Here is a 47,049-nt window from a genome sequence, read left to right as displayed (position 1 = left end):
CTTTTGTGGCGATCGCTTCCATGACACTGCATCAAGGACGACCGCCTGACCCCTCCTCGACTGTTCAATAACTTTCAAAGCTGTAGCCCTTATTCCGTATAGCTTAGAGCTTTTCTTAGTGCCATTCCATCGTTAACCCAAGCGTATTGTAATATAGCAATCCGATTTGATTCGGAGAATTTACTTGCGTGGGCAGGTGTAGGGTGTGTTACCGCTTTAGCGTAACGCACCGAAAACCTGGGATGGTGTGTTACGGAAGCCGTAACACACCCTACTAGCGTGTCAAGGCTAAAGTTGTGCATTATAAAATGGGCTTTGAACTTTTAAATTCAATGTTTTTAGCGCTAATTTATTGCAACATTTTAGCCTTGACACGCTACTACTGGTGTGGCAATGCTAAAATGTTGTATTAGATTTTGTAGGTTGGGTCGTTAGCGTCGCGCAGCGAAGGATGAGACCCAACACCCCGATTCATGTTGGGTTTCGTTCCTCAACCCAACCTACATTTAATGCTGAATCCCCATTCAAATCTTCCCAATCCCCAGTCCCCAGTTCAAAGCCAATTACCGATCGCAATCATTGGTGCCCAATATACTGGGTTATCATACTTAATATTTATACCTTCAGATGGCGGTAATTTCTTAGCATTAATCATCCGAATTTGGGCTTTTTGCAATGCTTCTGCAATACTCATTCCCGCGTTGCGGTAATTGGTGTAAAATGTTTTAACTAGTTCGGCTGTCGATGCATCTGTGACACTCCACAAAGATGCGATCGCACTTTTAACGCCAACTTGTAATGCAACTCCAGCTAATCCTAGTGTAGACCGATCGTCGCCAACTGCGGTTTCACAGGCAGTAAGTGCGAGAACTTCGACACTATCTAATTTGCTGTTGAGGTTTCGCAGTGAATTTTCTAATTGACTGATGGTGAGTTTTTGGTTTTTGCCTGTGACAATAAAGGTGTCTTCGGCAATGATGCCAAATTGAGCGTGACTAGCTATATGGACAATGGGGTATGTTGTTTTCTCAAGTTTTTGTTTAAAACTTTCGGGGACAAAGTTATCGTCGATGAGGTCGGTATAATTGGGAAATAGACTTTTAACTGCACCGACTTCTTCGGGAACTGAAAAAAGCGCATCAAAAGACTTTCCGTCGATTGTGGCTTTTTGTGTCAAACCCAAAATTAACGCCTTTTGCGTACTGCGATCGCGTACTTTGGGCGTAGTAAGTCGTAAACTAGGAGTTGTGGCAACTGCGTAGGTTTCCACTAAATATTTCTTTTTTTGGTTATCATAAAGTGCTGCCATTGGCACACTACGCAAAAACCCATCCTGAATAAACACAAGGGTTTTGACTGTCTCAGGTTTAATATCTTCAGCAAAAGGGCGAATTATCCAATCATAAAGCTGTGCCGCAGTTGTTGTATCGTAGTTAACTTCTTCTTCTCCTTTAACTAGTCCGGTACGAAACTCGGCAATTTTTTTCTGTAGCCTATCACTGCTAACTATCTTACTTGTACCTTCTTGATTGGAGTCTTTAATCCACTTAAATTTGGTTGTCTGATTAGGTAATTGCAATAATATCCCGGTTTTGCCATCTAAAATTATCGAACTCAAAAACCCAGTATTCTTAAAAGTTACACTATTATCTTGCAGGAGTTCGCCTATCTGTTTGGGATTCAACCCACTCAAAATGCAATCATTGCCAAAATAATTCTGTAATTCTGCCAGTTTCAACGCATCGATGGTGTTAACTACTTTTGATAATTCTTTGGCACGTTGTTTGTCTGCAATTGCCCCAACTTCCAACAGATCAAGCCGCGATCGCGCCAATGTGCGGTACAATGGTCGAACGACATCGCGGAAGTCAAACTGGACATCACGTTCTGCGGTTAAAATATTCTGGCGGATATCTTCCAAGGTTTCAAATGCTCTTTGATAGGATGCGATCGCTTCTTCTTTGCGATTTTCTTGATCTGAAATCCGTCCCGCTTGCCACTCCCACAAATACAAGCTATCTTTTGCACTCAAGTTTTTGTCTGCGGCGATGATTGCAGTTTGGGTATACTTTAATGCTTGTTTACTATCTTTGCGACATTCCCAAAAATGTCCTAAAGCACCATTAGCATAAGATTGTAGGCGATTGTCTTGTAAGTTATTACTAGTTAATACTGAGCTTTTCAGCAAATTTAATGCTTCGTTATCCGATGAAACCATCTGAGTTGGACAGTAGGTAAAGGGCGAAGTTCTTTGAGAATGGCGCTGCAAGTATGCTAAATCAATTGCCCCATACACTTTTGTGGCTGAATCGGGTAAATCTTTGAGAATCTTCAAAGCATCTTCATGAGCATTATTAAAGGTTTCATCGCTGATAACTTTCGTCTCATTTGTCTGGGAACCCAACTGAATTAAATTTAATAATCCCCGCATCTCTGCTAAAGGTTGCTTTTGGTTGTAGGCAAGTTTTATACTATTTTGAAAATATTCGCGGGCTTGGTTGTAATCTGCCGCAGACTTGTTGGTAAATTCTTTTTCTTTACTGAGAATACCAGCTTGCTTTGCAGAATTGGCTTGTAACTCATGCAATTGAGCGCGACTTCTGTAAGCATTACCCAAACTATTTAACACCAAAAAGTCATATTCTGGAGAGACTTGTTGCGTGGCGTGTAAATACTGAATTGCTTGGTGATAATTTCCGATTAACCTATATGCCTCACCGAGAATTCCCAAAGCTGCAATCTTACCGCGTTTGTCGTTGTGTTTGGTGGCGATTTGTTCGGCACTTTCGGGAGTGCATTTTATTTCCTGACTTGCTTGATTTTCTGAGATTTTCGATTCTACCAATTTACCACATAAAAGTGCGATCGCTTTGCGAGGTTGTCCCAAATTGCTGTAAATTTGGGCAAGTTCTGACTGCATTCGTCCCACTTGCTGGATATCTTCCACCACCCTATAATCACGAATGGCTGCTGATAACGACTCAATAGCTTCTTTGTTTTCTCCTATTTGTTGGTAAGCACGCGCCAAATTTTCATTTATAACCGCCGCATCTGACGGATTATTTTTATACTGATTTAATGCCTCTTGCCAGTGTTTTACCGCATTGGAAAAATTTCCAGCATCATAGTCTTTAATTCCTTGCTCAACTAGTACACTAGCATTTTTAGTTTGTGCAGATACGACTTGTCCAAACAATAAACAGATGACGAGGGTTGCCAAAAATAATACTTTGATCAGGTGTTGCTGGATGAAGAGATGAATTAACCTCACGCACAGAGAAGTTCGAGCCACGGAAGTCGGTGGACGTAAAAGCGTAGAGAGTAATAGTTTGAGATATTTCTTTGGGAATTTCATATTTTAATTCAGCAACGCCTGGTTTTTATAATGTTCGGTTAAAAAAGTTAGTTTTTATACATTTTATTTTGGCGATCGCCAGTTATTCCAAGTCAATTGATAAAGGAAATACTTATAATGGCAGCAGCAATATTAGAGGATGTTTGAAAAGTGTCGCATAGCACATATAATACTCCAATATAACTTCAAAGTACCTCAACACGACTTTGAAGTACCTCAAAACGACTTTGAAGTACCTCAAAACGACTTTGAAGTACCTCAAAACGACTTTGAAGTACCTCAAAACGACTTTGAAGTACCTCAAAACGACTTTGGAGTACCTCAAAACGACTTTGAAGTACCTCAAAACGACTTTGGAGTACCTCAAAACGACTTTGGAGTACCTCAAAACGACTTTGGAGTACCTCAAAACGACTTTGAAGTACCTCAAAACGACTTTGAAGTACCTCAAAACGACTTTGAAGTACCTCAACACGATTTCGAGGTATCCGTTAGTTATTTTTACAGGACTTACGCAACAATAACGTAATTTCGTCATTGCGACCGAAGGGAAGCAATCGCAAAGCCTTGTTTTTTCGTTGTAAGTGCGTAAGTCCTATTTTAGTTAGGCGTAGGTTGGGTTAAGCACAGAAATATTGCACACATGGAAAAATCCTATGTGCAGTTTTCTGCAAAATGGGACGCACCATCATGCGATCGCACAATATAAAATCATGCAACTATATTTGCATGATAAGTGAATGCATTATCTTGTCGTTTAGCTGATCGTGGATTTTATTTGAATTTATCCAAGGTAAATTATTTATGAATCAAGCAGATCATCCTGAAAAAGCCAGTATTAAAAATATTCTTTGTTTATGCCTAATATCCACTGTATTAAGCCAAGCCTCACCAGCCCAGGCACAAATCACACCCGATAACACACTCTCGTCAGAAGCTTCTCAACTCAATCAAAATCTGATAATTAATGGCGCACTGGGTGATAAAATTGACGGTGGTGCAACACGAGGAAGCAATCTTTTTCACAGTTTCAGTGAATTTAATATCCAAGATGGGCAACGAGTGTATTTTGCCAATCCCTCTGGGATAGAAAATATATTAACACGGGTAACAGGTGGCAATGCGTCAAATATTTTTGGGACATTGGGAGTTGATGGTGCAGCAAATTTGTTTTTGATTAATCCCAATGGAATTTTATTTGGGCAGAATGCGCGGTTAGATGTGCAGGGAAGTTTTGTTGGGACAACAGCTAATGGAGTGCAGTTTGGGAATCAAGGAATTTTCAGTGCTACAAATCCGCAAGCGCCGCCATTATTGACTATTCAACCTTCAGCGTTGTGGTTTAATCAGCTTAATCCAGGTGCAGCGATTCAAAATAACTCAGTTGCACCAGCAGGAATAGATGCAGCAGGTTTCAATGCATATGGTTTACGAGTAGCTGATGGTAAAAGTTTACTGCTAGTGGGCGGTAATGTCAGCATGGATGGTGGGGAATTAAATGCTTATGGTGGGAGAGTTGAATTAGGGGGGTTAGCAGCACCTGGAAATGTCAATCTTCTTTTTAATGGGGATAATCTCAGCTTGAAATTTCCTGAGAATGTGACTCGTGCTGAGGTATCGCTTACCAATCAAGCGCGTGTGTATGTAGAAGCTTCTGGTAGCGGTGATATTGCGATTAATGCCCGTAACATAGATATTTTGAGAGGGAGTCTGCTGAATGCTGGTATCGCTGAAGGTTTGGGGAAACCAGAGACTACTGCGGGGGATATTACGCTTAATGCTACGGGGGAAATCAAAGTTGCTGACTCCGGGAGTAAGATTCGCAATCTTGTGCGTGAAGATTCAAAAGGCAATGGCGGTAACATTTTTATCGATTCTGGTGACTTCTCTCTAAGTGACGGCGCTCAACTTGAAGCCTCAACTTCAGGAGTGGGAAATGCAGGGAATGTGACAGTGGGTGCAAAAAATGCTATTTCCCTTGCTAATAGCGCTCAAATAGCTACAAGCACTCTTGGAAAAGGTAACGCCGGAAATATTCAAATTAATGCTGATGACTCTGTTTTTGTCAGCAATGGTTCTGTAATACAGGCTGCAACCTTTGGACAAGGTAATGCAGGAAGTATCACCATTGAAGCCGGAAATACAATTTCCTTCGATGGAGTAGGAAGTAATAATATTACTACTGGAGCATATAGCGTTGTCGGACCCTTTGCAATACCTTCACCGGAATTGATAGAGAAAAATATCAATATTAGAGCGCGATCACTTTCCCTTGTTAATAGCGCTCAAATAGCTACAAGCACTATTGGCAAAGCTAACGCTGGAAATATTCAAATTAATGCTGATGACTCTGTTTTTGTCAGCAATGGTTCTGTAATACAGGCTGCAACCATTGCACAGGGGAATGGGGGTAACATTTTTATCGATTCTGGTTCATTCTCATTACGAGATGGCGCTGAACTTGAAGCCTCAACTTCAGGAGTGGGAAATGCAGGGAATGTGACGGTGCGTGCAAAAAATGCTGTTGACCTTGCAAATGCTAACATCCTCAGTGCAGTAGAAGCAGGAGGTGTAGGTAAAGGAGGCAATATCGACATCAATGCAGCAACACTGTCACTCACTGATAGCGCTCAACTGCTAACCATTACTCGTGCTGCATCTGCTACCCAACCAGCAGGAAGAGGGGATGCGGGGAATGTTAATCTTAAGATAACAGGTGCTGTTGATATTGCTGGGGAGAAAAACGATTTCAAGAGTGGGATTCGCAGCAATTTGGGAACGGGGACTGTTGGGAATGGGGGTAACATTTTTATTGATTCTGGTTCATTCTCATTACGAGATGGCGCTGAACTGAATGCCTCAACTTCAGGAGTGGGAAATGCAGGGAATGTGACGGTGATTGCAAAAGATGCTATTTCCCTTGCAAATGGTGACATCCTCAGTGCAGTAGAAGCAGGAGGCGTAGGTAAAGGAGGCAATATCGACATCAATGCAGCAACACTGTCACTCACTGATAGCGCTCAACTGCTAACCATTACTCGGGCTGCATCTGCTACCCAACCAGCAGGAAGAGGGGATGCGGGGAATGTTAATGTTAAGGTCACAGGTGCTGTTGATATTGCTGGGAAGAAAAACGATTTTTCCAGTGGGATTCGCAGCAATGTGGGAACGGGGACTGTTGGGAATGGGGGTAACATTTTTATTGATTCTGGTTCATTCTCATTACGAGATGGCGCTGAACTTGAAGCCTCAACTTCAGGAGTGGGAAATGCAGGGAATGTGACGGTGCGTGCAAAAGATACTGTTTCCCTTGCAGGTGGTGACATCTTTAGTGATGTGGAAACGGGAGGTGTAGGCAACAGTGGAGGTATCAACATCAGAGGTAGTTCCCTCTCCCTCACTGATGACGCTCAACTTTCTGCCTCAACTTTTGGACAGGGAAATGCAGGGAATGTCATTATCTTAGCAAAAGACAAAGTTTCATTTTCAGGAAGTAACAGTGAAGTATTTAGTGCTGTTGGACTTTTAGGTATAGGAAATGGGGCTAATATCAATATTAGAGCGCGATCGCTTTCCCTTGCTAATAGCGCTCTAATAGCTACAAGCACTCTTGGCAAAGGTAACGCCGGAAATATTCAAATTAATGCTGATGACTCTGTTTTTGTCAGCAATGGTTCTGTGATAGTTCCTGCAACCTTTGGACAAGGTAATGCAGGAAGTATCACTATTGAAGCCGGAAATACAATTTCCTTCGATGGAGTAGGAAGTAATAATATTTCTACTGGAGCATATAGCGTTGTCGGGCCCTTCGCAATACCTTCACCGGAATTTACAGGCAAACGCTCTGGAGGAGATATTACTATCAAAGCTGAAAGAGTTTCTTTGACCAATAGCGCTAAACTTAATGCCTCAACTTCAGGAGTGGGAAATGCGGGGAATGTGACGGTGCGTGCAAAAAATGCTGTTGACCTTGCAAATGGTGACATCCTCAGTGCAGTAGAAGCAGGAGGTGTAGGTAAAGGAGGCAATATCTACATTAATGCAGCAACACTGTCACTCACTCATAGCGCTCAACTGCTAACCATTACTCGTGCTGCATCTGCTACCCAACCAGCAGGACAGGGAGATGCAGGCAATGTCAATGTTTTGGTAACAGGCGCTGTTGATATTATTGGAGAGAAAAATGGTTTTCCCAGTGGGATTCGCAGCAATGTGGGAACGGGGACTGTTGGGAATGGGGGTAACATTAGTATCGATTCTGGCTCGTTCTCATTACGAGATGGCGCTCAACTTTCTGCCTCAACTTATGGACAGGGGAATGCAGGGAATGTGACAGTGATTGCAAAAGATGCAATAACTGTTTCTGGAACTAGTCAAGAGAGCAAATTTTCTAGTGCTTTATTCACATTTACTGATTCTACTTCCACTGGTATTGGTGGTGATATCACCGTAAACACCAATATCTTTCGCGTATCAGACGGCGCTTTACTGGATGCACGCACTAGAAATAATCAAAAGGGTGGCGATATTACGATAAATGCAAATATTTTTGAAGCACTCAATGGTGGACAACTCACCACCACTACCTCAAGCAATGGACGTGCAGGTAAAATTACTGTCAACGCAGACGATAAGCTAATAATTAGCGGTATTGACTCTAATTACAGCGATCGCATTACTAACTTTCCTGACAACGTAGCAAATATCGGTGCTAACAGTGGCTTATTTGTCAGTTCCACAGGTTCAGGAATCACAGGCGACATCGAAATTAACTCACCCAAAATTACCTTAGATAACCAAGGCAAACTCAACGCTGAATCTGCATCCGGTAACGGTGGTAATATCAACCTCAACAGCGACTTACTCTTACTTCGTCGCAACAGTCAAATTTCCACCAACGCAGGTACAGAAAAATTAGGTGGCAATGGCGGTAATATCAATATCAACTCCAAATTTATCGTTGCAGTTCCCAACGAAAACAGCGATATCAGCGCTAACGCCTTCACGGGAACTGGTGGAAACATCCAAATCAACTCGCAAGGTATCTTCGGTATCGAGTCGCGGACAAAACCAACCAAAAAAAGCGATATTACTGCAAGTTCGGAATTAGGCGTTTTGGGTGTAACAAATATCAATACGCCCGATAACAGTTCTATTCAAAACAGCCTCACCGAATTATCACCAAACGTCATCAATACCAACGCACTCATTGCCAATAGCTGCATTTCACGCGCCACCAAGCGACAAGAAAACTCTTTTACCATTACAGGTTCTGGTGCTTTACGCAATAGTCCTGGAGATGTATTAATTTCAGCCTACACAACTGGTGATGTGCGTAGTGTTGAACCAACATCGCGCCCGTGGAAAAAAGGCGACCCAATAATTGAACCACAAGGATTGTATCGATTACCCAATGGGCAATTAATCTTGAGTCGAAGTTGTTCAACATAAATATTGCACACATGGAAAAATCTTATATGCAGTTTTCTGCAAAATGAAACGCATAATCATGCGATCGCACGATACAAATCATGCAACTATATGTGCATAAATGTGAATGCATTACTTAGTCATCTCCCTTAATCTGAGTATTAAAGAAACGCTTAATGAATCGAAAAACAACAAAAGTCATCAATTTATCAACCGTTGCTGATGAAAATCTCGTAATTTTTATTAACTCAGATTAAATCAGTGAACAGTCAACAGTTATCAGTTATCACGGTTTCAGTGCGGGGATTTGAAAGAGACTGAAACACACCACTTGTTAGAAGTGGGGGACTCTGTAGGGCTATTTCATTCTATACATAAACCGCCCAGAACTAAAGTTCTTTGGCTTTTAGCTAAAGTCCGTTAAAACGGACTAGAACCTTTTCTCAGTCATCTTTAGATGACTTTCGCTATTAGACTCAGAATTCATTCTGAGGCGGGCTAGATGAGAATGAAATAGCCCTGGGGACTCTGACTCCCAATTGACAATCAAATTCTTAACTGATAACTGATAACTGATAACTGATGAGAGATTGATTATGTTTTATAAACTAGTTCGCAACACAGTTTTAGCGACATCTTTGGCATTCCCGAATTTTAAACAAACCGCTTTGATTACAATTTTAGTAGCTGGAATTGGATTGTTTGGTATCAAGTCAGCAGATGCGAGAAATGTCTTAGTACAAACACCAGATGTTTCTCAATCTTCATCGTATGCGATCGCGCAACTCGTAGATGCAAATTCTCCGATTTACAGAAGTTGGAAGCTCAAATATAGCGTTGATGGAGTCGTCTATCAAAGCGTCCTGGTGATGAAGGGATATTCTGGAGTGATGAGAACTAGATATTTTGACTTTAGGATAAATAAGAAGCAGGTTGTAAACCAGGAAATTAGCCTCAAGTCTTCTCCTCAAGGATTAGTTTTATTGGGATATAACCCTGTCTATCCTGGAACTTCCAGAAGACACCCTACTTATGCTGCTGATAATTTTTTGTTTTCTGTTGAGCCTGATGGTTCACTAACAGCGTATACTTGCGATGATCTCCGACAATGCTCGGCTGTAAATGTGGAAAGGATATGACAAATGATACCCTTACAAATTGTAGATAAACAATGGGTTCCTACCTTCGGTTTCAAAAACTTTTTTTAATATTATTTTCCTGCATCAGCATTACTCCACTCGCAGTATTTGCACAATCGACACCCCCATCTGGAGTAACAATTCCCCCCGATACACCAAGCAAAGTCGAAGAAACTATACCCCAACCATCACCATCACCAACCTTTCCTCCCACACCACCTGCACCAACTGTTCCTATACTCCCATCACCCCCACAGGAAAATCTACCCGAAACAACCTTTCCTAGTAGTGAAAGTTTCTTTGTCAAAGAAATTCGAGTCACAGGCTATTCTGTTTTAGAAGATGAAATCATCAAGTTAAAACAGCCCTTAGAAAATAAAGAAATCACATTTGAGCAGTTATTGCAACTGCGATCGCAAATCACTGAACTCTATGTTACAAAGGGCTATATCACCAGTGGTGCATTTATTCCCAACAATCAAAATATTGCTAGCGGTGTTGTGCAAATCCAAGTTGTGGAAGGCGAACTCGAAGGAATTTATATTTTAGGGCTACAAAGATTACAAACTTCATACGTGCGTTCCCGGATTAAACGGTTTACAAGTAAGCCTTTAAACCAAAAACGCATCGAACAAGCGCTGCAATTATTACAACTTGACCCGGTGATTGAACGAGTTAATGCTGAGTTAACCGCAGGTAGCACTCCCGGTAACAATATTTTACAGGTAACAATTACCGAGTCGCAAGCATTCCACGCTGGGGTTATCTTTGCAAATAACCAATCACCTAGCGTTGGTTCAGAACAAGGGAGTGTTTTTGTTGCTCACAATAATTTATTAGGCTTTGGGGATAAATTCAGTGCCGAACACGGCATCACTGAAGGTTTAGACATTTACAATATCAGTTATTCTATTCCCTTTAACGCCCTAGATGGAACTATTGGTGTCCGCTACAGCAACAGCGCTAGCCGCATTATTGAAAGCGAATTTCGTGACTTGCATATCCGCAGCGAAGCCGAAACCCTTTCTTTTAACGTCCGTCAACCGCTAATTTACACACCAAATAACGAATTTGCTCTCTCGTTAGCATTCGATTTACGGCGCAGTCAAACCTTCATACTCAATGATATGCCCTTCTCCTTTACTGAAGGCCCCGAAGATGGAGAATCAAAAGTTACAGTAATTCGCTTTTCCCAAGATTGGTTACAACGTAATGGTAACAGTGTCCTGGCAGCGCGATCGCAATTTAGTTTGGGGATTGGTGCAATAGATGCAACCGTCAATAATAGTGGTACTGATGGGCGTTTTTTTAGCTGGGTGGGACAATTTCAATGGGTACAACGGCTATCTCCCCGCATCTTGATGCTAGCCAAAGTTAACACTCAACTTACTCCTGATTCTTTACTTTCATTAGAAAAAATTAGCATTGGGGGAGTTAATACAGTGCGTGGTTATAGTCAAAATCAACTTGTTGCTGACAATGGGGTAGTTGGAGGTGTGGAAGTTCGTATTCCTCTAGCATCGAATGTGGAAACATTACAGCTAATACCATTTTTTGACATCGGTACAGCTTGGAACAATCGCGCTATTAATGCCGACCCGCAAATCATCGCTAGCTTGGGGTTGGGCTTGAACTGGCAACTTTTTAACGGTTTGGTATTGCGTGCAGACTACGGTGTACCATTGATGGGAACAAGCGATCGCGGTAGTTCACTGCAAGATAATGGCTTTAATTTTTCAGTGCTATATCAGCCGTTTTGATATTAGTAGGTCTGCGTAAATAATTAAAGGTTTGTAGTGTTCGCTACAGGAACATCACAACTAAATTTTAAGATTTTTATATTACTTAATATAGATAATTATGCAGTTTTCTGCAATGAGGCGATCGCATTCGTGCATTTTTCAGGTAGCAAAACTGCACGCAAACAAGCAGAAAAGGTCGATGTGTAACATTAACTTCTAATTTAATGTATAACTCATCGCCAACAGTAATATTACTGACCGCGTACCAATGAAGTGATGGAAGATTTATCCAAATACCTTTGCCTTAACTCGATTTAAATCAAGGAGAAACTCAAATGGCTATTATTAATGGCAGCTTTTTCAGCGATACACTCTTTGGCACCGACGGTAACGACCTGATCAGAGGCTACCCCGTTGGCTCTGGTTTCTTTGATTACGACGGCTACGATATATTGTTTGGTTTTGCTGGCAACGATACATTGTTCGGCGGCAATCAGGATGACATCCTTTATGGCGGAGATGGTAACGATATATTGTCCGGCTCTAGAAACACTGACACAGTAGAATTCGACACCCTGGTTGGTGGTGCTGGTTCTGATACTTTCGTTATTGGCAGTTCCTTCGGTGTTGAATACGAAGGTCTTGGTTTCGCTACCATTACTGACTGGAACCCCTCTTCTGATTTCATTCAAGCCGGGGGTTTCTCTAGTCTATACTCTTTTGGGAATGCAGACTTGAGTGGCGGTTTTGCTCTAGACACACAAATTTTCTATGGCATTGACTTGATTGCTAACGTTCAAGACACTACCAATGTCAGTCTCTCTAGAGACTTCATCTTTGCCTAGTCAGTACTTTGTTCGCCCGAAAATGCATTCGCCCACGACTAATTGACTGATTACCCAATGTGATGTGTGTGATTCGGATACTACTAGCGTGGCACAGCTAAAATGATGCATTAAACGTAGTAGCGTGTCAAGGCTAAAATGTTGCAAAAAAATTGTAGGTTGGGTGGAGGCTTTGCGTAACCCAACATCCTGATATATGTTGGGTTACGCTCCGCTCCACCCAACCTACGTCTAATGCACTATTTTAAGCTTGACACGCTAGTAGGTTGGGTTGAGCAACGCGAAACCCAACATTCATCAGGTTGTTGGATCTCATGTTTCGACCCAATTTACAAAATTTATTGCACTAATTTACCTTCGGTTTTAATTTGTTGGTATAGCAACCGTCTCGTCAGTTTTGCCTGAATTGGTTCGCAATCCGTTTGGGCATAAGACGTAGATAGATGCACTGCAACTCTTTCAGCTTTATTATAATAGGACTTACGCACGGGTAACGGAAAACGAACCACAGAGAAGCCAGTGCGCCCTTGCGGTTAAGAGACTTGAAGCAACTGGCGCGGCGCAGAGAAGCCAGTGCGCCCTTGCGGTTAAGAGACTTGAAGCAACTGGCGCGTCACGGAGGAATGAGAGTTTGAGAGGGTTTTTGCGTAAGTCCTATATAAGTATTTATCCGAACTTGATATAAGTCCCACTATCCGGTTGGAACTGTTGTAAAAGTTTTAATCCTCCTCAGGGGTAATGACACGGGCAATTAGTTAATTATGATCTGCTCCCGGTGTAGCCCAACTAGCATCGCTCATCACAAATTACCAACCGTTGGAAGGGCGCATTCGGTCAACAATTAAGCAACTTTTTGCAAGTGTTGCACGCGAGGCATAACTTCTTGGGCAAAACGTGTCATCTCCCGGACAAAGGGATTAAATTGCAGCATGAAAGTGTCGATACCTGCATCAACGAAAGCTGCAACGCGAGTTGCAACTGTATCATAGCTGCCAACCAATCCTGCGGCTGTGCCACCATTGCCGCCAACAGCCGGATTTTTAGCGAAGAGTTTAAACATGGCAGCTTCTGGGTCAACTCCTTTAGCAACACTTAACTTATATTGTTCTTCCAACTTTTGCAGTGCCATGAGTCGTTCTAGTTCTGCTTGGGCTTCTTCGTCTGTAGGGCGGGCAATGACAAAGGCTGAAAGACCAAAGCGGACTGGTTGGGCTAGGAAACGTGGTCGGTCCAAAACTTGTTTAATTACTTTGCGGACATCTTCAATCGGCTGACCGTTGATGAAGTAAACATCGGCTTGTTGGGCTGCTAAAATCTGTGCTGGGTCTGATGCTCCTCCCAGGTAGATACGAGGATAGGGTTGAGCAACAGAGAAGGGTCGAAGGCTCAAATCTTGGATTTTGAAATATTCACCCTCGAAGTTCACCCTCTCACCGCTCCACAAATCTCTAACAACCTGCAACCATTCACCAGAATAGCGATACCGTTCATCATGGGGAGGGAAGGGGATATTAGTACGCTCCATTTCTGGGCGAAACCAAGCACTAATTAGGTTTATGGCAAAACGTCCACCACTGATAGCATCAATTCCCAGGGCCATCTTGGCTAGAACGGCTGGATGAAATAATAAAGGTTTAATCGCGGCAATAATTTCTATACTTTCGGTAGCTTGTGCCAACGCGGCACAAGCCGTCCAAGTTTCCAACTGTTCTAAATCTAGACTACGAGGATTGGCAAGGTGTTGTGCGACTAAGGTTGTGACATATCCTAAGCGTTCTGCTTCTAATACTAGCGATCGCGTGCGTTCATAACTAGCATCAATCGGTTCATCTGGCGCATTGAGAGGGCCAAAGTTACCTCCAACAGGGGCCCAAATACCATAGCGTGGTTCTGACATTTTTACCTCCAAATTAAATGGGGACTGGGGAGATATAACTTGTTTTTTATCCTCACCTATGCAAATCTCATACTATACTACTATAAATCGATAGATTTATAGTATATTTTTTTAGGTGCAAAAATAGATGGCAGAAGCCACAAACTCTATCGAGATTATTGCAGCTGTTAAGCATTTGGCAATTTATTTATAAGTGGATTAGCAAGTATATTTAATGCAACAAATGCTTTAATTTTTGGAGGCTTGTCTTGTATTCTTGGTTCAATTATTTTTTACAATATGTTACCAAAACTTGAAAATTTATTGCAGCCAATTTATGTCAGTAAAGGAATATTGGATGAATAGCTTATACTTACAGCTTATTGCAATTAAATGAAGTACATAGGTAGGAAAACAACATTGTTGTGTCCTCACAATCATCTGTACCTCACCCTACGGCTTTGTGCAGTCGCTCATGGGGAGCCAGCGCCGTGGTGTTAGCGTAGCGGTAGCGAGGTACGAGCGTCGGCAGTCCGCAGAAAGGGGGTTTCCCCCAGAAGGAACTGCCGAAAGGGTTTCCCGACTTGAGGCGACTGGCGTCGGCAATGCCCGACTTGTTCGCGCAGCGTCTCCCTTAGGAGAAGCAACTGGCGTGGGAACCCCCTTCTCTACGAGACGCTGCGCGTTCGCGTAGCGTTCCGTTCGCGCAGCGTCCCGTAGGGAAGGAAAGGCGCTAGCCTCTCCCAATGTGAGAACGCGCTGCTTCACCAAATTGCAATCTGCTGTAATTGACCATCTTGATGTTGGGCTAGATGTATTTGTCTCATTAGTTCATTAATTATTCTCTTTTCCTCAAGTTCCCTGTCCCCAACCACAGAATCCAAATACCCCCTTGTTTTTTATCCTCATCTATGCAAATCTCATAGTATCATACGGTAAGCCTACCGATTTAACGTATGATATTCTAGGTGCAAAAATAAAGTTTTAGTGCCGACTACAAAGGTTCTAGAAAACTATGTCTGAACCACGCTATGGGATTTGGATTCCTGTTTACGGCAACTGCGGTGTGATGAACCATCCTCTTGAACCTCGTGATGCTAGTTACTCACGAGCCAAGAATTTAATCCAATTGGCCCAAAAGTGCGGATTTACCACAACTTTAATCGCGCAACATATCATCAATCCCAAGAACCAAGAACTTGACCAGCTAGAAACTTGGACAGCAGCAGCAGCACTTGCAGAAGCAACAAACTCTATCGAGATTATTGCAGCTGTTAAGCCATTACTGTTTCATCCCGCCGTCTTAGCAAAGATGGCTTTAGGTATTGATGCTATAAGTCATGGACGTTTTTCTATTAATTTAGTAAGTGCCTGGTTCAAGCCAGAAATGGAAAAACCGGGGATAAATTTCCTTACCCACGATGAGCGTTATCGTTATTCGGATGAATGGATTAGGGTTGTCAAAGCTTTGTGGAGTGGAGAAAAAGTCAACTTTCACGGTGAATATTTTCAGATTAATGATTTAAAGCTCAATCCTCCACCTATAGCCAAACCACATCCGCGTGTATATGTAGGGGGAGAGTCAGAACCAGCCCAAGAACTAGCCGCAAAAGAAGCGCATACATTTTTCCTCAATGGCCGTCCGATTGAAGTCATCCGCGAAACCATTGCGGCTGTTGCTAACAAAACTAAGTTTCGCTCTCAACCTTTGGGCTTTGCTATGTCGGCTTTTGTGATTGCTCGACCAACAGACGAAGAGGCAAAAGCGGAATATCAAAACCTCAGAGCGATGGTACTAGCACAAGACGATCGCTCAGAATTACTCAAAGGAGTAGATTCTGAAGTAGTTATGTTTAAAAACATGGCTAAGTACCCTGGTGTGGGGAGCAATGGCGGTACAGCAGCAGGATTAGTTGGTAGCTATGAAACTGTAGCCAATCGGATTGCTGAATTTACCAAAGTAGGAATTGATACTTTCATGCTGCAATTCCAGCCTTTTGCCACAGAAATGGAGCGTTTTGCTGCCGAAATCATACCAAGAGTGCGAACGTTAACGGTAGATAGTGAAGCGATGTCTGCGACGGGCTGCGCCTACACTAACTTGAAAATAGGGGCTAGAGGCTAAGAATTTTAGATTTTGGATTTTAGATTTTGGATTAAATTGTTCTCCACTACCCAAAGGAAACTTTATGACAGCAATACTTACTCGTCCAGCTTGGACTACTGATTTAGAACTGGAAATTTTTGACAAACTACTTGAGAAACACGCCCCTCACATTCCGAAAAAGCGATGCCTGCGGCGGGCTACGCCTACGCAAGAACCTAGATCGCCGGAAACTGAAGAGGAAAGAGAGAATTTCTACCGCTTCCGTGTGGCTGGTGCAGCCCATGACCTGTTTATTGTGCAAGTCTGCGCTAAAATAATTGACTCCTTTGCTGACCCAGAATTACAGCTATTTTTGAGTAGACAAATCGGTGATGATGGCGCACACGCTCAAAATACTCGTTTAAGAGCGCAAGCTATATCAGGACGTGACCCAATTGAGGATATCCAAAAGCAGGTGCAGAAGCATTGGGATTATATGGGTGATTTACCCATTCGTAATTGGCAAGGCTTTTTAGCATTTGAGTTGCATTACGAACTTCATATTGTGGCTTTGCTATTCATCAATAGCCGTACCAGCAAAATCAACGACCCAGACTCAGCCAAGTTTGCAGCAGAAAGAATCCTGCCAGATGAAGCAGTCCACCGCCTGGGAGTTGTAGACTGGTGGCAACGTAAATTTGATCAAGTTTCACCCGCAGAGAAAGAGGATTTAATCGCACAAGTCATAGAAGCAGATGAAGAAGGTCAACGCCGACGTAATCCTTACCTTCGGGATCATTGGCAGTTGAGCCAAAAAGCTATTGGTATTGAAATTGATGATTTGCCAATACTTTATGATACTTGGCGGCAAGAGGTTCTTTCTTACTTCTTGGATATCCCTATATCTAGACTGCCCAAACTTGTGAGTGTGAATGATTGATGATAAAAAACTGCCCTTTAAGATTTAATTTGAAACTTATCACCGAACTGACTGTGGATGAGGAAGAAGCGTTGCGTGTTCTTAGAGCAGCAGTTTACCCACCAGAGGTCATTGCTCATCGCCCAGGAAGGGACATTAAATGGTCTTTACCGCAATGGAGATTACTTGTAGAAGATGGAAGTGGATGGATTGTTTCGCACATCGGGATTGTTATCCGCAAGGTAACGCTAGATGATGTATCAATCCGCATTGGCGGTATTGGTGGAGTAATGACAAGCCCAGAAGCACAGGGTCAAGGCTTTGCAACTGCTGCCCTTCGGCACGCAGAGGCCTTCTTAGATAAGTGTGGTTTAGCTTTCGCATTGCTCGTATGTCGTCAGGATTTAGTACCCTTTTATACTCGCCTGGGATGGCAATCTTTCAATGGCATTCTTTTGGTTGAGCAGCCAGGTGGCACAGTCCCTTTTACGGTCAACGAGCCGATGGTATTGCCTGTGAATGACAAAGCTCCCAAAAAAGGAACGATTAACCTCTGCGGTTTACCGTGGTAACACATTGATTTTTCATATTTTAAAGGATTATAAATATTACTAATTTATTGATAATTAGTAATATTTATAATTGCTAAATTAATTTCATAATATTTTATTTCTACCAATTCTGTATGAAGATGCACATAATAATACCCCCCTGTAGTCCCCCCTTGCCAAGGGGGGACGGCGATAGCCGGGGGGTGAATTATATGCAGCTTCACAAAGAAACGGTATAGGCTTGTTAGCTATTATTAATTATTTGTTATTGATGTGAAAGATTTTCCATTTTCGTCGTCAAGAACACTATATTTTTACGATTTAATGTATATAATATTTTATCGAATAACAGTAATTTATTTCAAAAAACTTAGATTTTAAATTTGAGCTATAAGTTTGCTTTTTTAAATATAACCTCGATTTTAAACTTAGACTAAAAAATGCTGAGAGGCAAAAAATATGTTCACTCGATTGACAAACCATTTTTTAGATGATATCAAAAAAAGAAGCTTATTTCAACATCACGATATTAAAACTTTTATCCTATTCTTTGTTATTGGTATAGGTTTAAATTTAGCGATCGCTTCTTGTACTCCTAGTAATTCAGCTAATGCACCTGCACAGCAACCCCAAGCGCCTAAACTAACAGTGCTGAAAATGGGACATCAAAAAGGAATGGCACTCCTGAATATTGTGAAAGCGCAAGGAAGTTTAGAAAAGCGCTTACAACCCTTGGGTATTTCTGTTACTTGGAATGAATTTTCCTCTACAGCACCTCTATTGGATGGGATGGGTGCAGGTGCGATCGTTTTTGGTGGCGGTGGCGGTACAGGAAGCGTCTTTGCTCAGGCAGGAGATAAATCATTTGTCAGAGTTGCAGCCGGTACAGGTAGCACTAGAGGTTCAGCTATTTTAGTCCAAGAAAATTCACCGATTAAGACACTTTCTGATTTAAAAGGTAAGAAAGTTGCTTTTGCAAAAGGTTCTGGTCAGCACTATATTATTGTGCGTGCTTTAGAGAAAGTAGGTTTGAAATTTAGTGATATTAAACCTCTCTACCTGACACCAGCCGAAGCTTTACCAGCATTTGAGCGTGGTGATATTGATGCGTGGTTAATTTGGGATCCTTATACTGCTGAAGCTGAACGTAAACTTCGCACTCGTCTTTTGGCAGATAATAGCACTGTATTTGGAGACAAAGCTCCACTAGAAAGCCCAAGCTTTTATTATGCTGCTCCAGATTTTGTGCGCGATTATCCAGACATTCTCAAGACAATTTTACAAGAGCTAGAAAAGGCTGGTTCTTGGTCTAGAGAAAACTATCAAGATTCCGCTAAACTCCTTTCTAAGCTGTACAAAATTGATTTAAAAACAATGGAAACTGTAGAAGAACGTGGTGGTCAACGTCAGGTATTACCTGTAACAGATGAGGTTTTGAGTGGATTGCAACGCATGGCAGATACCTTCTATGAACTCAAAATTATTCCTAAGAAAATTGATGTCAAAGATAAGAATTACAACTGGTTTCCTGAGCAGAAGTGGTAATTCGTAATTCGTAAATTAATATATGAATTTTTGCTCATATTTTGGTTTATCTTAGTAGGCGATCGCATGAAATTTCCCATCAATACCAAACGTCGATTCTTTTTAATAGCCTTTACATCATTTGCGGCTTCTACAGTATTTTCTAGCTGTAGTTCACAGCCAAATAATTCTGCTACTAATACATCTGCAAATCCATCAGCAACCCCAGCTGCTAACACAACTACAACTGGAGCTAAAGACAAAATAAAAGTTGGTGTTACACCAGTTCCAGCCGGAGAAATTTTAGAGTTTGTCAAAAAGAATTTAGCATCTGACGCTGGGCTAGATATTGAGATTATCACTTTCAATGACTTTGTGCAGAATAATACTGCTTTGAAAGATGGGATAATTGATGCTAACTATTTTCAACACATCCCTTTTATGGAAGACTATGGCAAAAAACATAATTTTGAGATGTATGCCTTTACTCCCCAAATTCATTTAAATCCAGTCGGCATTTTTTCTAAAAAATATAAGTCTCTCAATGATGTACCTAATAAAGCTCTAGTCACAATTCCTGACGATCCTAGCAATTCCCATCGCGCTTTAAAAGTGTTGGAAGAATCAGGGTTTATCAAACTCAAGCCAAATGCCCGTCCGGCGAGTCCTAAAGATATTATTGAAAATCCTAAAAACATTCAAATTAAAGAGATACCAGGAGCGCAGGCAATCCCAAGTCTTCCTGATGTGGACTTAGCAGGAGTTACAGGTAATTGGATTGTACAAGCCGGATTGAAAACTGATAAAGACGCTTTGGCATTAGAGTCAGCGAACGATCCGATTTATGCTGTTACTGTCACAACATTAAAAGGCAAAGAAACTGACCCCAGAATTCAGAAACTATATAAGTTATTGCGGGACGAGAAAGTCAAGCAATTTATTAAAGATAAATATCAAGGTGCAGTGATTCCCATTCCTTAGAAAGTAGTAATGATTTATTGTAGGGCAATTCTAAGATGATTACATTTACCGATGTCCATAAAGTTTATAATCAAGGAATACAAAAAGTTGTAGCTTTAGATGGTGTAAGTGTTCACGTCAAACCAGGAGAAATTTTTGGTGTTTTAGGTCAAAGCGGTGCAGGCAAAAGTACTTTAATTCGCTGTGTTAATCAACTAGAAAAACCTACATTTGGTTCAGTTGTAGTTGATGGTCAGGAGATGACAAAACTTTCTGGGGATAAGTTACGTCGCGCCCGTCAACACATCGGTATGATTTTTCAACACTTTAATTTACTTAGTTGCAGAACTGTCGTGGAAAACATTGCTTTTCCTCTGGAAGTGATGGGTTACAGTAGACTGAAACGCCGGGCTAAAGTGGAAGAATTGATTTCACTTGTTGGGTTGACAGGTAAGGCAGATGCTTATCCAGCACAACTTTCTGGCGGTCAAAAGCAACGAGTAGGTATTGCCAGGGCTTTGGCGGGAGAACCTAAAGTGCTACTTTCAGATGAAGCGACATCAGCACTTGATCCCCAAACTACGAGGTCGATTCTAGACTTGTTGCGCGACTTGAACAAGCGGATGGGTTTGACAATTTTACTGATTACCCATGAAATGGCTGTAGTCAAGCAAATCTGCGATAGTGTCGCTGTACTCAATGCTGGCAAGATTGTGGAAAAGGGATATGTTAGCGATTTAATCGCCAAGCCAGAATCATTTCTTGCCCAGGAATTTTTTCCCCATCGCAATGGTTATAAACCAAAGCCTGGTGCAGTTATCGCTACGATCGCCTTTGCAGGAGAACAAGCTAGTCAACCGATTTTCGCCACCCTAGCCCGTAATTTTGATGTGGATGTCAATATCCTCAGTGGGAGTGTGGAAACAGTAGGCGATCGCCGAGTTGGTCAGTTTCACGTTGAATTAGAAGGTCAAAAGGTAACTCAAGCTTTGAAATATTTACACGAAGCAGAATTTGAAGTACAGGTGCATTGAATTGGGGGCTGGGGATTGGGGACTTGTACTGAGCGTTCGCGTAGCGTCTCGTAGAGAAGCCGAAGTATTGGGGACTGGGGATTGAGAAGAAAATCAAAATTAAATCTCACATTCTCAATTACAAAATTTCCTTTTTGACCTGTATTAAAAATTACGAATTACGAATTACGAATTACGAATTATTATCATGTTTTATCCAAAGTTTAATCGCCGCTATTTTATCCTAACAGCCGGGTCGGCGATCGCATCTATTCTTTTTACCAGTTGTACGCCAACTCAGAATTCACCAACTAGTCAATTAGTTAGCCAATCCTCTAAGACCGCACCACTGAAAGTCGGGTCTCGAAATACTACCACCGAAGATGTTTTAAAGTTCATTCAAAAAGAAATAGCCCCCAGTCAAGGCTTCGATTTTCAAATCGTGACTATCGCTGATTCGGTGAAGATTAACGATGCTCTCAAGAATGGAGAAATTGATGCTAACTTTTTCCAGCATCAACCGTTTATGAAACAAGCTGCTAAAAGACTAAATGCAGATTTTGTCATGTTAAATCGCAGCTATACCACCGTAACTGGACTTTATTCAAAACGATTAAAAATAAAATCGGTTAATGAAATTCCTACAGGGGCAACAATCGCTATTTCTAATGATGACAGCAATCAGGATCGCGCCTTAAAATTCCTCAAACACATTGACTTAATCAATTTAAAAGAAAAGCCAGGGGAGTATTACAACCTCAAAGATGTAATTAAGCACCCGAAAAATTTGCAAATTCAAGAATTAGACAATTACGCTATTGTTAGAGCGTTGGACGATGTAGATTTAGCTGTCACAACTGCATCTTTTCTTGTGCAGGCAAAGGTATCCCTAGACCCCATCGTTTTAGACGAGATTGGTATGGCTAACAAAAATTATGCGGTGGGTCTAGCAACTGTACAATCAAAAGCAAATGATCCTAACATCCAAAAACTGAATCAATTGGTTATCGATCCCAAGTTGAAAGACTACATCAATAACTATCATAAGGGGACGATCTCCCCTGCATTCTAAACATAATACGGAGGGTTAATGAGCGGATCGAAGCAATTAAAACTTGGTGCTTTCATGCGCCCAGTAAGCATACATACAGGTGCTTGGCGCTATCCTGGGGCTATACCTGATGCTAATTTCAACTTCCCGGCGCTGAAAAAATTCATCCAAAAACTAGAGCAAGGCAAGTTTGACGCATTCTTCATGGCTGACCACTTAGCGGTGCTGAATATGCCGATTAACGCGCTCAAACGCAGTCATACTGTCACATCCTTTGAACCTTTCACCCTGCTTTCTGCCCTTGCCAGCGTCACCGAACACATTGGGCTGGTAGCCACCGCTTCTACAACATACGACCAGCCTTACCACATCGCTCGCCGCTTCGCGTCTCTCGACCATATCAGTGGCGGTCGCGCTGGCTGGAACATCGTCACCACATCCAATCCAGACGCAGCGCTCAACTTTGGATTAGAAGAGGAGATAGAGCATGATGAACGCTATCGGCGGGCTAGAGAATTTTATGATGTTGTCACGGGTCTTTGGGATTCCTTTGCTGACGATGCGTTTATTCGGGACGTGGAAGCAGGGATTTATTTCGACCCTGCAAAGCTTCACGTTCTGAATCATAAGGGAAAATATCTCTCGGTGCGGGGGCCATTGAACATTGCTAGACCAGTCCAAGGCTGGCCGGTAATCGTTCAGGCAGGCGCATCCGAAGCCGGACGGCAATTAGCCGCCGAAACCGCCGAGGCTGTGTTTGCACCTGCTGGTAATCTGGAGGCTGGCAAGGCTTTATTTGCAGACATTAAGGGACGGGCGCGGGCGATTGGACGTGACCCAGACAGTATAAAAATCCTTCCAGGTGCTTTAGTCATTGTGGGAGAAACTGTCGCCGAAGCACATGCCAAGCGTCTTCATTTGGACAGCTTAGTACATTATGACAGTGGGATCGCCAGTTTAAATGGCGCACTTGGCTACGACGTTTCCAGCTTTGATCCGGACGGGCCCTTGCCAGAAATCCCACCGACTAATGCTGGTCACTCTTCACGAGAAAGAGTAATAGCCTTAGCGCAACGTGAAAACTTGACTATTCGACAACTGGCTCAACGCGTTGGCAGTTACGGCGGGCTGGCTTTCGTCGGCACACCCCAAACCATTGCCGATGAGATGGAGCAATGGCTGATTGAGGAAGGCTCTGACGGCTTCAACATTATGTTCCCTTTTCTTCCTGAAGGGTTAAACGATTTTGTTGACAAGGTTGTGCCAGAACTCCAACGGCGTGGCATTTTTCGCAAAGAGTATGAGGGTAAAACCCTGCGCGAAAATCTCGGACTAGCGCGTCCTGCTAACCACTTCTTCCAGACCAGTCTAGTGTAAGCTGCGATCGCTTCGCTAGTGGTCTAGCAACCTAACTTTGAGAGGTAAAGGAACGAACCGCAAAGTACGCAAAGTACACGAAGGAAAGAAGAGAAATTGAAAAGTTGATTCACCTAGCAAAGTTGACTTGCCAGACCACTAGTATCACACCTCAAAATTAGTAGTAATTAAAGCGTGTATTTTAAACCAATTCTCTAAAATCCGGCAACAGATTCAAACCCCCAAACCCAGATGAAATCTGACTTTCTTAATTACGAATTACGAATTACGAATTACGAATTGGTATTAAACCCCAGAAAATTGGCAATACATCATGGTAGCAATATTTCAAAAACGTAGCTTTCTAATGTTTTTAGTGGCGGGAGTATTTACCCTGTCTACAAGCCTAGTTAGTTGTAGCCCACAAACTACAGAGAAAACCGCTGTTGCCTCTAATAACATCAAGACCAAAGTATTAAAGATGGGCTATCAGTCGGCTGGAGATATAGTCAAGGTTAAAGGAGTTCTAGAAAAGCGTTTAAAGCCACTTGATATTTCTGTAGAGTGGTCGAAATTTGCCGCCGGGCCGCAACTTTTAGAAGCAATGAATGTAGGAAGTGTAGATTTCGGTTTTGTTGGTGAAACTCCACCTATCTTTGCCCAAGCCTCTGGTGTTCCTTTCGTCTATGTTGCTAGTAGTAAACCTGGTACTGGTGAAGCGACTGCTGTTGTAGTAGAGAAAGACTCTCCAATCAAGACTGTAGCTGATTTAAAAGGTAAGGGACTAGCTTTTCAAAGAGCCACAGCACAACAATACTTCGTTGTCAAGGTCTTAGAAGAAGCCGGACTAAAACTTAGTGATGTTAAACACATTAACCTCACACCATTAGAAACTCGTGCAGCATTTGAACGTAAGAGTGTTGAAGCGGCAGTGATTGGCGATCCCCATTTGGCTTTATTTCAAAAAACTGGTAGAGTTCGTGTTCTCCGCGATGGTAAAAATATTACTACTCAAGGAGGCTACTGGTTAGGTTCACGTAACTTTGTTAAAGAGAACTCTGAGCTAGTCAAAGCCATTTTGGAAGAGATTAACAATATTGGTAAATGGGCTGAAAGCAACCCGCGAGAGGTTGCCGAACTAATTTCACCCGAAGCAAAAATTGATGTTCCCACATTGGAATTAGTTTCAAAGCGGCGGCGTTACACTCTAAGACCCCTGAGTGAAGAAGTTTTATCAGGACAGCAGAAGATTGCTGACTTGTTTTATGAACAAAAGTTCATCACAAAGAAAATCAACGTTAGGGATGCAACTCTCTCTCCTGAACAGTATGCTGCTTTTACTCCAATAGATGTTAAGCCTTAAGCATTTGTCAAATTATGGTATGGCCACAAACACATGACAGATGAAAGAAGTCAGTTAAGAACCACTTTTAATCAAGTAGCACTGTTGTATGACCAAGTTCGACCAGGATATCCAGAAGCGCTTTTTGACGATGTGGTGTCTCTCTCAGAAATCACTCCAGACGGAAGGATATTAGAGATTGGTTGTGGTACTGGTCAGGCAACTGTACCCTTTGCCCGCCGGGGTTATCGTATACTCTGCATTGAGTTGGGTGAGAATCTTGCTACGGTTGCCCAAAAAAATCTGGCTGCTTATCCGCAAGTAGAAGTGCGTAACATTGCTTTTGAGGATTGGGTGACCCAAGAAAATGCTTTTGATTTAGTGATTTCGGCGACTGCTTTCCATTGGCTTGACCCAAGTATTGCTTACAAAAAAACGGCTCTTGCCCTCACATCTGAAGGAGCGATCGCGCTATTTTGGAATGAACACGTACATAGTGATGCTAGTAATGGCTTCTTTGAAGAGGTACAGGAGCTATATCGCCGCTTAGCTCCTGAGTTAGTTAAGGATGACAAGCCTCTTCCTCGTGAGCATGAAGTCTCTAGTAAAACAGACGAGATTCAGCAAACAAACCTGTTTGCTGAAGTAGTCTATCGCTCTTATCGATGGGATGCAACATACAACAGTGCAAGTTATCTCAACCTCTTAAATACTTACTCCGGTCATCTAAATTTAGATCGCATTACAAAAGCGCGTTTTTTCTATGCGATCGCTGAATTAATTAATACCAAGTTCAATGGTCAAATTACTAAAGGTTACTTAACTACTTTATACGTAGCCCACCTATTGTAATCTTATCTAAATCATTTTGCAGATATGATTAAACAGTTACGTTTTGTAAGGGGGACTGTTACCCCAACACAAACACCCGTTGTGTATGGGATTTTAAACCCCTTTGAGTAGGATAAAAATTGTCCTTGAAGAAGTTCACAAATTAGGCAGGCGTAGGCAACTGGCGTTTTCCTTGGACTTACTCCGTAGACGCTTTTTTGCTTTCAACTTTGAGTCTTTCCTGCAAAAAGACGTTAAAACAGATTGACAACTTGGGGAAAATTTGGGAGTATCAAACTACGGTAATTCTGTAGATTTTTGGTACTTTATAAAACTTAAATACATCTAAAACCCTTACAGAGGAATGGTTTTTGTCGAGTGCAGTCGGTGGCTTGAATATGTTACCAGATGTAATCGCCTCAAGGCTAGAAACATTCTTCAACTTTGTAGTGACAAAGTCGCGTCACCCAGAAATAGCAATTGCCTCACCACTCACCAACATAGATTTTTCACAGGATATTCGGAGATAGAAACTAATGATTAAGAGTCCAGAGAAACTTGCAGATACGACAATTCAGTTTTCGGCTCCGGTGAGAGCAAATTCACCGGAACTCCAGCAGCTTTTTGATTTTATTGCTCTGGGGGCAAGTGAGCGCGATCGCGATCGCATTCTTCCTTATAATGTGGTTGAATTGATCCGGCGTTCCAGGTTGGGTGCATTGCGAATCCCCGTTGCCGAAGGTGGTGGTGGTAGCAGCGCCCGCGAACTATTCGAGGTCGTGATTCGGCTGGGGGATGCTGACCCGAATGTGGCTCACATTGTACGGAATCATTTCTCTATTACAGAGCGAATTTTGCGTTCTGAGCGCACCCAAAGGAATCAGCGATGGCTCAAAGCCGTCGTCGATGGCGCGATTATTGGACTCGCTTCGACCGAACTAGAAGCCAAGCGATCTGGTGGCGGCCAAGTCGTGAATACAAAATTAACACCTGATGGCGACGGCTATCGGCTGAATGGTACTAAGTATTACAGCACTGGCAGCCTTTACGCAGACTTGATTTTCGTGCGTGTGTTAGTACCCGATGACACGAAAGCATTTGTACTCATTCCTACCAACCGCGAGGGGATTGACCTTGTGGATGACTGGGATGGCTTCGGACAAAGACTTACAGGCACAGGAACGACTACATTCACTAATGTCCGTGTAGAGGCAGATGAAGTAATTTTTGAGACAGACACAGACAAAGACGACCTACCCTACAACATCGTCCCACAATTATTCCTGACTGCCATCAACGCCGGTATTATTCGCAGCGTTCTGCGTGATGCTACAGCCCTCATCCGTAACAGACCCCGGACTTTCTACCATGCTGTATCCGAGCAAGCCTCAGAAGACCCAATCTTGCAACAGACTGTCGGGCAGATTGCCGCCAATGCCTTTGCTGCTGAAGCGATTGTTTTAGCAGCAGCTGATGGTCTTGATCGCCTCCCTGCTACCCAAGCTCAGGGTGAAGAGGCAGAGACGGCTGCGGCACTAGCAACTTCTCTGAGCGCATCCAAAGCCAAATTGATTGTTGATGATTTGGCTCTACGTTCAGCTACCTTATTGTTTGAAGTGGGTGGGGCTTCCACAACAAAGAAAAGCTCCAACTTTGATCGTCATTGGCGTAACGCCCGTACCTTATCCTCACACAACCCAAATCACTTTAAAGCTCGTGCGATCGGGGACTACGAGATCAACGGTACACCATTGCCGCAACGAGGATTCTTCTAATTTTGTTCAGATCCCTGACTTCTAACATACGGGAAACCACTTTATGAGTCAATACGGTTCACTTAAGGCTAGCACTCTTTGTCAAAGTCGTTTTTTTTTACGAACCTTATTAGGCGCAGAGAAGCCAGTGCGCCCTTGCGGTTAAGAGACTTGAAGCAACTGGCGCGACACAGAGAGAGAAGAAAGAGAAGGAAAAATTGCTTAACTTAACTGTATTGCTTTATGAGTATTTATTAGAAGTCGGGGATCTCGCAGCCAACCGAAACCGTTGAGAGGAACTATGAGTACAATTGATACTACTTTTTTGAGAGCAAGTAAAGAGGCGATCGCCTCTCCAACAGACTATCCCCAAAGCCCATTATCCCAAGCTCTCCGGCAGCCAGTACTACTAGGGCTGTTCTTACCGATTCATCACGGTGGTTGGAGTTCTTCTAACCTACCGCGTACTACAGACTGGTCGTTTGATTACAATGCCAAACTTACCCAAAAGGCTGAGGAGTTAGGTTTTGACCTGGTTTTCGGCTATTCCACATGGCAGCCGAAGGGCGGACAAGGCCCAACTCGGACAGAAGCAGGTTTAGATGCCTTCATCGCTACTGCCTCCCTTGCCGCCATTACCTCACGCATTCTCTTAATCTCAACCATTCACGTCCTCTACGGACCTTGGCATCCCATCCATCTGGCCAAATTTGGTGCGACACTTGACCACATTTCTAAAGGTCGCTGGGGAATTAATGTTGTCACTGGACACAGGGCTTATGAGCATGAACTGTTCGGCTGGAGCCAAATCGAACACGATCGCCGCTATGAACTCGCTGATGAATTTGTCACCGTCCTCAAACGACTCTGGTCGGAAACAGAGAACTTTTCTTACAAAAGTCAGAGTTCTTGGCAGTTTAAGGATGCCTACATCAGCCCCCGCCCGCTTTATGGTCGTCCCATCCTAGTTAACGCCACCGGTTCGGATGCTGGCATCGAGTTTGCGAGTCGTCATTCTGATATCGTATTTATCACCAGTCCGGCTGGCGGCGACATAGAAAGCGCCTTGTCGTCGTTACCCGCCCATACAGCCCGTGTCAAACAATCAGCGATCGCTAATGGTAGACAAGTCCGCACTCTCCTAAATCCGCTTATTGTCGTGCGTGAAACTGAAAAAGAGGCAGAAGAATATGCTCAGGCGATTATCGACCATGCCGATTATCAGTCAATTGCTGGACGTTCAGGCGTTAGCAGCGATGCACACGCTTGGAGGGGGCATCAAAAGGGAAATCTGCGTCATGGCGTTGGCAGTGCGATCGGCGGTAATGTGCAGTTAATCGGTTCACCCGAACAAATCACCGAACAACTTTTGCAACTAAATAAAGCTGGTGTCGATGGTTTCCAGCTTGCCTTCTACGATTTCGAGCCTGATCTAGATTTCTTCGGTAAGCGCGTTCTACCACTACTGAAACAGGCTGGACTTAGACTCTAAGTTCTCCAACCCAGCTAATACCAATTCTCTAAAATCCGGCAACACATTAATTACGAATTACGAATTACGAATTACGAATTGGTATTCCGCCCTATTTCCAACTTTGCGAGGTGCATCAATGCAAGGACAAGAATTACTACAAAGCTTGTTGCAAGCCACTAGTGAAACTTTTTACATGGTAAGTATATCTACCCTGGTTGCAATAGTATTAGGCTTACCTTTGGGCTTGTTGCTAGTGATGACAGGCCCCGGAAACTTGCTAGATTTTCCCCAAGTGCATAAAGTGCTGGGTGCGATCGTCAATACTGGACGCTCATTTCCTTTTATTATTCTGCTTGTCGTTTTAACACCACTAACACGCCTAATTGTTGGCACTTCCATCGGTAGCACTGCCGCTTTAGTTCCCCTAACTCTCGCCGCCATCCCATTTTTTGGTCGCATTGCTGAAACTAGCATTTTAGAAGTTGATAAGGGACTAATAGAGGCTGCCCAAGCAATGGGGTGCAATTATTGGCAAATCGTTCTCAAAGTATTGATTCCCGAAGCTTTGCCTTCACTGATATTAGGTATGACGATTCTAATTGTGAGTTTACTTAACTCTTCCGCTATGGCTGGGGCTGTGGGTGGAGGTGGATTAGGTAATTTGGCAATTCAATACGGCTACCAACGCTTCGATGTAGGGGTGATGTTTTCTACCATTGTGGTTTTGATTGCACTAGTACAAATTATTCAATTTATAGGTGATTTAATTGCACAGCGGATGAGAAAACGCTGAACAAAGGTAAAGAGACAGAGGAGCAAAGAGACAAATATAATTCTTAACTCTTAACTCTTGTACAGACGCGATTAATCGCGTCTCAGCATTCATAATTTACAATTTACACTAATTACAAATGTTATGAATAGACGCAGATTTTTATTAACAGCTTTAGGTTCACTTACTACCTCTTTAATCTTGGCTAGTTGTAGCCAAAAATCTACTCAAAACTCTACTAATAATACGCAAACAATTAGCCAAAAAGAGCAAAAAGAAGTAATCAAAGTTGGGGTGACTGGTATACTCTCTCAGGATATTTTGAAATTTGTGAATAACAATATAGCAGCAAAAGAAGGCTTAGAGATTCAAGTTGTTACCTTTAATGACTGGATACAACCCAACACAGCCTTGAGAGATCAGGTCATTGATGCTAATTTCTTTCAGCACAGACCTTTCATGAATAATGCTATGAAAGAACTAAATCTAAATTTAGTAGCATTGAATACAGTTTATTTAAATACACTTGGTCTTTTCTCTAACAAGTTAAAATCAGTAAGCGAAATTCCCCAAAATGCAACTGTGACAATTGCTAATGATGTCATCAATAACGACCGAGGATTACGGCTGTTAGCAACTAATAATCTCATTAAATTAAAAGAAAATGCTAAACAATTTGTAACCCAAAGAGATATTGCTGCTAACCCGAAAAACTTGCAAATCAAAGAAGTAGAAGGTGTACAAGTTGTTCGAGCTATTAATGATGTAGACTTCATTGTATCTTCTGCTCAAACTGTTGCGCTTGCAGGGATAGAACCTAATTCTATGGGTGAAGAAACAGCTAAGGACAAGAAATACGCTCTTGCATTAGTTACATTACAAGGTCGAGAAAACGAACCAAAGATTCAAAAGTTAAACCAGCTACTCATTCATCCAAACGTCAAAGATTTTATCAATAAAGAATACAAAGGAAGGATAATACCAGTTTTTTAGAGATTGTTGCTCAAATCGAAGATTTTTTTGATATTTGTGTCTATGGTTCTTTTACAGTTTATTTTCTCACTACTTGAGTGTAGGTTCACCTAGAAATACCTGCACTAAATTCTCATAGTCAAAGATAAAGAAATATTGATTGGATTTGAACAGCCCATCAAAAGGTGGTATCTTATATCTATTACTACGGTAAATTAATCGGTTTAGTGTAATTTACTCGCTATCATCATAGATATGGCTGCTTAAACTCCTACAAATTGATATCAAGGAGTCAATTGTGTTGAATTATTTAAAAGAACACCGCTTTCATTACAAACAAAAATGTTCTGCCAGTAAAATCTTTGCAGTTGCAGCGTATTTTCTTGGTTTGATAGCTTCTGGTTGCAGTCAACAAACAGCTATCAATGCCGCAGCTAACTCAGATTCCTCCTCAAATACTCTCACTACCAAAACTACAGAGAAAAACAATGTGATTCGCTTGGGCTACCAAAAAGGCGGGATTATTCCCATTGCGCGTCAACGAGGTGAGTTAGAGCGTCAGTTAGCAACGCAAAATATTAAAGTTGAATGGAGTGGGCCATTTGACCGTTGCGCTACGCTTTTAAGTTCTCTCAATGGTAATCGGGCGGATATTGGCGGCTGTGGTGATATTCCGACTATCTCTGGAATTGCTGCTGGACAACCTCTTTGCATTGGTTCTGTACAGCGTCCTAGCCCAGATTCTTTAAGTAGTGCCATCTTAGTTCGTGGTGATTCTCCGATTCGTAAACCTGCTGATTTAATAGGTAAAAAGGTTGCAGTCAATCAAGGTGGTGCAGGCGAATATCTGTTATTAAAAGTTTTGGAAAAAGAGAATATTCCTAAAGAAAAAGTCCAGCGAGTTTACTTATCACCGAATGACGCTGCACCTGCTCTATATCAAGGTTCTGTCGATGCGTGGGCAGTTTGGGAACCTTATATTTCCATTGCCCAATTAGAGCATAAGGCACGGAGAATTACCACTACACACCCTGCTCCTACCTACGGCATTATGGTTGTTCGTGGTGATGCAGCTAAAGAAAATCCTGTAGCAGTGAAAGCTGCTCTCACTGCTTTGAGTGAGGATGGTGACTGGTTAAATCAACATACTAATGCTGCATCAGATTTTTTAGTTAAAGAGCTAAAAGTCTCTGATACTGTAGCTAAGCAAGTGACTAAAAATCGAGGCCCAGAGTCTTACGTATTTGCTAATACTAAAGATATCGCCAATCTTCAGAAAACAGCTGACTGGTTACTAGAGCAAAAAATTATTCCGCAACGAGTAGATGTTGCCACAGCAGTGTGTCCGCTGGGAACTACCGCCGCTAGGTAGAAAAGATGGAGGCGGAGAATAACTGCCACTAAAAACTTATAGCAGGGGATAGGGGATAGGGGATAGGGAACAGACTTGAAAGTCTCTTAGTATCAGGGTTTTATGATCAGTTGATGTCCTAAACTACCTGGCAACAGCTATAAATAACAAAGATTTGGAGCAAAATTAATATGCCTGTGGAATTTATTGGCATGATTGGTACGCGAGAAGCGTCTGAATTACATAGCCCTACTGTATCTCTCACGGGGGGAAGTATAGACTTAGCTTATGTCCGCAAATTTGCAAAAGTCCATGAAGATGGTGGCTTTGATCGAGTGCTAGTTGGTTATAGTTCTACAGGGCCGGATGGTTTTAATGTAGTCAGTTATGTGGCTGCTGCAACAGAACGACTCAAGTTTTTACTTGCACATAGACCGGGTTTTGTGGCTCCCACTTTAGCCGCCCGCAAATTAGCAACATTAGATCACTTTTCTAATGGTCGTGTTGCAGTACATATCATTACTGGTGGGAGCGATGCCGAACAACAGCGCGATGGTGATTGGCTTAATCATGATACTCGCTATCGCCGTACCGATGAATATCTTGATGTTGTGCGGCGAGTTTGGACGAGTGAAGAACCTTTCGATTATGAAGGGGAATTTTACCAACTCAAACAAGCATTTTCGGAAGTCAAACCCTTACAGCAACCACATATTCCGATATATTTCGGTGGTGCTTCTGGTGCTGCTGTGGATGTAGGTGCAAAGCATAGTAATGTATATGCGTTTTGGGGAGAACCCATAGCTGCTATTAAACAACGGATCGCAGAGGTGAAAGCCGCAGCACCGCCTGGAAAAGATTTACGATTTAGTGTTTCCTTGCGTCCGATTTTGGGCGAAACAGAAGCAAAAGCATGGGAAAAGGCACATTATATTCTTTCACGGATCAATGAAACCCGTGCGGAAGCTGGTATTCAACTATCTTCTGGTGCTTCTTTCCGACCTGAAGCTATTGGTTCATTGCGGTTGTTGGATTTTGCTAAGGAAAGCGAAATTCATGATAAACGTTTATGGACACCGATCGCAGCTGCTACTGGCGCTCGTGGTAATACTACTGCTTTGGTAGGGACTCCAGAACAAGTTGCAGAGTCATTATTTGATTACTACAAAGCTGGAGTGACAACACTATTAATTCGCGGTTTTGACCCAGTGGAAGATGCGATCGCCTACGGTCGAGATGTGATTCCTTTGGTACGTCAACAAGTGCAACGACAAGAACGACAAACAGCAACCGTAGCTTAATGTACCTGTGAAACAAGAAAGAGAAAATCATGGCAAATTTCACTAGACCACAACCGCCAGTCTTTGAACGAGTTGAAGAAGAACGACTCTACCGCAAACAACGCCTTGCGGCTGCATTTCGGCTGTTTGCTCGTTTTGGCTTTAGTGAGGGAACAGCAGGCCACATCACCGCCAGAGATCCTGAGGCGAAGAACCAGGCTTACTAGAGTAGTTGGTGGTTATTTTTCTTCATTGTCTTTTTATACCCAAAAATGAACGTGTTTACCAATTGGCTGCGGCAGAATTTTTTCTTCTCTCTGGGTTGCTTGTTAGTAGCAACAACAGCTTGCTCAGAGGTAAAGTCTACTAGTCCGGCAACGATCGCTGCTAATCCTAGTCCATCCCAAATCGCAGTGTCGAATACAACTCAATTGCGGGTTGCTAAGTATAAAGGTGGCTGGGACTTAAATTTAAAGTTAGCTGGACTAGATAATTTCTCTTACCAAACTCAATTTACTGAGTTTACTGGGGGTAATTTGATGGTACAGTCAATCAATGCTGGTGCGATTGACCTGGTCTCAGCTAGTGAAATTCCACCGATTTTTGCGATTGAATCGAAAGCATCCGTAAAAATTATTGCCACTCTCAAAGGGCCTACGGTTGGTCAAGTTGTACTCGTACCCAAGAATTCCACTGCCAAAACGATCGCTGACCTCAAAGGTAAGAAAGTGGGTTACGTTAAAGCTACAACTGCCCACTACTTCCTGATTAAGATGTTGGAAAAAGTCGGGCTGACGATGAAGGATATCAATGCAATTCCTTTATCAATACCTGATGGACTTTCGGCTTTTCGTAAAGGACAGCTTGATGCTTGGGCTACTTACGGTTACTCCATCCCCCAAGCCCAAAAAGAAGGGGCGCGGGTACTGGAATCTGCAAAAGATATTTTGAGCGGTAACTTCGTAATTATTGCTTCACCCAATGCGATCGCCGATCCACAAAAGAAAATAGCGATCGCTGATTTTCTCTGTCGTTTGCGGAAATCCCAAACTTGGCGTGAATCTAATCTTAAGCAGTGGTCGAAAAATTATGCAACTACCATTGATGTTGATGAAGGCATCGTTTATCAGGATGCCAAGCAAGGACAACAACAGCGTCGTCAAGAATTACTTCCTGTTTCTGACGCAGCTATTGCTTCTCAGCAAAAGGTTGCTGACACCTTTTTTCAAGCGGGTGTAATTACCACAAAAGTTGATGTGAAACAACTTTGGGACAGCAGTTTTAACGAAGATATCGCCAAATGCCAATAATTGCAGCAAGAAGTAAAAAGCTAAATGTCACGTCGCTTCTCTACGAGACGCTGCGCGAACGCTCCGAATTCAAAATTCACGCATTCAAAATTCTTGCATTATTGATCCCCATAAATAAATTTAGTTGCTCTGTAAACGGACTTCGTATTTCTTGCGCTGTGCGTCACTACATACATATTTTTTGCTTCTCTATAAATAAATTTACTTGCTCTGTATCATGAGTCGTTTTCGGTCAAAATTACTTTATTTTTAATAATGGTGAAAATATGTTTCATGGAATAGAAAGAGAATTATTAGATGGAGCACCTTGGTTATTTGGGCAACAGTCTCAATTACCACATCATCTCCAATTAACAGATCACGAAGAACATGAGATACGTGATATTTGGGAATTCCCACCACAAGAATCTGCTGATCGTGAGCGTGTTCTTAAGCAGGAGATAAAACGGTTTGGGATTTTCAGCAAACTAAAAAGTTTTTATTTATTGGCGTAGGCGTAGCCCGCACAACTCTTGGAGACGCTGCGCGTAGCAAGATCCACGAAGTGGTACGACATGGTTCGACTCCCTTCGGCTACGCTCTCCCAAGGCTCAGGGCCAGCCGCTCAGTGACCACCGCAGGCATCGCCAATAAATAAAGATAAGCGTTATCAGCTACTCAAATTAATATCTTTCAAACAAGCACTGCATATATCTTTGATATCAATGTCACGGCTATACTTGGTATGTCCCATTTCCACAGGACTTACGCAAAATACCTCTCAAATTCTTATTCCTCCGTGTCGCGCCAGTTGCTTCTCCCAAGGGGAGACGCTGCGCGAACAAGTCGGGGAACCGCAAGGGCGCACTGGCTTCTCTGTGTCTGGAGTGGTTCGATTTTCCGTTACCTGTGCCTAAGCCCCATTTCCAGACAAAATCGGATTTTAGATGCATCCCCGATTTTCCCCCATTTAGATGTTTCATTTTTTGAGAAATATCATCTCATCAATGAGAACTTCTACACCAATTGGGGACTAAGTGGGGCACACAATACTGAATATACCCTAAGCAACACCTATAAATGACCCATAGGAGCGTCAAGCTTTATTAAATCTAAACTTTTTTGGGATATATATAGCACCTTGATAGCCCCTATTAGCCATTTTTGAAATCTTTTTTATAAACGCAGTAGAAATCAATACGGTTCGGTTAGCTTGTTTACCCTGCGAAGATCCCCCCAACCCACGCCAGTCGCTCCACTTGGGGAGACCCCAAGACCGCGCTGGCTCCCCGATAAATTGGGGGGCTAATTTCCTCGTTTACCCCCTTAAAAAGGGAGTTGCCACAGGCGGGGGGATCTTATCCGAACCGTATTGCAGTAGAAATTAACTTACAAAAAAAGGGAAGAAGGAATAAAAAACTTTAGTTGTGGGTCTAAAGGCCACTTAAAAAAATATTTGTTTTGATACCCATAGCGCGAGATACAAAGCGTACTTGCTTCAATCCCACGTTTAAAAACGTGGGTTCCTTACACGCTCTGAAACTTTGTATAAATAGTTGACTAAGGCTAGCGATCGCCATACCCAACATCAACATTATAGTTATCGATATAATTTATTGTGTAGTCTACGCACGACTAGAAAAAACGGAGTATGACAATCTTACAAGTTGTGGATAAAGAGTTTTCACAGGTTCCCGTCATTGATATTAGTACGTTGGTTTCTCAAACTAGCAACTATTCTAATGTAATTGCAGACCAAATTAGACAAGCTCTCCATGATTACGGTTTCTTCTATATCATCGGACATGGAGTTGATGAACAACTACAAAAGCAGTTAGAACATCTCAGCCAACAGTTTTTCGCACAGGATGTAGAAACCAAACTGAATATTCGTATGGCTCTTGGTGGTAAAGCATGGCGAGGATATTTCCCCGTGGGTAACGAGTTGACATCAGGTAGACCTGACTTAAAAGAAGGTATTTACTTCGGTGCAGAACTAGAAAAAGCTCACCCACTTGTGAAAGCTGGTGTACCAATGCACGGTCGCAATCTTTTTCCATCCAACATTCCCAAATTTAGGGAAACGGTGCTGGATTATATAGATTCAATGACCAAGCTTGGACACACTCTAATGGCTGGTATTGCTCTAAGTTTGGGGTTAGAAAAATCCTACTTTGCAGACCGTTATACAAAAGACCCATTAATATTATTTCGGATTTTCAATTACCCTCCCAATCCATCATTATCTAAATCTGAATGGGGCGTTGGTGAACATACAGATTATGGAGTATTAACTATACTCAAACAAGATAATGTTGGTGGATTACAAGTCAAATCAAAGTCTGGTTGGATAGATGCACCTCCTATTCCTGGTTCATTCGTATGCAACATTGGGGATATGCTCGATCGCATGACACAAGGACTGTATCGTTCAACACCCCACCGCGTTCAGAACCTATCAACAAGTCATCGCCTTTCGTTCCCGTTCTTTTTTGACCCCAATTTCAACGTTGAAGTCAAACCCATTGAACTGAAAGATGTAGTAGTGAATGATGATAAAAGCGATCGCTGGGATAAAACCAGTATCCACGAATTTGACGGAACTTATGGCGAATATCTCTTGAATAAAATCTCCAAAGTATTTCCAGAACTACGTCAAAAAGTGCTTGAAAGTGCTGAATAAAAACCCAGTTCCCAATCCCCAGCGATAGCGCAGCGTTAGCGTTCGCGCAGCGTCTCGTAGAGAGGCACGAGCGTCTGCACTGAGTTTCGACTGCGCTCAACTACCGCTTGTCGTTGGCGCAGCCTAAGAAGAGAAGTGTCCCCAAACACCCAAATTAACTTTGATAAGGACGCGGCAGTTGGCGCAGTTTATGAGCCGTATCCAATTCACTATTGTTTTTCCTGCCATATCCCCAACCTAAGAGGCTACGATATTCACCCATGATGCCACTTTCAATTAAATCATCCTCATTGACTGCAACGTTGGTATGAGATTCAGGCGCAACATAGAGTGCATCCGCAGGGCAATAAGCCTCACACATGAAACAAGTTTGACAGTCTTCCTTACGGGCGATCGCGGGTGGCTGGTTAGGTACGGAGTCAAAGACATTGGTAGGACACACTTGGACGCACAAATTGCAATTGATACAGAGTTTATGGCTGACAAGCTCGATCATGACATGCTCCTGCTACAACTTTGATACAGAGGGTGTGGTTTGAGTGGTTTGTACTGGTGGTGTAGCGATTGCATCCGTAATCCAATCACGCCTCACCCAAAGCTTATCCAAGCCTCCTGTTGCTTGGTAATAACGCTGATTTGGATCGGTTTCGGGATAGTCCACACGAATATGTTCGCTGCGCGTTTCCGTGCGATGTAACGCGCTAAAATATGCCCATCGTGCTACAGCTGTCAAAGCAGCCGCTCGCCGAGAAAATTCCACATCGCGCACTGTATCTTGTTTTGGGTTCCCTTGTACTTGCTGCCACAACGTTTCTAATTTAGCGAGAGAATCTAAAAGTCCTTGCTCAGAACGCAAGTAATTCTTCTCCAACGGGAACATCTGGGCTTGTACACCATGCACGATCGCCTCACTATCGAATGTTTCAGAAGTGGGTGAGGGTGACGATGGGCTACGCCCCGCCAAAGGCGATGGCGTTCCGCCCACCGTAGGTGATCGCAATCCCACTTTACCAGCAGGACGCGCAACCCGTTCATTTGCATGAGCGCCCAGACTCTTAGCAAAGTCCGCTGCTCCAACTCCTGCCCATTGCCCTGTGGAGATTGCCCAGGCAGCATTGGGGCCACCACCCCCAGAAGCTAAACCGGCTAAAAACTCCCGCGATGCTGCATCACCGGCAGCGTAGAGTCCAGGAACTTTTGTAGCGCAATTATCATTCACAATCCGAATCCCACCTGTACCACGGACTGTACCCTCTAAAACAAGTGTCACAGGCACTCGTTCTGTATAGGGGTCAATACCAGCTTTTGTATAGGGTAGAAAAGCGATGAAATGAGACTTTTCAACCACTGCTTTAACTTCAGGCGTGGCTCGATCCAAACGAGCATAAACGGGGCCTTTCAAGAGGGCATTAGGGAGAAACGATGGATCGCGACGACCATTGATATAGCCACCCAGATCATTGCCTGCTTCATCGGTATAACTAGCCCAGCCAAAGGGAACACCCCTGGTTACAGTCGCATTGAAAGCCGTCGAAATGGCATAGTGATTAGAAGCTTCCATACTAGAAAGTTCGCCACCGGCTTCCACTGCCATCAGCAGTCCATCACCTGTATTGGTATTGCAACCTAATGCTTTACTCAAGAATGCACAACCGCCATTCGCTAAGACTACTGCACCAGCACGAACAGTATAGGTACGATGATGTTGCCTCTGCACACCTTTTGCTCCAGCTACTGAGCCGTCGTCAGCCAATAAAAGCTCTAGAGCAGGACTTTGATCAAGAATCTGCACACCAACACGCAAAAGGTTTTTGCGAAGTACCCGCATATATTCAGGGCCATAATAACTCTGACGCACAGATTCCCCATCTTCTTTGGGAAAACGATAGCCCCAACTTTCCACTAGGGGCAAACTCAGCCAAGTTTTTTCGATAACACGCTCGATCCAACGTGAGTTAGCGAGGTTTTTTCCTATGCGATAACGCTCCGATAAAACTTTGTCCCAATTCTCTGGAGACGGAGCCATGATGCCGTTACCACTAGCAGCAGCAGCACCGCTTGTACCCAGAAAACCTTTATCAACAATGATAACTTTGACTCCTTGGGATGCGGCTGCCCAGGCTGCCCATGCTGCGGCAGGGCCACCACCAATTACCAGTACATCAGCAGTTAATTGTAGTTCATTTTCACTATGGACTGCTAGCAATTCCCTTTCCTCAATAAAGTTTCTACAGTACGGCAGAATTCAGGAGTCAGAATTCAGAAGCGCTCCGACTTTTCGCTGCGTCTCTGCATGTTAGCGTTAGCAGGGCGTAGCCCGGCAAATTCATTCATACATTCAGCAACGCCCACAAAATTAATAAACAGAAGTCAACAATTTATCGATTGCAGCCCGAAACGCCGTTGCTGCACCAGCACTCATGTCACGGGGGGCGCAGATGCGATTTCTCAAATATGCAAAAGCGATCGCACCCACAGCAGCGAAGATAGGATCAACATTACTATTTTTACCACCAGTCCTTCCACCCGGTAAAGTTGCACCATTGCCATGAATGAGATAATCGGCTAGTTGTCGCAGGTGAAAATCAACAGCGTCCTTAACTGTGGTAAAATCATCATCTGCGGCTAAACCTTGGACTCCAGAATTTTTGATAATATCTGCGATCGCAACTTCCCGATTATCGCTCAATCTCTCAGCTGCTTCTGCGCGATATTGAATAGCCTCACTTGCTTCTACATCCAGAGGTAAAGGATTTCCAATCGGTTCCACACCCCATCTGCGACGCAAAAGTAAATTGTTGGTGATATTATCCGACTTCACCCTGTGATAAGCAGGACGCTGATTAAGTGCATCAAACCAAGCATTAATTCGAGGAAAGCGAGGATTTCCTTTAAGGTGATATCCCCGATACACAGGTAAATTAGCCGCCAATCTATCTAGATGGGGGCTATACACAATGTCAACTAAGCTAAATGTACTGACAAAGTAGGGGCTAGGATATTTAGCCAAAGCTTGCTCAAGTTCATCTAACTTCGCCTCAAATTCTGCTTGTAAGTTTGCCAACTCATCAGCATCTACAGGTGCTTCTCTCAGGAATTTGTAAGCAATCTCTCTAAAACCGTTAGTCTCAGCGTCTTCAACTAACTGCCTAGCAACAGCGTTTTCCTCTGGATTTTCCGGCAATAATGCTGGATGTGGAAACCTTTCTTCTAAAGCCAAGAGAATATCTTTAGATTCATATACTAAATTACCCTCAATTTTTGCTGCTGGGACAAGGGTTGTGGGAACTAAGTCAGTGTACCATTTGGGTTTATTACTTAAATCAATAAACTCCGTTGCAAAGGGAATTTCCTTTTCTTCCAGAGCAAACCAAACTCTCTCGCAGAAAGGACACCAGGAATTAGTATCTCGATAAAGCAAGACTGGTGGTTGTATGTTTGGCGGAAGTTTCTGTAAACTGCTGGGTATTGGTGCAGTAGAAGGAGATTGTCCTGTCCTCTTTACTCTACGTGCAGAGGTATTTTTTCTAGCAGTCTCTAAAACTTCTTCCCAAGTTGACACTGTGTTTTGAATAGACATTTTTTACCTCGCTTTACTAGGAATGCCGGAAAACACAAATAACTGTTGCTCTTTAGGTGCAGCCAAGTTTTCACCCCTGTATCGATGAAGACCTACACCCATATCTCCTGTAGCCGTAAGCTTGAAGTTTACTTCCTCAAATCCAGATGCACTTAAAATTTTCCGCACATTGTCAGAGTAAGTAATACCGTTGGAGTGTCCGCGAGTCCAAATGACAAAAGCACCTGGTTTACTCAGAAAACTCAGGTTATCTAGTAAGCGATTGAGTTCAGCTTCCTGTGCCAGATTGCCAAAGACACCACACACAATCACGATATCTGCTGGTACTGCTCCTACATAGTTAGTGGCAAGAGTTGCATCACCATTGATAAACTCAATCTGCTTGGCTAAACCCAAAAACTCTATAGTTGCTCGTCCACGCTCAACTAAATTTGAATTTATTTCAACCAGTCGTGCAGAAACATCTTTCGCACGGGGGTGGTTTTTTAAAGTTCCTAATAAATCTCGTCCATCACCCGCACAAACACTCACTATTCGGATAGCGCCATCTGGTGAGGCATTCAAGCTATAAGCAATATATTCCCGCACGATTTCTAGACGCTGCTGCAATTTTGGCTCAGTGTTGTAGAGGTCGTGCCATTCATACCAATCTTTTGGCATAAGGCGTGATTCCCGTTTGATGCACACTGTGTAATCATTAAATACGGTTAGTCTATCGAGTAACAGTAATTTATAGATGAAGGCAGAGTATCATAGACGTTCATATAAAATCAAGTCTTATTCTGTCAATACCCCTAATAGAGTAGTTATACGGTGGTATTCCGTATAATAATAGTTGAGTGATTTAGGTTATCTTTAGGGCAGTGTTTCCAAGTTATCTTTGTAGCAAGATATTAGGACTGAGGGATGCCAAACATAGCTTCATCGAATCCTCCAGAATTTCAGCAATATGTAGCTGCTTTTCGGGCAATAGATAACTTGACAGATAATCATATTCAAATGCTCCAGGTTCATTACCATGCACATGAGCAAACAATAACTGCCACACAACTTTCTCAGGCTGTGGGCTATAGCCACCATACAACGGCAAATATGATGTATGGGCGTTTAGCTCGTTTAGTAGGTGAGCAGTTGGGTTACAGTCCACAGCCGGAGAAGTTAGGCACACTGGTTACGTTTGAGAAACGCAAAGGAGAGTGGCACTGGATTTTAAGACCTGAAGTTTCACAAGCTCTAGAAACACTGCGATGGATTGTAAGTGATACAACAGGCTTTTCTAATAAAAACCTTTATGAAAAGATTCAGAACACCCAAAATCACTGGCTGAGTTGCAAAAGTTGTCTGCGTCCAGTAAGCGCGAACGTTATGCGCCTCTAGGTTATATAAAGTACAACCAAATGAACAAGTTACTCATAAATCTCGCACCAATGGATCAATTAATTCATCAGGGATGCGGTTATGTTCATATAAGCATTAATTTCATCTTGGCGATCGCTCCAGTGATTCAACGCATCAAACACTTGTGCCAGGGTTAGGTGAGGTATTCATCAGCCAGACTACCAAAAACGCTCACGCGATCGCAATATCTACTCAGTAAGCCCTGATCCGATGCACAAACTTATGCTCAAAATCCGTTTATGATTGAGAAAAAATAGAGGTAAAACAAGTATTTATGTCAGTCGTTGCAGCTAAGTCTTACGTAGATTGTCGAGATGAGTCTTATTGGGTTGAAGGAACTCGTATTTCCCTAGACTCCGTTGTTTATGCCTTCCGAAGTGGATTATCACCGGAAAGCATTGTTCAGTCTTTTCCGTTGCTGACACTGGAACAAGTTTATGGTGCAATTACGTTCTATCTAGCTAATCGCGCTGAGATTGATGCTTACTTAGCAGCCGAGGAAGCAGCTTTTGATGCTATGCCCCAACCCTTACAAACCACTGATCCTGATTTGTATAACAAGCTGATGGCATCTAAAGCAGCAAGACAACAGATAGAATCGTGATTCTTCGTTACCAAGCTGATGCTGATTTGAATTAGGTGATTGTAATTTAGTATAGTTTAAGGGCAATACAAGATAAAATTTAAGCAAACGCTTCCAACCCCCTGTGAATTATCTGTAATGCCTGCAAAAGATGCGTTTCATGAGCTTGTTAAAATCGCCCTTGAGAACGAGGGGTGGAAAATTACTCATGATCCGTACCATATCGATCTAGGATTTGTTGATTTTTATATCGATTTAGGTGCAGAGAGGTTAATAGCAGCGACGAGAGAGGGGGAGAAAATTGCTGTAGAAATCAAGACTTTCCTAGCAGCTTCAACGATTTCTGAGTTTCATACTGCAATTGGACAATTTATTAATTATCGTATTGCGCTAGAAGAGGAGGAGGCAGATAGACGATTGTACTTGGCAGTTCCATTAGATATTTACAAGCGGTTCTTCAAGTATCCATTTATTCAAACCGTGATTCGCCGCAACCAAATTCCGTTATTAGTGTACGACACAGAAAAACAGGAGGTTGCTCAATGGATAAGTTAGATTGGTATCGTCAATTAATTCAGGAGTTACTTTTAGAGAGAGCAAAATTGCGATCGCCAAACGATCTAATCAAAAGTCAGACAATTTTTGATCGGGAGTGCGATCACTATCAACTGGTCAATTTGGGATGGAAAGATAGCAGTACCCGAATCTATGGCTGTGCGCTTCATGTTGATATTATCGATGGGAAAATTTGGGTGCAACATGATGGAACGGAAGACGCAATCGCAGACCAGTTAGTAGCTAAGGGAGTACCGAAACAAGACATTGTTCTAGCTTATCATGCACCTCATGTGCGACAGTACACAGAGTTTGCTGTAGGTTGATGCAGTATTGTAAAACTATTTTTAACTCAACTGCCAATGCGATCGCTGATTTCGTTTACCGATCAGGGATGATTCCATCTAATCCCAAACTACGGTTAATTTATCAATTAAATGTATTTAATGCCTGAAATCAGGTATTATAAGAATTTATAAGAAATCAAGTCTTAATTCTTTTAGCTGGGTTGGAAATGCATTTAGTCCCGGTAGATAGACTTTATGAAACAGGCGTAACTATTTATTTCAACTAAGACCGCCATGAACCCTAGTTTTTTAACTGCCCATACTCCAACCACGATCGCTATTGTTGGCGGAGGTTTTAGTGGTTCTCTAGTCGCTACCCATCTATTGAAAACTGCCAGCCAACCTCTCACCATTAAGCTGATTGAGCGTAGTCATCAAATTGGCAAGGGAATAGCCTACAGCACAGATACCAACTGTCATTTGCTGAATGTATCGGCAGGCAACGTGAGTGCATTTGCCCATGAACCGGGGCATTTGTTACGTTGGCTTCAGCACAACCGCAATGAGTTAACAGCATTTTTGCCCCAAGAAGTCAATGCCAGTACCTTCATACCTCGTAAGGTTTATGGTTTATACATTCAATCGGTTTTGGCAGAAGCAGAAGCCACAGCACCTAGTGATGTGCGACTAGAACGCTTGACCGATGAAGTGGTAGGAGTACAGCCTAAAGAAAAAGGCGCAATGATTTCTCTGCGTAGTGGTCGCTGTTTTGCCGCAGATAGAGTTGTGTTGGCATTGGGGAACTCACCCTCTGCACCTCCCGCTATTCAAAACCCAAACAGTAATGATGAAAGTTATCCGCGAAATGCTTGGTCAGCCGATGCCCTAGCAGACCTTGATGCTGATGCACCTGTGTTGCTAATTGGTACGGGACTGACGATGGTGGATATGGTTTTATCTCTGGGCGATCGCCAACATCGGGGTAAAATTTATGCTGTGTCCCGACGAGGATTATTTCCCCTCAAACATCAAGCAGCTCAACCTTATCCCCCCTTCTTGACACCAGAAAATTCATCAAAAAGTGTACGCTCCTGGTTACGTCAGCTACGTGCCGAGGTGGAAATTGCTGCTGCCCAAGGCTACGACTGGCGAGCAGTAATTGATTCTCTGCGTCCCATGATTCAGAAAATCTGGCAAAAACTACCGACCGAGGAACAGCAACGTTTTTTGCGTCATTTGACACCCTATTGGGACGTGCATCGTCACCGCATTGCCCCACAAGTAGCAAATGTTGTCACTGAAATGCTAGATTCTGGTCAACTCACCATCTCTGCCGGGCGGATTCGGGAATATCAAGCTTTGCCGGACGGTGTGGCAGTGACCGTGTGCCAGCGCAAAACCCAAACTAATAATATCTTGCACGTTCGCCGGGTAGTTAATTGTACAGGGGTAGCAGCAGATTATCGCCGATCGCCTCATCCTCTGATTACTAATTTGCGATCGCAGGGTTTAATTCGCCCCAATGCCATCGGTTTAGGATTAGATACAGATACCCACGGTGCTTTATATGCAGCAGACGGTAATGTTTCGACGCTGCTTTATACCTTGGGAACTCCCCGTAAGGGCGACTTGTGGGAAACTATCGCTGTACCAGAATTACGGGGACAGGCGCAGGAATTATCTAAGGCGTTGTTGCAGTCGCTACCAGTGCGTGTGCGGACTATTGCGACGATGCCTTTGTTAAGCGATGGCGATGTCTACGACGGGCTACGCCTACGCAGTGCAGAGATACCCCAGTCAACTTTCCTATTTCGGCAATTTTTTGACCCTGAAACTAGTAGTTACACTTATTTAATTGCCGATCAGCAGACAGGAGATGCTGTTCTAGTCGATCCTGTATTAGAGCAAGTTGACCGCGATTTGCAATCATTGGATGAACTGGGATTAAAGCTACGCTACTGTCTAGAAACTCACCTTCATGCCGATCACATCACAGGGGCAGGCAAACTCAGGCAACAAACAGGCGCTCAGGTGATCGTTCCCCAGAATACTGCTGTGACAAAAGCCGATCGCTCCCTTGTTGGTGGCGAAATCCTAGAGGTGGGATCGGTAATCATCGAAACGATTTCCACGCCAGGTCACACCGCCAGTCACATAACATATTTAGTGAACAAAACCCATCTGTTAACTGGTGATGCCTTGTTTATTCGTGGTTGTGGACGCACAGATTTTCAGGGAGGTGATCCTGGAACTTTATACGATGTGGTGACACAACGCTTATTCACTTTGCCGGATGATACCTTAGTATATCCTGCCCATGACTATAAAGGGCGTACTGTTTCCACTATTGGCGAAGAAAAGCGGCTTAATCCCAGATTTAGCGATCGCAGTCGTAGTCAATTCATTACCATCATGAATAATCTCAAATTGAGTTATCCCCAAAAGATGAATGCAGCTGTACCTGCGAATGAATACTGTGGTGATTTTATCCCGCAAGAAAGCTTAGACCAGGCTACGAGTTCGGCAACAGATGAAGAACAGAAACAAATAGAACTTACAGTCATGACTAATACAGAAATCTACAATGATTACTTTGCTATGTATATCTAGAGCAGGATGAAAATGAAATTGGTGATGTTTGACATTGATGGCACTCTTACTGAGTCGAATAGCCTAGACGATGAATCATATTTACAGGCATTGCATGAAGTATTCGGGTTTTCAGAAATCTTAAGTGATTGGACATCATATACTCATGTAACAGACGCTTGTATATTAAATTCAGTAGACCGAAAAGTTTTGCGATCGCTCTGTGATGAATACCTATATAAGTGGATTTTTGCCGAAAAACTGTAGTTTTAAATACTAGTATTGAATGACTTAGTTGACCTCGTAATATAAGTAAAGCTAATAAATCAGCCAAAAGTAAGAGCAAATCTCGCACCAGAATATGGTTATGCTGTTATTGCAGAGAATTTTGTCAAAGAGTTGCGTGAAAATTGAGCTAGAGGAATATCTGGTTTGACTATGACTGCAACTACTACTCCAGTT

The 47,049-nt window shown here is 42.8% G+C and carries 39 protein-coding genes and 1 pseudogene; 34 read left to right on the top strand and 6 right to left on the bottom strand.

The genetic code is table 11. The annotated features are described in order from the left end of the window. Positions 1-553: 553 nt before the first annotated feature. Complete coding sequence (locus LC653_RS30220; protein WP_229498333.1) at positions 554-3,355, bottom strand: CHAT domain-containing tetratricopeptide repeat protein; 2,802 nt, start codon at positions 3,353-3,355, stop codon at positions 554-556. A gap of 139 nt (positions 3,356-3,494) precedes the next feature. On the opposite strand from LC653_RS30220, the gene LC653_RS30215 reads away from it, so the two are divergent. The 5 genes from LC653_RS30215 (at position 3,495) to LC653_RS46440 (ending at position 12,511) form a co-directional block, all read left to right on the top strand. After that, entirely contained in the window at positions 3,495-3,884 is a 390-nt protein-coding gene (locus LC653_RS30215; protein ID WP_229498332.1) for a hypothetical protein, read from the top strand. Between the two features lie 275 nt (positions 3,885-4,159). Next, on the top strand, positions 4,160-8,806 hold the full coding sequence (locus LC653_RS30210) for a two-partner secretion domain-containing protein (RefSeq protein WP_229498331.1): 4,647 nt from the start codon (positions 4,160-4,162) through the stop codon (positions 8,804-8,806). Positions 8,807-9,381: 575 nt separating this feature from the next. Beyond that, positions 9,382-9,924, top strand: coding sequence for a hypothetical protein (locus LC653_RS30205; RefSeq protein WP_229498330.1), 543 nt, complete (start codon positions 9,382-9,384; stop codon positions 9,922-9,924). 32 nt (positions 9,925-9,956) lie between these two features. Further along, positions 9,957-11,684: a ShlB/FhaC/HecB family hemolysin secretion/activation protein gene (locus tag LC653_RS30200; protein ID WP_229498329.1), complete on the top strand. Its 1,728-nt coding sequence runs from the start codon at positions 9,957-9,959 to the stop codon at positions 11,682-11,684. A 317-nt stretch (positions 11,685-12,001) separates the two neighbouring features. Continuing rightward, positions 12,002-12,511 (top strand): calcium-binding protein, encoded by a 510-nt coding sequence (locus tag LC653_RS46440; RefSeq protein ID WP_308189164.1) that lies wholly within the window; start codon positions 12,002-12,004, stop codon positions 12,509-12,511. An 841-nt stretch (positions 12,512-13,352) separates the two neighbouring features. Here LC653_RS46440 and LC653_RS30190 read toward each other — a convergent pair. Next, positions 13,353-14,408: an LLM class flavin-dependent oxidoreductase gene (locus LC653_RS30190; protein WP_229498328.1), complete on the bottom strand. Its 1,056-nt coding sequence runs from the start codon at positions 14,406-14,408 to the stop codon at positions 13,353-13,355. Between the two features lie 454 nt (positions 14,409-14,862). On the opposite strand from LC653_RS30190, the gene LC653_RS30185 reads away from it, so the two are divergent. The 22 genes and pseudogenes from LC653_RS30185 (at position 14,863) to LC653_RS30080 (ending at position 37,595) form a co-directional block, all read left to right on the top strand. Then, positions 14,863-15,081 (top strand): hypothetical protein, encoded by a 219-nt coding sequence (locus LC653_RS30185; protein WP_229498327.1) that lies wholly within the window; start codon positions 14,863-14,865, stop codon positions 15,079-15,081. Positions 15,082-15,402: 321 nt separating this feature from the next. Continuing rightward, positions 15,403-16,512 (top strand): LLM class flavin-dependent oxidoreductase, encoded by a 1,110-nt coding sequence (locus LC653_RS30180; RefSeq protein WP_229498326.1) that lies wholly within the window; start codon positions 15,403-15,405, stop codon positions 16,510-16,512. A 64-nt stretch (positions 16,513-16,576) separates the two neighbouring features. Beyond that, positions 16,577-17,413, top strand: a complete 837-nt coding sequence (locus LC653_RS30175; protein WP_229498325.1) for a hypothetical protein — start codon at positions 16,577-16,579, stop codon at positions 17,411-17,413. 29 nt (positions 17,414-17,442) lie between these two features. Further along, on the top strand, positions 17,443-17,964 hold the full coding sequence (locus LC653_RS30170; protein WP_229498324.1) for a GNAT family N-acetyltransferase: 522 nt from the start codon (positions 17,443-17,445) through the stop codon (positions 17,962-17,964). Between the two features lie 438 nt (positions 17,965-18,402). Next, positions 18,403-19,488 carry an aliphatic sulfonate ABC transporter substrate-binding protein gene (locus tag LC653_RS30165; protein WP_229498323.1) on the top strand — a complete coding sequence of 362 codons (1,086 nt, stop codon included), beginning with the start codon at positions 18,403-18,405 and terminating at the stop codon, positions 19,486-19,488. 30 nt (positions 19,489-19,518) lie between these two features. Further along, positions 19,519-20,448, top strand: coding sequence for a MetQ/NlpA family ABC transporter substrate-binding protein (locus LC653_RS30160; RefSeq protein WP_229498322.1), 930 nt, complete (start codon positions 19,519-19,521; stop codon positions 20,446-20,448). 35 nt (positions 20,449-20,483) lie between these two features. Next, positions 20,484-21,461, top strand: coding sequence for a methionine ABC transporter ATP-binding protein (locus LC653_RS30155; protein ID WP_229498321.1), 978 nt, complete (start codon positions 20,484-20,486; stop codon positions 21,459-21,461). Positions 21,462-21,648: 187 nt separating this feature from the next. Further along, positions 21,649-22,512 (top strand): MetQ/NlpA family ABC transporter substrate-binding protein, encoded by an 864-nt coding sequence (locus tag LC653_RS30150; RefSeq protein WP_229498320.1) that lies wholly within the window; start codon positions 21,649-21,651, stop codon positions 22,510-22,512. An 18-nt stretch (positions 22,513-22,530) separates the two neighbouring features. After that, positions 22,531-23,868 carry an LLM class flavin-dependent oxidoreductase gene (locus LC653_RS30145; protein ID WP_229498319.1) on the top strand — a complete coding sequence of 446 codons (1,338 nt, stop codon included), beginning with the start codon at positions 22,531-22,533 and terminating at the stop codon, positions 23,866-23,868. A 313-nt stretch (positions 23,869-24,181) separates the two neighbouring features. Beyond that, positions 24,182-25,210, top strand: a complete 1,029-nt coding sequence (locus LC653_RS30140) for an aliphatic sulfonate ABC transporter substrate-binding protein (RefSeq protein WP_229498318.1) — start codon at positions 24,182-24,184, stop codon at positions 25,208-25,210. Between the two features lie 33 nt (positions 25,211-25,243). Continuing rightward, the gene (locus LC653_RS30135) at positions 25,244-26,041 is read left to right on the top strand and encodes a class I SAM-dependent methyltransferase (RefSeq protein ID WP_229498317.1); all 798 of its coding nucleotides are present in this window, start codon (positions 25,244-25,246) and stop codon (positions 26,039-26,041) included. Between the two features lie 350 nt (positions 26,042-26,391). Further along, positions 26,392-26,550 carry a hypothetical protein gene (locus tag LC653_RS30130; protein WP_229498316.1) on the top strand — a complete coding sequence of 53 codons (159 nt, stop codon included), beginning with the start codon at positions 26,392-26,394 and terminating at the stop codon, positions 26,548-26,550. Between the two features lie 6 nt (positions 26,551-26,556). Beyond that, positions 26,557-27,795 (top strand): acyl-CoA dehydrogenase family protein, encoded by a 1,239-nt coding sequence (locus LC653_RS30125; RefSeq protein ID WP_229498315.1) that lies wholly within the window; start codon positions 26,557-26,559, stop codon positions 27,793-27,795. A gap of 280 nt (positions 27,796-28,075) precedes the next feature. After that, positions 28,076-29,266 (top strand): LLM class flavin-dependent oxidoreductase, encoded by a 1,191-nt coding sequence (locus tag LC653_RS30120; RefSeq protein ID WP_229498314.1) that lies wholly within the window; start codon positions 28,076-28,078, stop codon positions 29,264-29,266. Positions 29,267-29,384: 118 nt separating this feature from the next. After that, positions 29,385-30,041 carry a methionine ABC transporter permease gene (locus tag LC653_RS30115; protein WP_229498313.1) on the top strand — a complete coding sequence of 219 codons (657 nt, stop codon included), beginning with the start codon at positions 29,385-29,387 and terminating at the stop codon, positions 30,039-30,041. A 123-nt stretch (positions 30,042-30,164) separates the two neighbouring features. Next, positions 30,165-31,013: a MetQ/NlpA family ABC transporter substrate-binding protein gene (locus LC653_RS30110; protein WP_229498312.1), complete on the top strand. Its 849-nt coding sequence runs from the start codon at positions 30,165-30,167 to the stop codon at positions 31,011-31,013. 277 nt (positions 31,014-31,290) lie between these two features. Beyond that, positions 31,291-32,364 (top strand): aliphatic sulfonate ABC transporter substrate-binding protein, encoded by a 1,074-nt coding sequence (locus tag LC653_RS30105; protein ID WP_229498311.1) that lies wholly within the window; start codon positions 31,291-31,293, stop codon positions 32,362-32,364. 170 nt (positions 32,365-32,534) lie between these two features. Further along, a complete protein-coding gene (locus tag LC653_RS30100; RefSeq protein ID WP_229498310.1) occupies positions 32,535-33,644 on the top strand; it encodes an LLM class flavin-dependent oxidoreductase in 1,110 nt (369 codons plus the stop codon). Between the two features lie 29 nt (positions 33,645-33,673). After that, positions 33,674-33,829, top strand: a pseudogene (locus LC653_RS30095) (class II aldolase/adducin family protein); the annotation flags it as partial. A gap of 72 nt (positions 33,830-33,901) precedes the next feature. After that, complete coding sequence (locus LC653_RS30090; protein ID WP_372478245.1) at positions 33,902-34,933, top strand: ABC transporter substrate-binding protein; 1,032 nt, start codon at positions 33,902-33,904, stop codon at positions 34,931-34,933. A gap of 266 nt (positions 34,934-35,199) precedes the next feature. Continuing rightward, positions 35,200-35,427, top strand: a complete 228-nt coding sequence (locus tag LC653_RS30085) for a hypothetical protein (protein ID WP_229498308.1) — start codon at positions 35,200-35,202, stop codon at positions 35,425-35,427. A 1,136-nt stretch (positions 35,428-36,563) separates the two neighbouring features. After that, the gene (locus LC653_RS30080; RefSeq protein WP_229498307.1) at positions 36,564-37,595 is read left to right on the top strand and encodes an isopenicillin N synthase family dioxygenase; all 1,032 of its coding nucleotides are present in this window, start codon (positions 36,564-36,566) and stop codon (positions 37,593-37,595) included. 154 nt (positions 37,596-37,749) lie between these two features. On the opposite strand, the gene LC653_RS30075 is transcribed toward LC653_RS30080, so the two are convergent. The 4 genes from LC653_RS30075 to LC653_RS30060 form a co-directional block, all read right to left on the bottom strand. Beyond that, entirely contained in the window at positions 37,750-38,091 is a 342-nt protein-coding gene (locus LC653_RS30075) for a 4Fe-4S binding protein (protein WP_229498306.1), read from the bottom strand. 12 nt (positions 38,092-38,103) lie between these two features. Further along, a complete protein-coding gene (locus LC653_RS30070; RefSeq protein WP_229498305.1) occupies positions 38,104-39,801 on the bottom strand; it encodes an FAD-dependent oxidoreductase in 1,698 nt (565 codons plus the stop codon). A 150-nt stretch (positions 39,802-39,951) separates the two neighbouring features. After that, entirely contained in the window at positions 39,952-41,175 is a 1,224-nt protein-coding gene (locus LC653_RS30065) for a glutathione S-transferase family protein (RefSeq protein ID WP_229498304.1), read from the bottom strand. A gap of 3 nt (positions 41,176-41,178) precedes the next feature. Next, positions 41,179-41,835, bottom strand: a complete 657-nt coding sequence (locus tag LC653_RS30060) for a class I SAM-dependent methyltransferase family protein (RefSeq protein WP_229498303.1) — start codon at positions 41,833-41,835, stop codon at positions 41,179-41,181. Positions 41,836-42,081: 246 nt separating this feature from the next. On the opposite strand from LC653_RS30060, the gene LC653_RS30055 reads away from it, so the two are divergent. From LC653_RS30055 to LC653_RS30025, 7 genes are all read left to right on the top strand, one after another. Further along, positions 42,082-42,552 (top strand): hypothetical protein, encoded by a 471-nt coding sequence (locus LC653_RS30055; RefSeq protein ID WP_229498302.1) that lies wholly within the window; start codon positions 42,082-42,084, stop codon positions 42,550-42,552. A 20-nt stretch (positions 42,553-42,572) separates the two neighbouring features. Beyond that, positions 42,573-42,710, top strand: a complete 138-nt coding sequence (locus LC653_RS30050) for a hypothetical protein (RefSeq protein WP_229498301.1) — start codon at positions 42,573-42,575, stop codon at positions 42,708-42,710. 137 nt (positions 42,711-42,847) lie between these two features. After that, positions 42,848-43,177, top strand: coding sequence for a DUF433 domain-containing protein (locus LC653_RS30045; protein WP_229498300.1), 330 nt, complete (start codon positions 42,848-42,850; stop codon positions 43,175-43,177). Positions 43,178-43,294: 117 nt separating this feature from the next. After that, positions 43,295-43,711 (top strand): XisH family protein, encoded by a 417-nt coding sequence (locus LC653_RS30040; protein WP_229498299.1) that lies wholly within the window; start codon positions 43,295-43,297, stop codon positions 43,709-43,711. Next, positions 43,699-44,037, top strand: a complete 339-nt coding sequence (locus tag LC653_RS30035) for a XisI protein (protein WP_229498298.1) — start codon at positions 43,699-43,701, stop codon at positions 44,035-44,037. Before LC653_RS30040 ends, LC653_RS30035 begins: the two co-directional genes overlap by 13 nt. Positions 44,038-44,292: 255 nt before the next feature. Further along, entirely contained in the window at positions 44,293-46,608 is a 2,316-nt protein-coding gene (locus LC653_RS30030) for an FAD/NAD(P)-binding protein (RefSeq protein WP_229498297.1), read from the top strand. A 12-nt stretch (positions 46,609-46,620) separates the two neighbouring features. Further along, entirely contained in the window at positions 46,621-46,854 is a 234-nt protein-coding gene (locus tag LC653_RS30025; protein WP_229498296.1) for an HAD family hydrolase, read from the top strand. The last annotated feature ends 195 nt before the right edge of the window (positions 46,855-47,049 follow it).

The organism is Nostoc mirabile CHAB5784 (genome assembly GCF_020829645.1).
Classification (GTDB): domain Bacteria; phylum Cyanobacteriota; class Cyanobacteriia; order Cyanobacteriales; family Nostocaceae; genus Nostoc; species Nostoc mirabile.
The sequence above is the reverse complement of the archived record's forward strand: the minus strand, read 5'-3'. Positions and strand labels throughout refer to the sequence as shown.

What these genes read in the sequence shown, in the direction of transcription:
- LC653_RS30050 (WP_229498301.1), top strand. Translation starts at nt 42,573, where the DNA reads ATGAACAAGTTACTCATAAATCTCGCACCAATGGATCAATTAATTCAT.
- LC653_RS30100 (WP_229498310.1), top strand. Translation starts at nt 32,535, where the DNA reads ATGCCTGTGGAATTTATTGGCATGATTGGTACGCGAGAAGCGTCTGAA.
- LC653_RS30155 (WP_229498321.1), top strand. Translation starts at nt 20,484, where the DNA reads ATGATTACATTTACCGATGTCCATAAAGTTTATAATCAAGGAATACAA.
- LC653_RS30175 (WP_229498325.1), top strand. Translation starts at nt 16,577, where the DNA reads ATGACAGCAATACTTACTCGTCCAGCTTGGACTACTGATTTAGAACTG.
- LC653_RS30165 (WP_229498323.1), top strand. Translation starts at nt 18,403, where the DNA reads ATGTTCACTCGATTGACAAACCATTTTTTAGATGATATCAAAAAAAGA.
- LC653_RS30075 (WP_229498306.1), bottom strand. Translation starts at nt 38,091, where the DNA reads ATGATCGAGCTTGTCAGCCATAAACTCTGTATCAATTGCAATTTGTGC.
- LC653_RS30040 (WP_229498299.1), top strand. Translation starts at nt 43,295, where the DNA reads ATGCCTGCAAAAGATGCGTTTCATGAGCTTGTTAAAATCGCCCTTGAG.
- LC653_RS30220 (WP_229498333.1), bottom strand. Translation starts at nt 3,355, where the DNA reads ATGAAATTCCCAAAGAAATATCTCAAACTATTACTCTCTACGCTTTTA.
- LC653_RS30150 (WP_229498320.1), top strand. Translation starts at nt 21,649, where the DNA reads ATGTTTTATCCAAAGTTTAATCGCCGCTATTTTATCCTAACAGCCGGG.
- LC653_RS30145 (WP_229498319.1), top strand. Translation starts at nt 22,531, where the DNA reads ATGAGCGGATCGAAGCAATTAAAACTTGGTGCTTTCATGCGCCCAGTA.
- LC653_RS30025 (WP_229498296.1), top strand. Translation starts at nt 46,621, where the DNA reads ATGAAATTGGTGATGTTTGACATTGATGGCACTCTTACTGAGTCGAAT.
- LC653_RS30110 (WP_229498312.1), top strand. Translation starts at nt 30,165, where the DNA reads ATGAATAGACGCAGATTTTTATTAACAGCTTTAGGTTCACTTACTACC.
- LC653_RS30125 (WP_229498315.1), top strand. Translation starts at nt 26,557, where the DNA reads ATGATTAAGAGTCCAGAGAAACTTGCAGATACGACAATTCAGTTTTCG.
- LC653_RS46440 (WP_308189164.1), top strand. Translation starts at nt 12,002, where the DNA reads ATGGCTATTATTAATGGCAGCTTTTTCAGCGATACACTCTTTGGCACC.
- LC653_RS30205 (WP_229498330.1), top strand. Translation starts at nt 9,382, where the DNA reads ATGTTTTATAAACTAGTTCGCAACACAGTTTTAGCGACATCTTTGGCA.
- LC653_RS30190 (WP_229498328.1), bottom strand. Translation starts at nt 14,408, where the DNA reads ATGTCAGAACCACGCTATGGTATTTGGGCCCCTGTTGGAGGTAACTTT.
- LC653_RS30060 (WP_229498303.1), bottom strand. Translation starts at nt 41,835, where the DNA reads ATGCCAAAAGATTGGTATGAATGGCACGACCTCTACAACACTGAGCCA.
- LC653_RS30135 (WP_229498317.1), top strand. Translation starts at nt 25,244, where the DNA reads ATGACAGATGAAAGAAGTCAGTTAAGAACCACTTTTAATCAAGTAGCA.
- LC653_RS30120 (WP_229498314.1), top strand. Translation starts at nt 28,076, where the DNA reads ATGAGTACAATTGATACTACTTTTTTGAGAGCAAGTAAAGAGGCGATC.
- LC653_RS30085 (WP_229498308.1), top strand. Translation starts at nt 35,200, where the DNA reads ATGTTTCATGGAATAGAAAGAGAATTATTAGATGGAGCACCTTGGTTA.
- LC653_RS30080 (WP_229498307.1), top strand. Translation starts at nt 36,564, where the DNA reads ATGACAATCTTACAAGTTGTGGATAAAGAGTTTTCACAGGTTCCCGTC.
- LC653_RS30115 (WP_229498313.1), top strand. Translation starts at nt 29,385, where the DNA reads ATGCAAGGACAAGAATTACTACAAAGCTTGTTGCAAGCCACTAGTGAA.
- LC653_RS30030 (WP_229498297.1), top strand. Translation starts at nt 44,293, where the DNA reads ATGAACCCTAGTTTTTTAACTGCCCATACTCCAACCACGATCGCTATT.
- LC653_RS30210 (WP_229498331.1), top strand. Translation starts at nt 4,160, where the DNA reads ATGAATCAAGCAGATCATCCTGAAAAAGCCAGTATTAAAAATATTCTT.
- LC653_RS30200 (WP_229498329.1), top strand. Translation starts at nt 9,957, where the DNA reads ATGGGTTCCTACCTTCGGTTTCAAAAACTTTTTTTAATATTATTTTCC.
- LC653_RS30055 (WP_229498302.1), top strand. Translation starts at nt 42,082, where the DNA reads ATGCCAAACATAGCTTCATCGAATCCTCCAGAATTTCAGCAATATGTA.
- LC653_RS30035 (WP_229498298.1), top strand. Translation starts at nt 43,699, where the DNA reads ATGGATAAGTTAGATTGGTATCGTCAATTAATTCAGGAGTTACTTTTA.
- LC653_RS30140 (WP_229498318.1), top strand. Translation starts at nt 24,182, where the DNA reads ATGGTAGCAATATTTCAAAAACGTAGCTTTCTAATGTTTTTAGTGGCG.
- LC653_RS30180 (WP_229498326.1), top strand. Translation starts at nt 15,403, where the DNA reads ATGTCTGAACCACGCTATGGGATTTGGATTCCTGTTTACGGCAACTGC.
- LC653_RS30045 (WP_229498300.1), top strand. Translation starts at nt 42,848, where the DNA reads ATGTCAGTCGTTGCAGCTAAGTCTTACGTAGATTGTCGAGATGAGTCT.
- LC653_RS30185 (WP_229498327.1), top strand. Translation starts at nt 14,863, where the DNA reads ATGGGGAGCCAGCGCCGTGGTGTTAGCGTAGCGGTAGCGAGGTACGAG.
- LC653_RS30215 (WP_229498332.1), top strand. Translation starts at nt 3,495, where the DNA reads ATGTTTGAAAAGTGTCGCATAGCACATATAATACTCCAATATAACTTC.
- LC653_RS30065 (WP_229498304.1), bottom strand. Translation starts at nt 41,175, where the DNA reads ATGTCTATTCAAAACACAGTGTCAACTTGGGAAGAAGTTTTAGAGACT.